Annotated in this window: 56 protein-coding genes and 1 pseudogene (2 of these 57 only partly in view); 26 read left to right on the forward strand and 31 right to left on the reverse strand. The window is 63.8% G+C overall.

What is annotated here, in order from left to right:
• The 3 genes from thiP to ACYG9Y_RS27720 form a co-directional block, all read left to right on the forward strand.
• Window positions 1-40 carry the final stretch of a thiamine/thiamine pyrophosphate ABC transporter permease gene (thiP, locus tag ACYG9Y_RS27710; RefSeq protein WP_023737346.1) on the forward strand. Its footprint begins 1,559 nt before the window's first position, so only the last 40 of its 1,599 coding nucleotides appear in the window; the start codon falls outside the window, past its left edge; it ends in the stop codon at window positions 38-40.
• On the forward strand, window positions 37-801 hold the full coding sequence (thiQ, locus tag ACYG9Y_RS27715; protein ID WP_023835385.1) for a thiamine ABC transporter ATP-binding protein: 765 nt from the start codon (window positions 37-39) through the stop codon (window positions 799-801). The genes thiP and thiQ overlap by 4 nt, the downstream gene beginning before the upstream one ends.
• Window positions 802-1,132: 331 nt before the next feature.
• Entirely contained in the window at window positions 1,133-2,539 is a 1,407-nt protein-coding gene (locus ACYG9Y_RS27720) for a M48 family metalloprotease (RefSeq protein WP_245260366.1), read from the forward strand.
• 96 nt (window positions 2,540-2,635) lie between these two features.
• Here the strand turns inward: ACYG9Y_RS27720 and ACYG9Y_RS27725 are convergent, their stop codons facing one another.
• On the reverse strand, window positions 2,636-3,493 hold the full coding sequence (locus ACYG9Y_RS27725; protein ID WP_023693606.1) for an RNA polymerase factor sigma-32: 858 nt from the start codon (window positions 3,491-3,493) through the stop codon (window positions 2,636-2,638).
• A 397-nt stretch (window positions 3,494-3,890) separates the two neighbouring features.
• Here ACYG9Y_RS27725 and ACYG9Y_RS27730 point away from each other — a divergent pair, with 397 nt between their 5' ends.
• From ACYG9Y_RS27730 to ACYG9Y_RS27740, 3 genes are all read left to right on the forward strand, one after another.
• A complete protein-coding gene (locus ACYG9Y_RS27730) occupies window positions 3,891-4,664 on the forward strand; it encodes an amino acid ABC transporter substrate-binding protein (RefSeq protein WP_023712815.1) in 774 nt (257 codons plus the stop codon).
• 137 nt (window positions 4,665-4,801) lie between these two features.
• A complete protein-coding gene (locus ACYG9Y_RS27735; RefSeq protein ID WP_023693608.1) occupies window positions 4,802-5,482 on the forward strand; it encodes an amino acid ABC transporter permease in 681 nt (226 codons plus the stop codon).
• Window positions 5,479-6,246 (forward strand): amino acid ABC transporter ATP-binding protein, encoded by a 768-nt coding sequence (locus ACYG9Y_RS27740; protein ID WP_023737348.1) that lies wholly within the window; start codon window positions 5,479-5,481, stop codon window positions 6,244-6,246. Before ACYG9Y_RS27735 ends, ACYG9Y_RS27740 begins: the two co-directional genes overlap by 4 nt.
• Window positions 6,247-6,426: 180 nt before the next feature.
• Here the strand turns inward: ACYG9Y_RS27740 and ACYG9Y_RS27745 are convergent, their stop codons facing one another.
• The 6 genes from ACYG9Y_RS27745 to ACYG9Y_RS27770 all read right to left on the reverse strand — a co-directional run bounded on the left by ACYG9Y_RS27745 (window position 6,427) and on the right by ACYG9Y_RS27770 (window position 14,716).
• On the reverse strand, window positions 6,427-7,008 hold the full coding sequence (locus ACYG9Y_RS27745; RefSeq protein WP_023673664.1) for a CarD family transcriptional regulator: 582 nt from the start codon (window positions 7,006-7,008) through the stop codon (window positions 6,427-6,429).
• 426 nt (window positions 7,009-7,434) lie between these two features.
• Window positions 7,435-7,773 (reverse strand): ferredoxin FdxA, encoded by a 339-nt coding sequence (fdxA, locus tag ACYG9Y_RS27750; RefSeq protein WP_013529180.1) that lies wholly within the window; start codon window positions 7,771-7,773, stop codon window positions 7,435-7,437.
• A 252-nt stretch (window positions 7,774-8,025) separates the two neighbouring features.
• On the reverse strand, window positions 8,026-8,412 hold the full coding sequence (locus ACYG9Y_RS27755) for an RNA-binding S4 domain-containing protein (protein ID WP_023737349.1): 387 nt from the start codon (window positions 8,410-8,412) through the stop codon (window positions 8,026-8,028).
• Window positions 8,413-8,429: 17 nt separating this feature from the next.
• Entirely contained in the window at window positions 8,430-11,981 is a 3,552-nt protein-coding gene (locus ACYG9Y_RS27760; protein WP_023749353.1) for a helicase-related protein, read from the reverse strand.
• A gap of 695 nt (window positions 11,982-12,676) precedes the next feature.
• A complete protein-coding gene (gene phbB, locus ACYG9Y_RS27765) occupies window positions 12,677-13,402 on the reverse strand; it encodes an acetoacetyl-CoA reductase (protein ID WP_023698448.1) in 726 nt (241 codons plus the stop codon).
• A 129-nt stretch (window positions 13,403-13,531) separates the two neighbouring features.
• Window positions 13,532-14,716 (reverse strand): acetyl-CoA C-acetyltransferase, encoded by a 1,185-nt coding sequence (locus ACYG9Y_RS27770; protein WP_023712818.1) that lies wholly within the window; start codon window positions 14,714-14,716, stop codon window positions 13,532-13,534.
• Between the two features lie 302 nt (window positions 14,717-15,018).
• On the opposite strand from ACYG9Y_RS27770, the gene phaR reads away from it, so the two are divergent.
• Window positions 15,019-15,633 carry a polyhydroxyalkanoate synthesis repressor PhaR gene (phaR, locus tag ACYG9Y_RS27775; protein ID WP_023685813.1) on the forward strand — a complete coding sequence of 205 codons (615 nt, stop codon included), beginning with the start codon at window positions 15,019-15,021 and terminating at the stop codon, window positions 15,631-15,633.
• Between the two features lie 45 nt (window positions 15,634-15,678).
• Here phaR and ACYG9Y_RS27780 read toward each other — a convergent pair whose 3' ends face one another.
• Window positions 15,679-16,134, reverse strand: coding sequence for a GNAT family N-acetyltransferase (locus ACYG9Y_RS27780; RefSeq protein ID WP_031199718.1), 456 nt, complete (start codon window positions 16,132-16,134; stop codon window positions 15,679-15,681).
• A 50-nt stretch (window positions 16,135-16,184) separates the two neighbouring features.
• On the reverse strand, window positions 16,185-16,604 hold the full coding sequence (locus ACYG9Y_RS27785) for a rhodanese-like domain-containing protein (RefSeq protein WP_023702797.1): 420 nt from the start codon (window positions 16,602-16,604) through the stop codon (window positions 16,185-16,187).
• 89 nt (window positions 16,605-16,693) lie between these two features.
• Between ACYG9Y_RS27785 and ftrA the strand changes: the two genes are divergently transcribed.
• Window positions 16,694-17,686 carry a transcriptional regulator FtrA gene (ftrA, locus tag ACYG9Y_RS27790; RefSeq protein WP_023737350.1) on the forward strand — a complete coding sequence of 331 codons (993 nt, stop codon included), beginning with the start codon at window positions 16,694-16,696 and terminating at the stop codon, window positions 17,684-17,686.
• Here ftrA and ACYG9Y_RS27795 read toward each other — a convergent pair.
• Complete coding sequence (locus ACYG9Y_RS27795) at window positions 17,683-18,822, reverse strand: citrate synthase (protein ID WP_023737351.1); 1,140 nt, start codon at window positions 18,820-18,822, stop codon at window positions 17,683-17,685. The two genes, ftrA and ACYG9Y_RS27795, sit on opposite strands and share 4 nt — an antisense overlap.
• Before the next feature lie 92 nt (window positions 18,823-18,914).
• Here ACYG9Y_RS27795 and ACYG9Y_RS27800 point away from each other — a divergent pair, with 92 nt between their 5' ends.
• The 9 genes from ACYG9Y_RS27800 (at window position 18,915) to ACYG9Y_RS27840 (ending at window position 29,648) form a co-directional block, all read left to right on the forward strand.
• Entirely contained in the window at window positions 18,915-20,003 is a 1,089-nt protein-coding gene (locus ACYG9Y_RS27800) for a citrate synthase/methylcitrate synthase (RefSeq protein ID WP_023737352.1), read from the forward strand.
• A gap of 201 nt (window positions 20,004-20,204) precedes the next feature.
• Window positions 20,205-21,335: a patatin-like phospholipase family protein gene (locus tag ACYG9Y_RS27805; RefSeq protein ID WP_023737353.1), complete on the forward strand. Its 1,131-nt coding sequence runs from the start codon at window positions 20,205-20,207 to the stop codon at window positions 21,333-21,335.
• Window positions 21,336-21,843: 508 nt separating this feature from the next.
• Window positions 21,844-23,022: an efflux RND transporter periplasmic adaptor subunit gene (locus tag ACYG9Y_RS27810; RefSeq protein WP_023715055.1), complete on the forward strand. Its 1,179-nt coding sequence runs from the start codon at window positions 21,844-21,846 to the stop codon at window positions 23,020-23,022.
• A gap of 65 nt (window positions 23,023-23,087) precedes the next feature.
• Entirely contained in the window at window positions 23,088-26,258 is a 3,171-nt protein-coding gene (locus tag ACYG9Y_RS27815; RefSeq protein ID WP_023737354.1) for an efflux RND transporter permease subunit, read from the forward strand.
• Between the two features lie 95 nt (window positions 26,259-26,353).
• Window positions 26,354-26,512: a DUF3309 family protein gene (locus tag ACYG9Y_RS27820; protein WP_023702789.1), complete on the forward strand. Its 159-nt coding sequence runs from the start codon at window positions 26,354-26,356 to the stop codon at window positions 26,510-26,512.
• A gap of 348 nt (window positions 26,513-26,860) precedes the next feature.
• On the forward strand, window positions 26,861-27,277 hold the full coding sequence (locus ACYG9Y_RS27825) for a DOPA 4,5-dioxygenase family protein (protein ID WP_245260353.1): 417 nt from the start codon (window positions 26,861-26,863) through the stop codon (window positions 27,275-27,277).
• A gap of 534 nt (window positions 27,278-27,811) precedes the next feature.
• Complete coding sequence (locus ACYG9Y_RS27830) at window positions 27,812-28,420, forward strand: hypothetical protein (protein ID WP_023696785.1); 609 nt, start codon at window positions 27,812-27,814, stop codon at window positions 28,418-28,420.
• Window positions 28,417-28,809: a phage holin family protein gene (locus tag ACYG9Y_RS27835; protein WP_023693628.1), complete on the forward strand. Its 393-nt coding sequence runs from the start codon at window positions 28,417-28,419 to the stop codon at window positions 28,807-28,809. Before ACYG9Y_RS27830 ends, ACYG9Y_RS27835 begins: the two co-directional genes overlap by 4 nt.
• Window positions 28,806-29,648, forward strand: coding sequence for a DUF3618 domain-containing protein (locus ACYG9Y_RS27840; protein WP_023715052.1), 843 nt, complete (start codon window positions 28,806-28,808; stop codon window positions 29,646-29,648). The genes ACYG9Y_RS27835 and ACYG9Y_RS27840 overlap by 4 nt, the downstream gene beginning before the upstream one ends.
• Window positions 29,649-29,924: 276 nt before the next feature.
• Here ACYG9Y_RS27840 and ACYG9Y_RS27845 read toward each other — a convergent pair whose 3' ends face one another.
• The 5 genes from ACYG9Y_RS27845 to ACYG9Y_RS27865 form a co-directional block, all read right to left on the reverse strand.
• Complete coding sequence (locus ACYG9Y_RS27845) at window positions 29,925-30,170, reverse strand: MoaD/ThiS family protein (RefSeq protein WP_023684042.1); 246 nt, start codon at window positions 30,168-30,170, stop codon at window positions 29,925-29,927.
• Window positions 30,171-30,194: 24 nt separating this feature from the next.
• The gene (locus tag ACYG9Y_RS27850) at window positions 30,195-32,459 is read right to left on the reverse strand and encodes a xanthine dehydrogenase family protein molybdopterin-binding subunit (RefSeq protein ID WP_023737356.1); all 2,265 of its coding nucleotides are present in this window, start codon (window positions 32,457-32,459) and stop codon (window positions 30,195-30,197) included.
• Window positions 32,456-32,938: a (2Fe-2S)-binding protein gene (locus tag ACYG9Y_RS27855; protein ID WP_023684040.1), complete on the reverse strand. Its 483-nt coding sequence runs from the start codon at window positions 32,936-32,938 to the stop codon at window positions 32,456-32,458. The genes ACYG9Y_RS27850 and ACYG9Y_RS27855 overlap by 4 nt, the downstream gene beginning before the upstream one ends.
• Window positions 32,938-33,798: an FAD binding domain-containing protein gene (locus tag ACYG9Y_RS27860; RefSeq protein ID WP_023693632.1), complete on the reverse strand. Its 861-nt coding sequence runs from the start codon at window positions 33,796-33,798 to the stop codon at window positions 32,938-32,940. The genes ACYG9Y_RS27855 and ACYG9Y_RS27860 overlap by 1 nt, the downstream gene beginning before the upstream one ends.
• Window positions 33,799-33,976: 178 nt before the next feature.
• Window positions 33,977-34,933, reverse strand: coding sequence for an SDR family oxidoreductase (locus ACYG9Y_RS27865; RefSeq protein ID WP_023737357.1), 957 nt, complete (start codon window positions 34,931-34,933; stop codon window positions 33,977-33,979).
• A 94-nt stretch (window positions 34,934-35,027) separates the two neighbouring features.
• Here ACYG9Y_RS27865 and ACYG9Y_RS27870 point away from each other — a divergent pair, with 94 nt between their 5' ends.
• Window positions 35,028-35,936, forward strand: coding sequence for a LysR family transcriptional regulator (locus ACYG9Y_RS27870; RefSeq protein WP_023737358.1), 909 nt, complete (start codon window positions 35,028-35,030; stop codon window positions 35,934-35,936).
• Here the strand turns inward: ACYG9Y_RS27870 and ACYG9Y_RS27875 are convergent.
• From ACYG9Y_RS27875 to ACYG9Y_RS27885, 3 genes are all read right to left on the reverse strand, one after another.
• Window positions 35,900-37,075, reverse strand: a complete 1,176-nt coding sequence (locus ACYG9Y_RS27875; protein WP_023737359.1) for an MFS transporter — start codon at window positions 37,073-37,075, stop codon at window positions 35,900-35,902. The two genes, ACYG9Y_RS27870 and ACYG9Y_RS27875, sit on opposite strands and share 37 nt — an antisense overlap.
• A 157-nt stretch (window positions 37,076-37,232) precedes the next feature.
• Window positions 37,233-37,541, reverse strand: a complete 309-nt coding sequence (locus tag ACYG9Y_RS27880) for a DUF1244 domain-containing protein (protein ID WP_023690051.1) — start codon at window positions 37,539-37,541, stop codon at window positions 37,233-37,235.
• Window positions 37,542-37,553: 12 nt separating this feature from the next.
• Window positions 37,554-38,351, reverse strand: coding sequence for an N-formylglutamate amidohydrolase (locus tag ACYG9Y_RS27885; protein ID WP_023706261.1), 798 nt, complete (start codon window positions 38,349-38,351; stop codon window positions 37,554-37,556).
• A 246-nt stretch (window positions 38,352-38,597) separates the two neighbouring features.
• Between ACYG9Y_RS27885 and ACYG9Y_RS27890 the strand changes: the two genes are divergently transcribed.
• Complete coding sequence (locus ACYG9Y_RS27890; protein WP_023673118.1) at window positions 38,598-39,086, forward strand: DUF1036 domain-containing protein; 489 nt, start codon at window positions 38,598-38,600, stop codon at window positions 39,084-39,086.
• Window positions 39,083-40,528 carry a pyruvate kinase gene (gene pyk / locus ACYG9Y_RS27895; protein WP_023673117.1) on the forward strand — a complete coding sequence of 482 codons (1,446 nt, stop codon included), beginning with the start codon at window positions 39,083-39,085 and terminating at the stop codon, window positions 40,526-40,528. Before ACYG9Y_RS27890 ends, pyk begins: the two co-directional genes overlap by 4 nt.
• A gap of 8 nt (window positions 40,529-40,536) precedes the next feature.
• Here the strand turns inward: pyk and ACYG9Y_RS27900 are convergent, their stop codons facing one another.
• From ACYG9Y_RS27900 to ykgO, 4 genes are all read right to left on the reverse strand, one after another.
• Complete coding sequence (locus ACYG9Y_RS27900; protein WP_023733031.1) at window positions 40,537-41,001, reverse strand: hypothetical protein; 465 nt, start codon at window positions 40,999-41,001, stop codon at window positions 40,537-40,539.
• 7 nt (window positions 41,002-41,008) lie between these two features.
• Window positions 41,009-42,073 (reverse strand): alpha/beta fold hydrolase, encoded by a 1,065-nt coding sequence (locus tag ACYG9Y_RS27905; protein ID WP_023706263.1) that lies wholly within the window; start codon window positions 42,071-42,073, stop codon window positions 41,009-41,011.
• 186 nt (window positions 42,074-42,259) lie between these two features.
• The gene (locus ACYG9Y_RS27910; RefSeq protein WP_023706264.1) at window positions 42,260-42,841 is read right to left on the reverse strand and encodes a tetratricopeptide repeat protein; all 582 of its coding nucleotides are present in this window, start codon (window positions 42,839-42,841) and stop codon (window positions 42,260-42,262) included.
• 113 nt (window positions 42,842-42,954) lie between these two features.
• Window positions 42,955-43,080 carry a type B 50S ribosomal protein L36 gene (gene ykgO, locus ACYG9Y_RS27915; protein WP_006327841.1) on the reverse strand — a complete coding sequence of 42 codons (126 nt, stop codon included), beginning with the start codon at window positions 43,078-43,080 and terminating at the stop codon, window positions 42,955-42,957.
• Between the two features lie 242 nt (window positions 43,081-43,322).
• Here ykgO and ACYG9Y_RS27920 point away from each other — a divergent pair, with 242 nt between their 5' ends.
• Complete coding sequence (locus ACYG9Y_RS27920; RefSeq protein ID WP_023706265.1) at window positions 43,323-43,751, forward strand: lysozyme inhibitor LprI family protein; 429 nt, start codon at window positions 43,323-43,325, stop codon at window positions 43,749-43,751.
• 38 nt (window positions 43,752-43,789) lie between these two features.
• Here ACYG9Y_RS27920 and ACYG9Y_RS27925 read toward each other — a convergent pair whose 3' ends face one another.
• From ACYG9Y_RS27925 to ACYG9Y_RS27960, 8 genes are all read right to left on the reverse strand, one after another.
• Complete coding sequence (locus tag ACYG9Y_RS27925) at window positions 43,790-44,866, reverse strand: 5-(carboxyamino)imidazole ribonucleotide synthase (RefSeq protein WP_023733032.1); 1,077 nt, start codon at window positions 44,864-44,866, stop codon at window positions 43,790-43,792.
• Entirely contained in the window at window positions 44,863-45,360 is a 498-nt protein-coding gene (gene purE / locus ACYG9Y_RS27930; RefSeq protein WP_023706267.1) for a 5-(carboxyamino)imidazole ribonucleotide mutase, read from the reverse strand. The genes ACYG9Y_RS27925 and purE overlap by 4 nt, the downstream gene beginning before the upstream one ends.
• A 74-nt stretch (window positions 45,361-45,434) precedes the next feature.
• Complete coding sequence (locus ACYG9Y_RS27935; protein WP_031200643.1) at window positions 45,435-46,640, reverse strand: aminotransferase class V-fold PLP-dependent enzyme; 1,206 nt, start codon at window positions 46,638-46,640, stop codon at window positions 45,435-45,437.
• A gap of 20 nt (window positions 46,641-46,660) precedes the next feature.
• Window positions 46,661-47,122, reverse strand: coding sequence for a RidA family protein (locus tag ACYG9Y_RS27940; RefSeq protein ID WP_023673109.1), 462 nt, complete (start codon window positions 47,120-47,122; stop codon window positions 46,661-46,663).
• 117 nt (window positions 47,123-47,239) lie between these two features.
• The gene (locus ACYG9Y_RS27945) at window positions 47,240-48,034 is read right to left on the reverse strand and encodes an amino acid ABC transporter ATP-binding protein (RefSeq protein ID WP_023673108.1); all 795 of its coding nucleotides are present in this window, start codon (window positions 48,032-48,034) and stop codon (window positions 47,240-47,242) included.
• Between the two features lie 4 nt (window positions 48,035-48,038).
• Entirely contained in the window at window positions 48,039-48,689 is a 651-nt protein-coding gene (locus ACYG9Y_RS27950; RefSeq protein ID WP_023737360.1) for an amino acid ABC transporter permease, read from the reverse strand.
• 1 nt (window position 48,690) lies between these two features.
• A complete protein-coding gene (locus ACYG9Y_RS27955; RefSeq protein WP_023693641.1) occupies window positions 48,691-49,356 on the reverse strand; it encodes an amino acid ABC transporter permease in 666 nt (221 codons plus the stop codon).
• 69 nt (window positions 49,357-49,425) lie between these two features.
• Window positions 49,426-50,256: a transporter substrate-binding domain-containing protein gene (locus ACYG9Y_RS27960; RefSeq protein ID WP_023673105.1), complete on the reverse strand. Its 831-nt coding sequence runs from the start codon at window positions 50,254-50,256 to the stop codon at window positions 49,426-49,428.
• Between the two features lie 156 nt (window positions 50,257-50,412).
• Between ACYG9Y_RS27960 and ACYG9Y_RS27965 the strand changes: the two genes are divergently transcribed.
• Window positions 50,413-51,228 (forward strand): IclR family transcriptional regulator, encoded by an 816-nt coding sequence (locus ACYG9Y_RS27965; RefSeq protein WP_023684025.1) that lies wholly within the window; start codon window positions 50,413-50,415, stop codon window positions 51,226-51,228.
• Between the two features lie 24 nt (window positions 51,229-51,252).
• Here ACYG9Y_RS27965 and ACYG9Y_RS27970 read toward each other — a convergent pair whose 3' ends face one another.
• Window positions 51,253-51,456, reverse strand: a complete 204-nt coding sequence (locus tag ACYG9Y_RS27970; protein WP_023673103.1) for a YdcH family protein — start codon at window positions 51,454-51,456, stop codon at window positions 51,253-51,255.
• 239 nt (window positions 51,457-51,695) lie between these two features.
• On the opposite strand from ACYG9Y_RS27970, the gene ACYG9Y_RS27975 reads away from it, so the two are divergent.
• The 4 genes and pseudogenes from ACYG9Y_RS27975 to ACYG9Y_RS27990 form a co-directional block, all read left to right on the forward strand.
• Entirely contained in the window at window positions 51,696-51,875 is a 180-nt protein-coding gene (locus tag ACYG9Y_RS27975) for a YdcH family protein (protein ID WP_023684024.1), read from the forward strand.
• A gap of 287 nt (window positions 51,876-52,162) precedes the next feature.
• The gene (ispG, locus tag ACYG9Y_RS27980; RefSeq protein WP_023684023.1) at window positions 52,163-53,416 is read left to right on the forward strand and encodes a flavodoxin-dependent (E)-4-hydroxy-3-methylbut-2-enyl-diphosphate synthase; all 1,254 of its coding nucleotides are present in this window, start codon (window positions 52,163-52,165) and stop codon (window positions 53,414-53,416) included.
• Window positions 53,417-53,419: 3 nt separating this feature from the next.
• Entirely contained in the window at window positions 53,420-54,277 is an 858-nt protein-coding gene (locus ACYG9Y_RS27985; protein WP_023737361.1) for a lytic transglycosylase domain-containing protein, read from the forward strand.
• A gap of 14 nt (window positions 54,278-54,291) precedes the next feature.
• A pseudogene (locus ACYG9Y_RS27990) lies at window positions 54,292-54,764 on the forward strand (chloramphenicol phosphotransferase CPT family protein); it runs 76 nt beyond the window's last position.

A 54,764-nucleotide genomic window follows, 5' to 3' on the forward strand; every position in this document is an offset into this window, starting at 1 on the left:
GGTCGCGGCAGACTGGCTGGGACGGGGAGAGAGATCGTGACGTCCGCTGTGGAGAAAGGCACGACTGTCCGGCTGGACAAGGTCTCGTTCAGCTATGGCGAAACGTCATTCCTGTTCGATGTCGAATTCCATACATCTAAGATCACCGCCATCATGGGGGCAAGTGGTTCGGGCAAATCGACCTTGCTCAATCTGGTGGCTGGTTTCGAGACGCCGGAGTCCGGTCGTGTGCTGATCGGCGGCGCCGATGTCGGCGCCGAGCCGCCTTCGGCGCGGCCGGTGTCGATGGTATTCCAGGAAAACAATCTGTTTGCTCATCTCTCGGTGGAGAAGAATGTCGGGCTCGGCCGCTCGCCATCGCTCAACCTGACCGACGCCGATCGCGCCGCAATCGCCGAGGCGCTTGACCGCGTCGGCCTGGCCGGCAAGGAGATGCGCCTGCCGCGCGAACTCTCCGGCGGCGAAAGGCAGCGCGTAGCGCTCGCCCGCGTTCTGGTGCGCGACCGGCCAGTGCTGCTGCTCGACGAGCCGTTCGCTTCGCTCGGGCCAGCACTGCGCGACGACATGCTCGACCTGGTGGCCGGCGTTCATGCCGAGCGGGCGATGACGGTGCTGTTCGTCACGCATCAGCCGGAAGACGCTCGCCGTATCGGCGAGCAGATGGTTTTTCTGGACAATGGCAGGGTTGCCGCGACGGGACCTGCCGCCGATTTTTTCGACGGCACTGGCCCTGAAGCGTTTCGGCGCTATATCGGCGCAAGTTCGGGCGGATCACGCGATATTGCCCGGAAGCGGACATAATTTACGACCAAACCGGCTACAGGTGATGTGGCGCTTGCTTGCCATGGTCCAGTCGATGTGGCTAGGTCCGCTTAGTACTGGTCCGGCACGAGCCGTGATTTGCCCCCTACAGCGCCGCATCCGGCCGGATGCGTAAACGCTGTAGGTTTTTTGATGTGTGCAGGATTGCCAACGAAAACCGATTTTTCGCTGGCGCGGACCCCGGTCCAAATCATGCGCCGAGAGCTGAAGGAACGCCGTGCTGCCGACCGGCACTGACACTTTGAAACGCAGACCGCTGGTGCGCTTCCTCGCGCTGGCCGGCCTTGCCGTGGCGCTGGCCAGCTGCCAGATGTTCACGCCTCCCGAAGTGCAGGAATCTGGCTTCCAGCCTTCCGACAAGCCGATCACGGTCGACAATGTCGCCGCCAACAGCAAGCTTGCCGAACTGGCGAAGGCACAGCATCCGCGCATCCTTGCCACCTATGGCGGCGAATATTCCGATCCCAAGCTCGAGCGCATGGTGGCCAAGGTTGTCGGCAGCCTGACCGTGGTGTCGGCCAATCCGACCCAGACCTATCGCATCACCATCCTCAATTCGCCAAACGTCAACGCTTTCGCGCTGCCGGGCGGCTATCTCTACGTCACCCGCGGCCTGCTGGCGCTGGCCAATGATTCGGCCGAACTCGCCGCCGTCATCGCGCATGAGATGGGCCACGTCACCGCCAATCACGGTCTGCAGCGACAGCAGCTCGAGGCCGAGGAAGGCCTGGCGACCAAGGTGGTCTCCGATGTGCTGGGCGACAGTCCGACCGCCAAGCAGGCATTGATCCGCGGCAAGCTGAGGCTGGCGCAGTTCTCGCGCAACCAGGAGCTGGAGGCAGACGCGATCGGCATCAAATCGATCGGCGAGGCGGGTTACGATCCCTATGCCGCCGGGCGTTTCCTGCAGTCGATGTCGGCCTATACCGATTTCCGCTCGATCAGCGGCGCCACCGACGCCAGCCTCGACTTCCTGGCTACGCACCCCAACACGCCGCAGCGAATTGATCTGGCGCAGCGCCACGCCCGCCAGTTCGGCGCGCCGGGCATCGGCACCCGCGACCGCGATTCCTTCCTGGCCGGGATAGACGGCCTGCTCTATGGCGACACGCCGGAAGAGGGCTATGTGCGCGGCCAGACCTTCCTGCATCCGGGCCTCGGCGTTTCGTTCACGGTGCCCGACGGCTTCATCATCGACAATTCGGCGGCGGCGGTGACGGCGACCGGTCCCGGCGACATGGCGATCCGCTTCGACGGTGTGTCGATCGACAAGGATCGTGCGCTGACCGACTACATCAGAAGCGGCTGGGTGGCCGGTCTCGACGAGACCAGTGTGCGCCAGGAGACGATCGACGGCAACGAGGCGGCGACAGCGCACGCCGGCGCCGATGGCTGGCAGTTCGACATTGCGGTGATCCGCGCCGGCGGCCAAGTCTACCGGCTTTTGACAGCGGCCCCCTCGGCCAGCACGACACTCGATCCGGTGGCACGCTCGGTCAGCGGTTCGTTCCGCGTGCTCAGCCCCGCCGAGAAAGCGGCACTGAAGCCGCTGCATATCCGCGTCGTCACGGTACAGGCCGGGCAGACGATGGGCACACTTTCGGCGCAGATGGTCGGCGTCGACCGCAAGCTCGATCTGTTCCGCGTGCTCAACGCGATGTCGCCGGGCGCCTCGGTTTCGGCCGGCGACAAGGTCAAGATCGTCACGGACAGATAGCGCCGGTCTTCGTCAGAAACCCCAGCCTTCGTAGTGCTTTTTTCTGAGATAACTTTTCTGAGATAACTCGGGGCGGTACCCCTGTTCCTGGCAATCTCACGCTGCCATGAATTCGGGGTTCTGCTTGACCAGCGCGAGCTTGAGCTTTTCCATGGCGCGGGCCTCGATCTGGCGGACACGCTCCTTGGAAATGCCGAGCGTCTCGCCGAGCGCCTCAAGCGTCGCACCTTCGTCGGTCAGCCGACGCTCCTCGATGATCCTGAGTTCGCGGGCATTGAGCGCGCGGAGCGCCGTCTTCAGCCACATCAGGCGCCGTTCGACGTCGATGGTGTCGCCGGCGACCTCGTCAGGCAATGGATCGTCCGAAATCAGGAAGTCCATCCGCTCGGTGGTACCGGCCTCATCGGCGAGGGGTGCGTTGAGCGAAGAGTCAGGTGCTGAAAGCCTGGAATCCATCTTCTCGACATCGGCCTCGGAGACGCCGAGGGCTACCGAGACTTCGCGGTAGAGCGTGGCGTTAGAGATCGGCTCGGCGCCGTTGGCAAGACGGGCGCGCAGGCGCCGCAGGTTGAAGAACAGCGCCTTTTGCGCCGAAGAGGTGCCGCCGCGAACGATCGACCAGTTGCGCAGGATGTAGTCCTGCATCGAAGCGCGGATCCACCATGTCGCATAGGTCGAGAAGCGCACCTCGCGCTCCGGCTCGAAACGCGCGGCTGCTTCCAGCAGCCCGACATGGCCCTCCTGGACCAGATCGCCGAGCGGCAGGCCGTAATGTCGGAATTTCGAAGCCATGGAGATGACCAGCCGCATATGGGCGACGGTAATCTGATGCAGCGCCTGCTGATCCTGGTCTTCCTTCCAGCGCAAGGCGAGAACATGTTCCTCATCGCGCTCGAGGTAAGGGGCTTTCATTGCCGTGCGGACCATGGTCCGTCCTGCCGTGTCTTCGATCATGCCGCGCTCCTGCTCCCGGACATTTTCGGACGGCCTGGCGGCCGTTATCTCTGTTTGACGCAATTCCGAGGGAAACCGCTTTCCCACTTTCCTGGAATTGCTTCGGGCCTAGCGCAGCCAAGGGTTCTTGAAATGGAAACGCGGCGCCCTACAACAAGCCATGAACGTGCCACACCGGGGATTGGTTCCGCCGCCGATGGCGGTTGTTTTGTGCGGTCCGACAGGGCGCATCGACACCGCAGATCGGGACTATTGGCACCGATCCGAGCTGCTTTGAGAATCTGATTTCTGGATCGTCGTTTTTTTGAAATCTGGTTCCTTATTTTGCTGCGCTGTATCTGTCAGTTTCCGGCTCTCACAAGCGCCGGACACCGGCCAAGGACGGGATCACACAGAAATGAAATGGCTCAAGTCGCTCATCGTCGCCGGAACGCTTCAGGTTCTGGCTGTTACATCAGGCCATGCCGGCGCCAATCTTGACCAGATCAAGCAGGCCGGCACCCTCAAAGTCGGCACCGAAGGCACCTATGCGCCCTTCACCTATCATGATGCTTCCGGCGCGCTGGTCGGCTTCGACGTCGAGATCGCCAAGGCGATCGGCGACAAGCTCGGCGTCAAGGTCGAGTTCCTCGAAGGCAAATGGGACGGGCTGATCGCCGGCCTCGACGCCAACCGCTACGACGCCGTGATCAACGAGGTCGGCATCACCGACGCGCGCAAGGCCAAGTACGATTTCTCCGATCCTTACATCGCCTCCAAGGCCGTGCTGATCGTGCGCGGCGACAACACCGACATCAAGACCTTCGCCGACCTCAAGGGCAAGAAGTCGGCACAGTCGTTGACATCGAATTTCGGCAAGCTCGCCGAGACCAACGGCGCCGAACTCGTCGGCACCGACGGCTTCGACCAGTCGATCCAGCTGCTGCTCACCGGCCGCGCCGACGCCACCATCAATGACAGCCTGTCTTTCCTCGACTTCAAGAAGCACAAGCCGGACGCCAATGTGAAGATCGCCGCGCAGGAAGAGAACGCCGACTATTCCGGCGTCATCGTGCGCAAGGGTGATCCGGAGCTGGTCGCGGCGATCAACAAGGCGCTGGCCGACATCAAGGCCGACGGCACCTACAAGAGGATCGCCGATACTTATTTCGGCCAGGATGTCTCGCAGTAAAGACCATCTCCCGGCGGTTTGCCGGCAATGACCAATAGCGGCGGGCCGTCTTTGACGGCTCGCCGTTTTTCGCATGATATGAGAAGCACACAATCGCACTGCCGTCACCGCGGCGGTCTGTGAAGGAGGAGCCGTTCGTGCCGCACTGGCTACACCTGATGCTGGACTCGTTGCCGACACTGCTGTGGGCGGCGTTGATCTTCACCGTACCGCTGACATTGCTATCGTTCGCACTCGGCCTGTTCGTCGGCCTGGTTGTCGCCCTGGTGCGGCTGTTCGGTCCCAAGCCTCTGGTTGCCGTGGTCCGCTTCTATGTCTGGATCTTTCGCGGCACGCCGCTTCTGGTGCAGCTGTTCCTGATCTTTTACGGCCTGCCTTCGGTCGGCATATTGCTGGATGCTTTTCCGGCGGCGCTGATTGGCTTCACCCTCAACATAGGCGCCTACAGTTCGGAAATTATCCGCGCCGTGATCGGCTCGGTGCCGAAGGGCCAGTGGGAGGCGGCCTATTCGATCGGCATGACCTGGAGCCAGGCGATGCGGCGCACCATCCTGCCGCAAGCCGGCCGCGTCGCCGTGCCGCCGCTGTCCAACACCTTCATCTCGCTGGTCAAGGATACGTCGCTGGCCGCCGCCATCACCGTGCCGGAGATGTTCCAGGCGGCGCAGCGCATCGTCGCCACCACCTATGAACCGCTGATCCTCTATGTCGAGGCGGCGATCCTTTATCTGGCGATGAGCTCGGTGCTTTCGGCCTTGCAGACGCGGCTGGAGGAGCGGCTCAACCGCTATGGCGGCTTCCTGGAGGCGCGCTCATGATCGGCCTCACCGACATCGAAAAGCGCTTCGGCGACAATCTGGTGCTGAAGGGCGTGACGGTCAGCATTGCCGAAGGCAGCGTCACCGCGCTCGTCGGCCCCTCCGGCGGCGGCAAGAGCACACTGCTGCGCTGCATCAACCTGTTGGAGATCCCGACCTCGGGCATGGTGCGCATCGGCGACGAGACGCTGGAATTCCGTCCCGGCATCAAGATCCCCAGCCGCGACATCCAGCGCCTGCGGCTGCAGACCGGCATGGTGTTCCAGAACTTCCAGCTGTTCCCGCATCGCACCGCGATCGAGAACGTCATGGAAGGCCTGGTGACGGTGCTGAAATGGCCGACGGCAAAGGCGCGCGAGCGGGCACTGGCGCTGCTCGAGAAGGTCGGCATGGCGCACAAGGCGGACGATTGGCCGGCAACGCTGTCGGGCGGCCAGCAGCAGCGTGTGGCCATTGCCCGCGCCCTGGCGCCGTCGCCGAAAGTGCTGCTCTGCGACGAGCCGACCTCGGCGCTCGATCCGGAACTGGCGCAGGAAGTGGTCGACGTGCTCGGAAAGCTCGCCAGCGAAGGCACCACCATGGTGATGGCCACGCACGACCTTCGCCTTGCCTCCAAGATCGCGCAGGAGGTGGTGTTCCTCGATGCTGGTGTCGTCGTCGAGAAGGGGCCGTCCACCGTGGTGTTCAGCAATCCGGAGCGGGAACGGACCAAGCGTTTTATTGCGACGCTGAAGCAGGAGGCGGAGAAGGAAGCCGGCGGCTGAGCCTTCTACGTTCCCCTTGTGGGGAGTGTCGGACGGAAGGTCCGGGTGCGGTCTGGTGTCGTCCCCATCCTCGCTGCTTCGCAGCGACCCTGCCTGGGCGAGCCACGGGTCTCGCCCGTCCTTGGAAAACAAAAACCCGGCACAAGGCCGGGTTTTTCATGATTTCGACGGTGAAAGCGATCAGGCAGCTTCTTCCTGCTCGGCTTCCTCATTGTCGGCCTTGGCGCCGCGCTTCGGGCCCTTGTTGAGGTTGACCTCGATCAGGCGCACGGCTTCGGTTTCCGACATGCGGTTGACTGCCGCGATCTCGCGCGCCATGCGGTCGAGTGCCGCCTCATAGAGCTGACGCTCGGAATAGGACTGTTCCGGCTGGTTGTCGGCACGGTAGAGGTCGCGCACGACTTCCGAGATCGAGATCAGGTCGCCCGAATTGATCTTGGCATCATACTCCTGCGCACGGCGCGACCACATGGTGCGCTTGACGCGGGCGCGGCCCTGCACGACCTTCAGCGCGCGCTCGACATAATCCTCTTCCGACAGCTTGCGCATGCCGATGGAGGTCGCCTTGGCGACCGGAACCTTCAGGCGCATCTTGTCCTTCTGGAAGTCGATGACGAACAGTTCCAGCTTGTGGCCCGCAACTTCCTGCTCGTCGATCGAGACGATCTGGCCGACGCCGTGTGCCGGATAGACGATGTACTCGCCGGTCTTGAAACCGTGGCGTGCCGAGGTGGACTTCTTCTGCGGGGTGATCGTTGCCATTACGCCCTGAACTCCTTGTTGTGGCACCGGCGGCCTGCCGGTCCGAACGCATGCGACCGGGGACACCGATCGTTAGCCGCACAACAGATGAACCCATCGGAAAAAGCCGGGACCGGCAAACCGCATACATAGCGACTGCCTGGCCCAGATCGCTCTGGTCCGATTGGGGATTTCACCTTTCAGTGATTTGGGGCGCTTGCGCCATAAATCGACGTTGTGTCACCGGCATGTTTCAACTGGTGTAGCACAAAAAGTCGGAAGAATCAAGGTTTTGCTGCAAACGCGAAGGTCGAGCGACATCGCCGCCCGTCAAGGCAGTTAATGTATGAGGCGCGTTACGCAGCGTTATGACGATCCAATAGGCCGCACTTTTTTGCTTTGCGCATCACCCTTTCCGAAATCGATTCCGATTCCAGGGTCATGCGCTCAGTCACCTTCGCCGGGCTCAGCGGAGAAATATTTCTCGAACTTGCCGGCCTCGCCGTCGAAGCTCTTGGCATCTGCCGGAGGCTCCTTCTTGGCGGTGATGTTGGGCCATTTCTCGGCGTATTCGGTGTTGACCTGCAGCCATTTGTCGAGGCCCGGCTCGGTGTCGGGCTTGATTGCATCGGCCGGGCATTCCGGTTCGCAGACGCCGCAGTCGATGCACTCGTCGGGATGTATGACAAGCATGTTCTCGCCCTCGTAAAAGCAGTCGACCGGACAGACCTCGATGCAGTCCATGTATTTGCATTTGATGCAGTTGTCGGTCACGACATAGGTCATTGGTCGGCTCCGGGACGTCCCGTTCTTGCTAGGGCGATGTGCGTCCAATTGGACGCATAAAGTACGCTCTGACACTTTGAATCTGCGCATCGTGCTTTCCGAAAATCGATCTCCGATTTTCGGGCCGATGCGGCGGCTTTTTTGGTGAGGTAACGCCTTTGCCTGCCGCTTGCAAGGGCAGCCATTGCCGGCGGGGCCGGCGTGTCCGGAATGAAATTCCAGATCGTCGCCATGGCGCAGACGGCCAAGGCTTCAGTCTTCGCCGAACAGCCGGTCGGTTTGCCTGCGCTCTTTCTTGGTCGGCCGGCCGCTGCCGGCGTCGCGCAGCGCCGGAATGGCATCGGCAACAGCCTCGCCTTTCGGCGCCGGCGGCGGGGACATGTCCTCGTAGAGCGTGCGCGCTTCCTCGGCCGGACCGCGCCGCACGCCGGTGCCAAGCACCTTCCAAATGAAAATACGGCGCTCGTGCGTAATGGTCAAAACGTCGCCAGGCTGGACCAGATCGGAGGCCTGCGCTGCTTTGTCGCTGTTGATGCGGACGCGTCCGGCGACAACCAGCTTGGCCGCCAGCGAGCGCGATTTTATCGCGCGCGAAAAGAACAGCCACTTGTCGATGCGCTGACGACCTTCAGCAACCATCGCAGCGAACCTGGGGCTTATTTCTTCAGCTGGTCGCGCAAGGCGGCGAGCTTGGCGAAGGGCGAGTCCGGATCGAAGCGCGCAGGGCGTTCCTCGCGTGGCTTGGCTTGGAAAGCCGGCTTGGCGCCTTGCGGTCCGCCTTTGCCTTCCGGCCTGCCGCCTTTCCAGTCAGGCCGGCCCTCGCGCGGACGCTCGCCTTGCGGCTTGCCGTCGCGGCGCTGTTCGCCCTCGGCCTGCGGCTTGGGCTTGAACTTCGAACGGTCGAAGCGTGGCTTGGCGGCACCGTCGCGCTGGTCGCGCCGGCCCTGATAGGCCGGCCGTTCGCCCGGTGCCGGCTGTCCGCCGGCAGCGTCGGCCGGCGCATCGGCGCGGCCAGCCTGGCCGTTACGCGGGCGATTGTCCCGGCCTTGACGATGGCGCGGGCGCTGCTCGAAACGACCCTGCCGCCACAGCAAGATGGGCTTTGGCGCTTCGGCCTCGGGGACAGGCTCAGCGCTTCCACCCTCCCACTCGTGGGGAGGGTCGGCGCGCAGCGCCGGGGTGGGGGCAGCGCCGGCGTCGGCGGTTGCGCCTGAAGTGTCTGCTGTGTCTGCACCTGCTTCGTTAACGCTGTCACCCCCACCCGCGTCGCTTCGCGCCGCGACCTCCCCCATCGAGGGGGAGGTAAGGGCGTCGGCGTTTTCGGCGACGGTGGCGTCGGCGCTTTCGGGGACGGTGTCGTCAGCTTCTGCAACAGCCGGAGCTTCTTCCGCGATTTCTATGGGAGCTTCGACCTGTTCTTCCGCGACGGGCTCCGCCGTTGCTTCCTCGATGGCTGGAGCTTCGGCGGTGGCTTCAACGGCCGCAGTTGGCTCCGAACCCTCGGGAGGCGCGCCCGGCTGAGCGTCCGCAGCAACGGCCGCTGCGACTTCGGCGACGGGCTCCTCAGCCGTAATCTCGGTGGCTGCATCCGGCTCCGACCCAACGGCCGGCGCCTCAGCGACGGCTTCACTTGCCACGGCTTCCGCCGCCTGAGCCTGCTCGGCCTTTGCTGCGGCTTCCGCCAGCTTGGCCGCAGCCGCTTGCCGCGCGGCATTGTCCTGCGCTTCGAGCCGCGCCTTCACCTCTGCCGGCGGCTTCGGCTCGGCGCGATAGCCGAGACCTTTCAGGATCTCTTCCATGTCGTCGGCGGTGGCGCCGAGGATGGACATCATCGGCGGCGTCACCATGAAGGACTGGCCGTCATAAGCGCCGTCGGGGCGCTGTCCCAGACCGGGCTTCCAGTTGGTCGCAGGCCGGATCAGGTCGGCCAGCCGTTCCAGAATGTCGATGCGCACGGCGCGGCGCCCGAGATTGCGGTAGCCGGCGAGCCTGTAGAAGCTCTTGTCGAAGGCCGGGTCGATGACCACCGATGTGCGGCCGGAAGCCAGGGCGTGCACCACGTCGCCAAAGCCGGGCTTGTCCTTGCCGTCGTTCTTCAGCGCCCACAACAGCGTGATCAGTCCGGCGGGCGCCGGCTTGATCAGCGCCGGCACGAAGACATGGTAGGCGCCGAAGCGCACACCGAGCCGGCGCAAGGCGGCGCGACCCTCCTGGTCGAGCGACTTCATTTCCTCGGCGATGTCGCGGCGGTTGATGAGGCCGAAATGCTCGACGAGCTGGAAGGCGATGCCACGGCCGATGCCGGCGATCTGCTCGGCATTCTTCAAGTCGACCAGCGGCTTCAGCAAGGATTCGATCTGGAAATTGACGAAGCGCTCGGCGCGCGCGGCGACCTTGTCGCGGGCGGGACCAGTCAACTGCTCGTCGGCCAAAAGCACCAGGCGCGGCTTCAGCGCGTCCTCGCCGGCAACCAGCGTGCCGATCGGCGCGCCGATCCAGCGCAGCGTGCCGTCGGAGCCGAGCGCAAGGTCGCCATTGGCGCAGGCGCCGAAGCGTTCGGCACGTGCCTCGAACTCGGCGGCCAGCGCTTTTTGCGCTGCCGTGCGCACGGCCTTGGCGTCTTCGCCGCCGGCGCTCTGGTCGGCGGTGAAGCGGAACCCTTGCAACTCGCCGACATGATGGCCTTCGACAAGGACGGTTCCGGTAGGACTGATTTCGGCTTCAGGCATTGTATTTTCTCTAAGGCGCCGCATGAGGACGGAAGTCCTGCGGTCTACAAACCGTTTCGTCAACCGCTCATGCAGCGCATCCGACAATCTGTCTTCGATTTCGCGCGTCTTTTCCCGCCAGTGTGCCTGATCGGCCAGCCAGCCCGGCCGGTTGGACACGAATGTCCAGGTGCGGATCTGCGCAATGCGGTGCGACAGCGTGTCGATGTCCCCCTCGGTCGTATCGGCGCGGCGCACCTGCTCGGCCATGTAGTTCTCGTCGACATGGCCGTGTTTGGCGAGGTCGGTGTAGATAGAAGCGATCAGGTCGGAGTGCTGGGCCGGCGCGATCTTGCGGTAGTCCGGCAACGCGCAGGCTTCCCACAGCAGCGCGACGCGCTTGGCATTGGTAGCCAGCGCGCGGATGTCCTCGTCGCGGGAGAGATGTTCGAGCGCCTGCGCATCGACCGCCGGCAGCGCGCGCGTCAGGCCTTCGACCGGCGCGTTGGCCTCGATCGAGCGCTTCAGCGCGTCGAGGCTGGCGAAGTCGAAATGCGCGGTGCGCCATTGCAGCACCTTCACCGGATCGAACTCGTGCCCCTCGATGCGCTTGACCAGTTCCTCGTCCAGCGGATCGACCTGGCCGGTGACGCCGAAGGTGCCGTCGCGCAGATGCCGGCCGGCGCGGCCGGCGATCTGGCCGAGCTCGGCCGCCGTCAGGTTGCGGTACTGGTAGCCGTCGAATTTGCGGTTCTGGGCGAAGGCGACATGATCGAGATCAAGGTTGAGCCCCATGCCGATGGCGTCGGTGGCGACGAGATAGTCGACGTCGCCTGCCTGGAACATTGCCACCTGGGCGTTGCGGGTGCGGGGCGACAGCGCGCCGAGCACGACCGCCGCTCCTCCTTGCTGGCGGCGGATCAGCTCAGCGATGGCATAGACCTCGTCGGCGGAGAAAGCGACGATCGCCGTACGCCGCGGCAGGCGGGTCAATTTCTTCGAGCCGGCATAGGCCAGGTGCGACAGGCGAGGGCGCGTCACCACCGAGACGCCTCTCAGCAGCTTTTGCAGGATGCCATGCATGGTGGCCGCGCCGAGCAGCAGCGTTTCCTGGCGGCCGCGCAGGTGCAGGATACGGTCGGTGAAGATGTGGCCGCGCTCGAGGTCGCCGGCGAGTTGCACCTCGTCGATGGCGACGAAGGCAACGTCGGTCTCGCGCGGCATGGCTTCGACGGTGCAGACCGAATATTTCGCGCCGGGCGGCTGGATTTTTTCCTCGCCGGTGATGAGCGCCACCTTGTGGGCGCCGACCTTTTCGCAGACGCGGGCATAGACCTCGCGCGCCAGAAGGCGGAGCGGCAGGCCGATAATGCCGCTCTCATGCGCCACCATGCGCTCGATGGCGAGATGGGTCTTGCCGGTGTTGGTCGGACCCAGCACGGCAGTCACGTCGCGGCCCGACAGGATCAGCGGCTCGGTGTGTTTCGGCTGGATGTTCATCGGCCTGGAGATGAGGCTTTCTGCATCGTGTTGTCGGGAGCGCGCCTCGCATGGCGCGTATGACAGGCGACACATAGGGATTTCAGGCGCGAAGCGAAAGCGGAATGTTCCGGCCGGCAGTCCCACGGTTCGTCGTTGAGGTCTCAATTAACAGTTGGAACGAGTCTGGAACGAATCGGCGACGAATCAGTGACTCCGGCAGATTCAGCTTTTGTTCACGGCTACATGTGGATTTTGCGAGCCTGAGTCTCACCATATGCTGAATCGCGGAAACTGGCCCGATTCCTGCAAGGCGACCATTGGCGTTAACCTTTGCCGGCGGGGCATCGTCGTGATCCGATACGCCTCGGCTAACATTGTGAAATTGTTGAATTTTCTTAATCGGCCTTAACCAGTTTCCGGTGGTTCCCGGCCTTGGTCGTTAACGTTCCGCTCAAAGCCGGAACGAATCGGTGACGAATCAGCGATCGCGGGATTTTCCTGGTTTGTTCACCCCAACATCTTGTGTTATCCACAGCTTGTCCACCGAGAATTCACAGCTTGCGAACCGGGTTTTGCACAGGGCGCCTAAAAATCGTTAATCTTTGCGTGCCGGAACGGGTCAATGTCTCGCGCGCGGCCCAGGGAACATCGCCGCCCGGCGATGAAAAACGGGCCATAAGGCGGCCCGTCCTACCGGGCGAAATTGCTGTCGTTCAGGCGAAGTACTGGCCGCCATTGGCTGTGATGGTCGAACCGGTGATGAAGCCGGCGTCTTCGGACGCGAGGAAGACGACGCAACGCGCGATCTCTTCCGGTTCGCCGAGGCGGCCGACCGGGATCTGCGGGATGATGCGTTCATTCAGCACCTTCTCGTCGATCGCCTTGACCATCTCGGTGGCTATGTAGCCGGGGCAGATGACATTGACTGTGATGCCCGCGCGCGCGCCCTCCTGCGCCAGCGCCTTCGAGAAGCCGATGTCGCCGGCCTTTGCGGCGGAATAGTTGACCTGGCCGGCCTGGCCTTTCTGGCCGTTGATGGAGGAGATGGTGATGACGCGGCCGAATTTGCGGTCGCGCATGCCGCCCCACAGCGGATGCGTCATGTTGAAGACGCCAGACAGATTGGTGTCGATGACTTCCTTCCACTGCTCGCGCGTCAGCTTGTGGAACATGGCGTCGCGGGTAATGCCGGCATTGTTGACCAGCACCGAGACCGGGCCGAGATCGGCCTCGACCTGTTTGATTCCGGCGGCACAGGCGTCGTAGTCGGCGACCGACCATTTGTAGGCCTTGATGCCGGTTTGTGCGCTGAACTTCCCCGCTGCCTCGTCATTGCCGGCATAGTTGGCGGCAACGGTGTAACCGGCATTCTTCAGGCCGATCGATATGGCGGCGCCGATGCCGCGCGATCCACCGGTGACGAGCGCTACTTTGGTCATTGAAAGTTCTTCCTCCCTTTGGTCGGAAGAAGGGAATAGGGAGTAGGGAATAGCGAGTAGGGATCGATATCCCGCCGCGCTGCTCCTTCTTCCCTATTCACTACTCCCTATTCACTACTCACTTCTTGTTCACAGCGCTTCCACGCACAGAGCGACGCCCATGCCGCCGCCGATGCACAGCGTGGCAAGGCCCTTCTTGGCGCCGCGGCGGCGCATCTCGAAAACCAGCGTGTTGAAGACGCGGGCGCCCGACGCGCCGATCGGATGGCCGATGGCGATGGCGCCGCCATTGACGTTGACGATCGACGTATCCCAGCCCATGCCCTTGTTGACGGCGCAGGCCTGCGCGGCGAAGGCTTCATTGGCCTCGACAAGGTCGAGGTCCTTGACCGACCAGCCGGCCTTCTCGAGCGCCCGCTTCGAGGCGGGAATAGGTCCGGTTCCCATGATCGCCGGATCGACGCCGGCCGTCGCCCAGGATGCGATGCGCACCAGCGGGGTGATGCCGCGCCTTGTGGCTTCAGCCTCGCTCATCAGCAGCGCGCCGGCGGCGCCGTCATTGATGCCCGACGCGTTCGCGGCGGTCACGGTGCCGTCCTTGTCGAAAGCCGGCTTCAGCTTGGACATGGCGTCGATGGTGGCGCCGTGGCGGATGTACTCGTCCTGGTCGACGACAGTGTCGCCCTTCCTGCCCTTGATCGTGAAGGCGACGATCTCGTCCTTGAACTTGCCGGCCTTCTGCGCGGCCTCGGCCTTGTTTTGCGAGGCCAGCGCAAACTGGTCCTGGTCGTCGCGGGTGATCTGGAACTGGCGGGCGACGTTCTCGGCGGTGTTGCCCATGTGGTAGCCATTGAAGGCGTCCCACAACCCGTCCTTGATCATGGTGTCGATCATCTTGTAGTCGCCCATCTTGACGCCGGCGCGCAGGTGCTCGGCATGCGGCGACAGCGACATCGATTCCTGGCCGCCGGCGATGATCACCGTGGCGTCGCCGGCGGCGATCTGCTGCATGCCGAGCGCGATGGCGCGCAGGCCAGAGCCGCAAACCTGGTTGAGCCCCCAGGCGGTGGTCTCCTTGGGCAGGCCGGCATTGATCGACGCCTGGCGGGCGGGGTTCTGGCCCTGCGCGGCGGTCAGCACCTGGCCGAGAATGACCTCGTCGACTTCGCCCGGCTCGACGTCGGCGCGCGCCAAAAGCTCCCTGATCACGACGGCGCCAAGTTCATGCGCCGGGGTGGCGGCGAAGGCGCCGTTGAAGGAGCCGACAGCCGTGCGTGCGGCGCTGGCAACGACGATTGAATTGGAAGCGGACATTTTTCTCTCCAGACTTCGAGGTGTCGTGTTCTTGGGGGCTTGTTGGGACTTTTCTTGCCCGTTCCACACCCCAAGTCAAACCGGAAATGGGCATGCCGGCCAAGCGCCGCAAGCAGGGCGTGAGCGGCCGGCGGGATCGCCCAACCTTTGCTGCGCAGCATAATTGGCCGGCCATGCAGCAATAAATGATGCCGCACTGCACAAAGCGCTTGGAATTATAGAGCTTTTGCGCATATCCTTAAAAATGGCGCAATCGTTACCGGCGGCTTACTCAGGCGCGCCGGTGTCCCGGGAGGATGCTGATGGCCGCGAAAGACGACCCTATCATTATCAAGAAATATGCCAATCGCCGGCTCTACAATACCGGCACCAGCACCTATGTGACGCTCGAGGATCTGGCCGAGATGGTCAAGAAGGGCGAGGAGTTCACCGTCCAGGACGCCAAGACCGGTGACGACATTACCCATCCGGTGCTGACGCAGATCATCTTCGAACTGGAGAACAAGGATGGGCAGAACATGCTGCCGATCCCGTTCCTGCGCCAGCTGATCGCTTTCTATGGCGACCAGATGCAGCAGATCGTGCCGAGCTTCCTCGAACAGTCGATGATGGCCTTCTCCAAGGAGCAGGAGCGGTTCCGCGAACAGATGAAGGGCGCGATCGGCAAGTCGCCGCTGGATGTGATGAAGATCGCCACGCCGATCAAGGCGCTGGAAGAGCAGACACGCCGCAACATGGAAATGTTCCAGAACGCGATGCGCCTGTTCACGCCGTTCCCGACCGCCGCCACAAATGCTGCGGCCGCGGCTGCACCCGAGCCGGCCCGCAAGGACGTCCCGGAAAAGAGCGGCGACGACCTTCAGGAACTGAAGCAACAGATCGCCGCCATGCAGCGCAAGCTCGATACGATGTCGTAAGCGACCGCCGCATGGTCGACCGCCCTCAGTTGGTCGAGGCGGCCGTCACGGGTCGATTTTCAGCTGCCACGGTTCCCAGATATCGTCGGGCTGGCCGTCGAGCGAGCGGTAGAAGGCTTTGGCCGGCGAGTTGGATTTCAGCACCGTCCATTTGATGGCGGAGGCGCCAATGCTCAAAGCGTGTTGGCGAAGCTGTTCAACAAGCGCATGGCCGACCCCCATGCCGCGCGTCGCTTCAGTGACGTAGAGTTCCTTCAGCCAGACAACCGGCTTCAGGTCGTAGGTCCAGGGGATGAGGTAGTGGACGGCGATGCCGACGATCACGCACTCTCGCTCCGCCACCAACACGCCGAACCGGGGCGATGGCCCCAGCCCGTGCTCGATGAGGTTCGCTTCGGTGACGCGAAGCTTGTCGTCATAACCCTCGAAGACGGCTAGCGCCCGCATGAGGGCGAGCACCGCACCGACATCCTGGCGCTCGAATGGACGAATTCTAACCATCGCCTTCTGCATGCTTGCTCAGTCTTCAAGGCCGACCATATCGCGTGGCCTCACGCGTGCAAGACACCGGGCTCCTTGCCTGAAGCGAAAGGAAGGTCCTCGTCCTGCCAACCGGTTATGCCGCCGATCATGATCTTCACGGGACGACCGAGGCTGGCCAGCTTGAAGGCCGCCTGATCCGCGCCATTGCAATGCGGTCCCGCGCAATAGACGACGAACAGCGTCCTTTCGGGCCATTGCACCATCCGCCCGGCCGATATTTCGCGGTGGGGCAGATGCAGCGCGCCCGGCACATGGCGGCGTCCATAGGCTTCCGGCGAACCGACCACATGCAGGAGAACAAAGTCCGGCTCTCCGGCACGCAGTGCGGCGGCGACGTCGGAACAGTCGGTCTCGACGGAAAGCCGGCGCAGAAAATGGTCGCGGGCGATATCCGGCGATGCCGCCGGAATGTCTGTCACGTGGCTCATCCTCGTATCTCCATTGCTGATGCGACGGAGAGATAAGACAGGAAGCAGGGCGATTGCAGCTGGCAGCTTTGCCATATATCGTCAAGATCATGCCATCCTCTGCGAATCCGCGCCCTGCCAACCCTCTTGTCGTTGCCGTTGCCTATGACGGGCTGTGCACGTTCGAGTTTGGCGTGGCGGTTGAGATCTTCGCCTTGCCGCGGCCGGAAATGGGTGAGGATTGGTACCGTTTTGCGGTTGCCGGTATTGATACCGGTGAAATGCGCGCGCTGGGCGGCGTGCGTATTGTTGCCGACGGCGGGATCGATCTGATCGGCCAGGCCGGCACGGTGATCGTACCGGGATGGCGCGGAACGGAGGCTCCGGTGCCGCCGGCGCTGATCGAGGCGCTTCGAAAGGCACACGAGCGCGGCTCTCGCATTCTTTCGATCTGTTCGGGCGTGTTCGTGCTTGCCGCCGCCGGCCTGCTGGCGGGCAAAAGAGCGACCACGCATTGGCGCTACAGCGAGAAGCTGACGGAGATGTACCCCGACATCACCGTGATTCCGGACGTTTTGTACATCGATGAGGGCAATGTGCTGACATCGGCAGGCAGTGCCGCGGGCATCGACCTTTGCCTGCATCTGGTGCGGCGCGACTTCGGCACCAAGGCGGCAAACATGGTGGCGCGGCGTCTGGTGGTGCCGCCGCATCGCGACGGCGGTCAGGCGCAGTATGTCGAGAGCTCCGTTCCCGAGCCGCACGAGCGCAGCCGGCTCGGACCGTTGATCGACAGGATGCGCGCCAATATTTCCGCCGATTATCCGGTCGCCATCTTGGCCGAGCTTGCCGGGATGAGCGAGCGGACGTTCCTGCGCCGGTTCGCGGCCGCGACCGGCGTCACGCCGGCGCGCTGGCTGCTGTCGGAACGGCTTTCGCGGGCGCGCACGCTGCTGGAAGACACCGCCATGCCGATCGAACGGATTGCCGAGACCGCCGGCTTTGGCGCGGCAGGCACGCTGCGGCATCATTTTCGTCAGCAGTTCGCCACGACGCCCGTCGCGTACCGTGCGCGGTTCGGGAACACGGCCAGGTCGGCTTAAGTCACGCGTCCCTCATAGCGGCCACGCGGCCTGATGATGCTGCCGCTAATGATCTGTTCGACCATATGCGCGGCCCAGCCGACACTGCGTCCGAGCGCAAACAGCTGGAACGGTGCATCGCGCGGCAAGCCAAGGCCGCGCGTCAGAGCGGCCAAGGCGAAGTCGATGTTGGGCTGGGCACCGACCGCCGCCATGGCGGCTTTTTGCAGCTGTTGCAGCGTCTCGTCGACAGGGATGACTTCCAGAAGTGCGGTGGCACGGGGATCGCCGTCGGGATAGAGCGGATGGCCGAACGCCGGCAAGGGCCGATCATGGCCGAGCCAGCGCCGGATCGCCGCATCCGCGCCGTGGGCTGCTGCATCTTCAGCCAGTTGCATCGCCGCTTCGCCGGCGCCACCGTGGCGCGGGCCGGACAGCGTTGCCAAGCCGGCCAGCAGGCATGCGGCAGGCGAGGCGCCTGTGGACGCTGCGACGCGGGCGGCAAAGGTCGATGCGTTGAGTTCATGATCGGCGAGCAGGACGAGGGCGCAGCGGATCGCTTCCGCGCCGGCATCATCCACCGACCAGCCCTGCGCCAGGCGCTTATGGACGGGCGCTGTGCCGGCTTCAGCGCCCAGCGACTGCGCCAGCGCTCCGACTGTGCGCGCGGCCTCGGTGCACAGCGAGGCGGCGCTGCGTCCTAGCGAAGGCCGCCCGTGGCCTGCAAGCATGGCAAGCTGCGCAAAGGCCGAGGCGCGGCCGACTGGATGAGGCGCTTCAGGTGACGGAGCTTTGAAAGCCACCGGTTCAGGCGAGGCCCAGAGCACAGCAGCGGTTTCCTCCAGCGTCGCCGCTTTGGAGAGCGCAACGGCGTCTTGCCCTCGATAGATCAGTCGACCGTGCAGCACAGTCGAAATCGCGGTGACAATCGAGGGTTCGCCCCAGGCGATCGCACTCTCGGCGATGGCCGAGGGACTGCGGCCCCGCGCCCGGCGGGTCGCCAATGCCGCGATGTCGTCGGCGCGGTACTGGCTGCGGCGCGGGTCGCTCTCATCCGGCCGCATGCCGATGCGGCCACGGCTGACATAGGCGTAGAGCGTCTGCGGCCGGACCTTGAGCCTTTCCAGCGCCTCTTCCCGCGACAGCCATTCGGACATTTTAGCTCACATATTGATTATATTGATCAAGATTGATCGAGGCGCAGCCCAACCCTTATCTCCCATGCAGAAAAGCTGCAAGGAGATGAGATATGGCGAACGGGCTCGATGATGTGGTGGCGGCGGAGACCGTGCTCTCCGATGTCGATGGCCTTGGCGGCCGCCTGACGATCCGCGGTCATTCGCTGCCGGAATTGGCGGGACGATGGCGCTATGCGCAAGTGGTTCGCCTGTTGCTCGACGGCTTCTTCGACGGCCTTCCCGGCGATGCCGAACTGGCAGCGAGGCTGGGCAAGGCTCGCGTCGAGGTGTTCGAGCGGCTTGCACCCTCGCTGCCGCTGCTCGCACCGCTTGAGATCTATAGCGCCATGCGCGCCGGCATGGCGCTGCTGCCGGATGGCGAGACGCTGACGGACGCCTTGCGGCTGATCGCGGCGCCCGCCGTGCTGACGCCGGCTCTGCTGCGGCTGGCGCGCGGCGAGCAGCCGACCGCACCTGACGCCAAGGCCGATCATGCCGCCGACATGCTGAGGATGCTCGAGGGATCCGTCCCGTCGCCGGCGCTGGCAAGGGCACTCGACACCTATCTGGTGACCGTGTGCGATCACGGCCTCAACGCCTCGACCTTTGCCACCCGCGTCGTCGCATCGACCCTGGCAGGGCTGACATCGTCGGTGCTGGCCGGGCTCGGCGCGCTCAAGGGGCCGCTGCACGGCGGCGCGCCCGGCCCGGTGATCGAGATGCTCGATGCAATCCAGGCGCATGGCGACGCGGCCGGTTGGCTGCGCGAGAAGGTCGCGCATGGCGAGCGCATCATGGGTTTCGGCCATCGTATCTACCGCGTGCGCGATCCGCGCGCCGATGTGCTGAAAGCCGTCGTGCGGCAGCTCGGCAGCGAAGGCGAAGCCGGCCGCCGGCTGGCCTTCGCCGAACAGGTCGAGCAGACGGCGCTCGAAGTGCTGCGGATCGCCAAGCCGCAGCGCTCGCTGCAGACCAATGTCGAGTTTTACACAGCGCTTGTGCTTGAGGCGGCTGGCTTTCCGCCACAGGCGTTCAGCAATGTCTTTGCCGCCGGACGTGTCGCCGGCTGGATCGCGCATGCGCGCGAACAGCAGACGACGGGGCGGCTGATCCGTCCACAGTCGCGCTATGTCGGGCCGGTGCCGGACCTCGTGGCCTGAGGCCCGCCTGTTTCGGTGGAGCAGCCCCTTCAAAGCGGGGCTTTCTTCATGACCGAAATTTCATGTGATCACGCGACCGTGTTCGTGTTCTTGCCTTGGTCATCCCTTATATGCTGCACTGCAATATAAGTCCGCTGCCGTCGAACCCGCCCGATTTCCGGGCGGAATGAGGCAGCAGCGACCAAACCGAACAGGAACGCCATGACCAAAAACGGCAAGGCGGAGGAAACGAAGAAGATCAACATCGCGCTGCAGGGCGGCGGCTCGCACGGGGCTTTCTCCTGGGGTGTACTCGACCGGCTGCTGGAGGATGGCAGGCTCGACATTTCAGCCGTGTCCGGCACCAGCGCCGGCGCGATGAATGCGGTGGCGCTGGCCGATGGTTTTGTGCGCGGCGGCGTCGAGGGTGCACGGCAAAAGCTGGACGACTTCTGGCGCGCGGTGGCGGCCAAGGGCCGCTTCAGCCCGGTGCAGCGCATGCCGTGGGACGTCGCCTGGGGCAACTGGTCGATCGAGAACACGCCCGGCTATTTCTTCTTCGACACCATGTCCCGAGTGTTTTCGCCCTATGTCGCCAATCCGCTGGGCTTGAACCCGCTGCGCGACGTGGTCGAGCAGGAGATCGATTTCAAAAATGTTCACGCCTGCAAGTCGATGGAGCTGTTCATTTCGGCGACCAATGTCGAGACCGGCCAGCTGCGCGTCTTTTCCGACGGCGAGATCGACCTCGACACGGTGATGGCCTCGGCCTGCCTGCCGCAATTGTTCCGCGCCGTCGAGATCAAGGGCGTGCTCTATTGGGATGGCGGCTATGGCGGCAATCCGGCGCTGTTTCCGTTCTTCAAGACGGCGGCGACGGAGGATGTGCTTTTGGTGCAGATCAATCCGGTGGTGCGCGAAGGCACGCCGAAAAGCGCCAACGAAATCCAGAACCGCATCGACGAGATCACCTTCAATGCCGGGCTGCTGAACGAATTCCGCTCGATCGCCTTCGTCAAGGAACTGATCGCCGCCGGCCGGCTGCCGCCTGGCGAATACCGCGACATCCGCATGCACCGCATCGATGCCGACGAAGCGTTCAAGGATCTGTCGGCGTCATCCAAGGTCAACGCCGAATGGGCTTTTTTGACCTATTTGCGCGACCTTGGCCGCATAGCGGCGAGCGACTGGCTGGAGGAGAATTACGACGCCGTCGGCAAGCGGCCGACGCTCGATCTTTCCGGCGAACTCGATGACGGCTTCAAACCGGTGCGCGGGCCGGCACCGGGACGGCGGGTGAAGGAATTTCTCGCCGCCCGCAAGAAGCCGGACGCGGAACGCCGGCGGGCCTGAGTCCGCCCGGATCGATCAAGACGATCAGCGAAGTGTTCGGCAAATCGGAGTAGCGCCGATGACTTTCCGTCCCGGAACAACCGTTGCGTGTGACGGTATACAAAATCATACTGACGCCTGCTGCCATTCACTGAGTGGCTACGCAGGTCGCGCCCACATTTGAGCGTCAAGGCACAGGGGGGTGTCAGTGCTCAAAACGCCTTGAAAACAAAGCGCCTCCAACATCCGTATGGTTCCGAGACTGTGGTTCCGCCGCCTGACGGGGCGCCGATAAAACCGTTTTCGTTGGCCACACTACATCGCCTGGCACAATGTTCCTGCAACTTTTCGACTGTATTGCGATGCAACTTTGATGTAGAAGCGCGGCTTCGCCGTTCACGGCAAATTGAACACGGCCTGGCGCGCACCCATATCGGCGACGCGCCCGAGTTGGAAGACACGGTAGCTGTTAGACGACGGACTCCTGTTGGATAACGACTTGGCCGAACCCCGCAGTGGAAAAACAATGATGCCGAAGATCAGGTTTCACAAGCTTGCCGCTATTGTTGTGCTCATCGGCTTCGCGGCCTGGATGGGAACAGGCGCGTTCTCGTCCGTCGGCAGCGCCGCTGTCGAAGGTGCTGGCAAGGCAGGCGATCAGGCCAAGCCGGGCGATCAGGCCAAGGCGCCGGATGCAGCCAAGGCGGCCGAGGCCGAACCGAAGGCGCCGCTGCGCACCGTCGCTGTGGTGACGCCGCCGCGCAAGACCTATGCCCGCGCCATCCGCATTTCCGGGCTGACCGAGGCCGACAAGCGCGCCGTGCTGGCGACGCGCGTCGCCGGCGTCATCGAAAAGCTGCCGGTCAAGCAGGGCGATCACGTCAAGACCGGCGATCTGGTGCTGATGCTTGCGGCGGAAGAAAAGATCTCGATGGTCGACAATGCCAAGCAGCTCGTCGTGCAGCGCCAGGCTGAACTCGACGCATCGCTGCGGCTCATGAAGACCGGCAATCTGCCCAAGCTGCAGCTCGACACGGCGCGTTCGAATCTGACCGCTGCGCAGTCGCAGCTGGAAACGGCGCAGGCCGAACTCGAGCGCAATCTGGTCAAGGCGCCCTTCGACGGCGTCATCGACCGGGTGCCGGTGGAGCTCGGCAGTTCCATCATGCAGGGCGGCGAGGTGGCAACCATCCTCAAGCTCGATCCGGTGATTGCGCGCGGCGAAGTCAGCGAACGCGACCTCGGCTATCTCAAGCTTGGCGACAAGGCCACTGTCCGGCTGGTCAGCGGCCAGACCGTCGAAGGCACCGTGCGCTACATCAGCCGCGACGCCTCGTCGGCCACCCGAACCTTCCGCGTCGAGATCGCCGTCCCCAATGCCGACGGCTCGGTGCCGGCCGGCATGACGGCAGAGATTGCGCTCAGCGCGCAGCCGACCGACGCCGTCATGTTGCCGCGCTCCGTGGTGACGCTGGGCGACAAGGGAGACCTCGGCATCCGCGCCGTCGACAAGGACAACAAGGTGGTATTCTTCCCGATCGACCTCGTTGACGACTCGCCGAAGGGCCTCGTGCTTGGCGGCATTCCCGCCGATGCCCGCGTCATCGTCGCCGGCCAGGAACTCGTGAAGGAAGGCGACGTAGTCAAGCCGGTCGAGGCCGACCAGGCGACCATCCAGAAACTGTTGGGCGAAGCGACAACGCAGTAGCGCCGGGTGGCCCCGGACGGGGGCAACCGGCCGCAATGCGGCTCCTGAAATTTTGAGAACAGGCCATGGATATCGTCAAACTCGCGATCAACAATGCCCGGCTGACCATTGCGGTGCTGGTCTTCCTGCTGCTGGCGGGCTGGGTCGCCTATCAGTCGACGCCGAAGGAAGCGGAACCCGACGTTCCTACCCCTTATGTTTATATAAATGTCGCCTATCAAGGCATCGCGCCCGAAGACGCTGAAAGACTTCTGCTTAGGCCGCTGGAGGCAAAGCTTAAGAGCCTTAAGGGGTTAAAGGAGATGAAATCATCCGCCTATCAGGGCGGCGCCTTTGTCTTCCTTGAGTTTCTGCCGTCTATAAAAGTCGACACCGCGGTGACAGATACACGCTCGAAGGTTCAGGACGCGAAGGCTGACCTGCCCCAAGCGGCAGAAGAACCGGTTGTTACCGAGGTCAACATTTCCGAGTTTCCCGTCCTGGTCGTCACGCTGTCCGGCGATGTGCCCGAGCGTGTGCTTACGGCGGCGGCGCGCGAACTGCGCGACCGCATCGAGGAAGTACCGGGCGTTCTTGAGGGCACCATACAAGGCGCGCGCGACGATCTTGTCGAAGTCGTCATCGACCCGATGAAGCTGTCCTCCTACGGCCTGCAGCTCGACCAGTTGATCGGCGCGGTCGGCGCTTCCAACAGCCTGGTCGCCGCCGGCAACATCGAGGGTTCGGAAGGCAAATACGCGGTCAAGGTGCCGTCGCTGATCGAGACACCCGAGGATGTCGCGTCCTTGCCGGTGGTCGCCGGCCCCAATGCCGTCGTGCAGGCGAAGGACATCGCCACGGTGCGTTCGACCTTCGCCGACGCCGAGACCATCACCCGCCTCAACGGTAAGCCGGCCATCGCCATCGAAGTCAAGAAGCGCATCGGCGCCAATCTGATCGACACGCTGGCCAAGGTGCGGGAAGTGTCCGACGCCTATGTCAAGACCATGCCGGAAGGCATGAACATCACCTACACGCAGGACAAGTCGGTCTTCGTCAACCAGCTTCTGGGCGATCTGCAGAACCACGTGATGATCGCCGTCATCCTGGTGTTCATCGTCATCCTCTATGCGCTGTCGGGCCGCGCCTCGCTGCTGATCGGGCTTGCCATTCCGTCATCGTTCCTGATCGGCATCCTGCTCTTGGCGATGATGGGCTACACCATCAACATGATCGTGCTGTTCAGCCTTATCCTGGCGGTCGGCATGCTGGTCGACGACGCCATCATCGTCACCGAGTTCGCCGAACGGCGCATGGGCGAAGGCATGCCGAAGGCGGAAGCCTTCACGCTGGCCGCCAAGCGCATGGCCGGTCCGGTCATCGCCGCGACCATGACCCGCATCGCGGCGTTTTCGCCGCTGCTGTTCTGGCCCGGCATCATCGGCGACTTCATGAAATACATGCCGATCACGCTGATCGTCACGCTGTCGGCCTCGATGCTTTATGCGCTGGTGTTCGCGCCGACGCTGGGCGCGCTTTTCGCCAAGGCGCCGGAGCATCACGAGGAACAAAATCGCGACGGCTGGTACATGGCGCTGGTCAAGCAGGCGGTGCGCTTCCCCATCACCGTGCTGGTGCTCACCGCCGTGCTGCTCACCGGCGTCGGCTTCGCCTATTCGAAATATGGCGCCGGCGTCGAGTTCTTCCCCAGCGTCGAGCCCGATTACGGCCTGCTCTATGTGCATGCCCGCGGCAATCTCTCCCTGGCCGAAATGGACACGGCGACCAGGATCGCCGAAAACCGGCTGCTTGGCTGGCCTGGCGTCAAATCGGTCTATACCCGCGTCGGCAAGACGCAGGGCGGCGGACAGGACGTGCCGGAGGACGTCGTCGGCGTCATCCAGTATGAGTTCATCGACTGGCGCGAGCGCAAATCGGCGAACAATATCCTGGATGAGCTGCGCACCGTCATGGCCGGCATTCCCGGCGTCGATGTCGAGGTGCGCGTGCCGGAGGCCGGTCCTCCGACGGGCAAGGCGGTCCAGCTCCGGCTTTCGGCCATCGATCCCAAAGGGCTCGACGACCAGGCCCGCGCGGTTGCGGCGCGCATCGCCAAGGTGCCCGGCGTCATCGACGTGTCGGACGGCCTGCCGCCGCCCGGCGTCGACTGGGCGCTCGAGGTCGACCGCGCCAAGGCGGCGCAGTATGGCATCAGCCCGACGGCCGTCGGCACGGTGGTGCAATTGGTGACCAATGGGTTGAAGCTGTCGGAATACCGGCCGGCCGGCGCCGACGATGCCGTCGACATCAGGCTGCGCCTGCCCGAAGACCGGCGCACGCTGTCGACGCTCGACGAACTCCGGGTGCAGACCGCGCAAGGCTCGGTGCCGATCTCGAACTTCGTCGTGCGCAAGCCGGAGCCGACCGTCGGCATCCTCAACCGCATCGATGGCGCCCGCACCGTGGTCGTCCAGGCCAACGTCGCCGCCGGTAACCAGGTTGCGGCGGTGCAGGCGGAGGTGACCAAGGCGGTCACCGACATGAAGCTCGACAACGGCATACGCTGGAAGCTGGCGGGGTCGAACGAGGACAGCGCCGAAGCCAGCGCCTTCCTCGGCAAGGCTTTTGGCGCCGCGATCTTCCTGATCTTCCTGGTGCTGCTAATGCAGTTCAACAAGTTCACCAGCGTGCTGCTGGTGCTGTCCTGCGTGGTCATGGCGACGATCGGCGTGTTCCTGGGGCTGCTGCTGACAGGCGAAGCCTTCGGCATCGTCATGTCGGGCATCGGCGTCATCGCGCTGGCCGGTGTGGTGGTGAACAACAACATCGTGCTCATCGACACCTATGACCGGCTGCGCGAAGAAGGCTGGGACAAGATGGAAGCGGTGCTGCAGACCTGCCGCGAGCGCGCCCGCCCGGTGGTGCTGACGGCGGTCTCGGCCATCCTCGGCGTTCTGCCGATCGCCTTTGGTCTCGGCCTCGAAATCTTCCATCACGAGACGACGATCAACGCGCCGTCGACGCAATGGTGGATTTCGTTGTCCTCGGCGATCGTCTTCGGCCTGTCCTTTGCCACGCTGCTGACGCTGGTGGTGACGCCGTCCATGCTGATGATCTTCACGCGCAGCAAGAACAGCCGCTTCTATGCCTTCTTCCGCCGGCTGTTCGGCCGCGACAAGAAACGGGATGCGTCCACGGGGCCGAAGCCGGGTCCGCTCGATGAGCCGGCAATCGCCTTCCCGAAAGCCGCGGAATAGCTGCATTCGACCAGTCGGACAAAAGGCCGCCCGGAACAACCGGGCGGCCTTTTGCATTGTCCCCTCGCATCTGAAGAGCAAAGCGAGGGACTCTTATGACCGTCAGCACCATTCTCATCATAGTTCTGATCCTGATCCTGATCGGCGCCGTACCGGCCTGGCCGCATTCGCGCTCCTGGGGTTATGGGCCGTCCGGAATAGTCGGCGTTGTGCTTGTGGTGCTGCTGATCCTGGTGCTGATGGGCAGGGTTTGATCGGGGCAGGAGACCTCTGCGATCAGCGGGTCCTCGCCCGATGAAGTGCTGGCAATAGGCATACGGCGGTGCCAACCCCCACTCCGGCCGCTGCGCGGCCACCTCTCCCCATGTCCATGGGGGAGAGGAAATGCCAAGCTTTTCAAGGCAGCGATCTTGGCGATTAGCATTTCCTCTCCCCCACGAATGTGGGGGTAGAGGTGGCTGGGCGAAGCCGAGACGGAGCGGGGGAGCTCCATATGCGATTGGCCCGAAATCGAGATGACGAGCACACGCTGTGCCCCCTTGGCCACCCCGCACCCTTGCGTATACGCTGCCGGCACGACAATCACCGAGGGAGCCATCAAGGTGAACACCGCCAGCCCGCCCAGGCCGCTCGCCGAGATCGCCAGCTATCACGCCCACATCTACTATGTCGGGCAAGCCGAACGGCAGCAGGCCGAATGGCTGCGCCTGCGCATCGGCGAACGCTTCCGCGTGCGCCTGGGCAACTGGCGCGACGAGCCGGTCGGCCCGCACGAACAGGCCATGTACCAGGTCTCCTTCGCCACCGAGATCTTCGCCACGCTGGTCCCCTGGCTGATGCTTAACCATGGCGGCCTGAGCATCCTCATCCACCCCAACACCACCAACCCCAAGCGCGACCATCTGGTCGATCCGATCTGGATCGGGCGGCCGCTGGGGGTGCATGGCGAGGTGCTGGGAGAAGAGGATGAAGCGGAAGAGGCGCTGGAGGTGAATACGGAACCGACCCTGGGGGCTTAGGGAGGGCGTTCTGCAAAGTAGAGACTTGGCCCATGGAGACGCGTTCACCAATAGCCCAGTTCAGGCATGCATGACCGGCCGCTTTACGCCTCAAGCCGTATCCTATGCCTTCATCATTGCTTCGTCGAAGATGCCGAACCAGCGTGGGGCCGTTGGAGCGATGGACCGTCGATGGATGGCAAGGGAGAGTTCTCCCTGGTCGCCGGTACGCCGAGGCGGGGCCGCCGAATAGGCAAAAGATTGCAATAAGGACGCAGCCGGCACTCGGTTCCCGCGGAGTCGGGCGCACCGGTTCGTACGGGAGCAACTGGCGCTCCGCACGAGGGACAGGGCAACTCACTGGTGACTGGGTGCGTGCCTGACGAAGCCCTTCGTTTCGGCTGAGATAAATGCTCTCACTTACGGAACATCGCAGGTTCGTCGAAGTTGGAAAGCTACGGAGGACGTGCACATGAACAGTGTCATCTATCTTATCGGCCTTATCGTTGTCGTGCTCGCGGTCCTCTCCTTCCTCGGTTTTCACTAGGTGGCCTCATGCAGCATGAGAACGATCAGGGCGGACAGCCCACCGATTTCGACAAGGCGAAAAGCGACGTCTCCGACAGACTTCGCCAGGAAAATGAGCGTGCCAGCGAGTTGCTTCACGACGCGCGGGACGAGGTGACCCGTAAGGCTGGCGACTATGCATCTGAAGCCACGCAGGTCATCTCCGACAAGGCGGAGGAGGCGCAGCGCGACATCGGATCGAGCTTGGCGGCGTTGGGTGGTGCACTGCGAGCGGCCAGCGATCACCTTGCCAGCAACGATGAAAGGAACGCATCGAAATTCGCTTTGGATGCTGCCAGTGGCCTTGAGCGGCTTTCATCGTCCTTGAAACAGAAGCCCTTTAGCCAAGTCCTTGATGACGTGCAGTCCTTCGGCCGGCAAAATCCCGGTGTCCTGCTTGCGGGATCGGTGTTGGCCGGATTGGCTCTCGGGCGGTTCATCAAGGCTTCTCCGCCGGCAACGCCCGATTCTGAGGCCGCTCCGGGAGGCCTCAGATCACACACCGATCAGCCACAGGGTTGGTCCGCTGATCGTCCACAAGATTTTGGCGTGGTCGGCGATGATGGCGCCACGCAGATCGCGGAGCAGGACAGATGAACAACCAGGACAATCCCAGCCTTGCCGGGCTAGTCACCGATTTGGCCCAGAATGTAACCACTCTGGTGCAAACCGAGGCGAGGCTGTTTCGGGCCGAGCTCTCTGAAAAGCTTACCAAAGCCGGAGCAGGTGCCGCGGAAGTGCTGGGCGGCGCGATTTGCCTGCTCGCCGCGCTCTTGGTGTTGCTGCAGGCGCTCATTATCGCACTGACGCGGGCAGGGCTTGGCGCGGGGTGGTCTTCCCTGCTGGTCGGTGTGGTCGTGGCGGTCCTCGGCGTCATCCTGCTGCGGACCGGGACGGCCAGCATGGCGCCTTCGGAACTTACCCCCGACCGGACCCAGGGACAGCTGAAGCGCGACGCGAGCGCGATTAAGGAACAGGTGAGATGAAAGAGAAATCCGCAGCCGAACTTGAACGCGAGGCCGAGGCGGCGCGCGCCCGGGTGATGGAGACCGCCGAATCCATTCGAGGCAAGATGACGCCGGGACAATTGCTGGATGAGTTCACCGGGCTGTTCTCGGGAGGGGAGAGCGCGGCCATGCTCAGCAATCTCAGAACGCAGGTCCGAGACAATCCTTTGCCGGTCACCATGGTGGGCGCAGGTCTGGCCTGGCTGATGTTCGGCAGCGGTGCCTCAAACACCGCCCACCGTTCGGCTGGCTATCCATTGCCTTCAGCGCCGGGACGACATGATGTAGCAGGGGAGCGCGGCGGCTTGGGCGGCACGCTCTCCGACGCCGCGGAATCGCTCTCCTCGAGCGCTACCAGCGTCGGCGACACCATATCGAGCACCGCAAGAGCCGCTGCGGCGGGTCTGACGGGAAGCGCTGCCAATGCAAGCTCGACGACTGGGGACATGGCGGCGAAAGCCAGCCGCTCCGCGCAAGATCTGTTGGAGGACCAACCCTTGGCCGTAGCGGCCGTCGGTCTCGCCATCGGCGCCGCTATAGGTGCAATGCTGCCCCATACCGCAACGGAGGACGAGCAACTAGGCGCCTATGGCGACAAGCTTCGCGATTCCGCCGAAACTTTGCTCAATAGGGGCCTCGATGAGGCCAAGCAGGTCGCCGCCGAAGCCTATGAGACCATCAAGCAGGAAGCTGGCCGGCAAGATATGGAAGCAGACACGATAGCCGATCAGCTCGGCGAGATCGTGAAGTCCACAGCAGACAAGACCGAGCATGCCGTGCGCGAACGAATTTCCGATACGTCTCAGCGCCAAACCTAGCTTGATGATCCTGGATCAACGATAGCCGGCCTCTCCAGAAAGGGGCCGGTGTTGTCCGTCAAACGGTGACCCGCTCGAGTCACTTCAGAGCCGTGTGCGGACTGATGTCCCTTGCCGATAGTAATCCAGCGGATCAGGTTCTCTGGATTGTTGGCCAACCCGCCGCCGATAAGACGCGGTCAGCAAAACTGGCATCTAGGCGAGGACCGACATTGCACTTGAAGTTCGCAGACCGAGGATGCCGGTCCGCTCTGGGACGTAGGGCGACACCCCACTTCACCCCCCAGCCAGCCGCGGCAGCAGAAAAATCTCCGCCCCCGGCGGCAGTTCCTTCGACCACGTATCGCGATAAATCGTCCCGTCGATCGCCACCGCGATGCCCTTCTCGATCCAGGGCTCGATGCCGGGATACTGTTCAGCCAGTTTCCTGAACAGCTCCCTGATGTCCTTGGCCTCGACCTCGACCTTGCTCTGGCCGCCGGCGAGCTGGCCCAGCGCGCCCCAGAGCGTCACTTCGACCATTAGGGCAAGAACCTCATTTTTGCCCTAGCCTCCCCGTTCCGCCTCGATCGCGGCGAGGACCCTTGGCGGCGACATCGGGATGTGGGTCATGCGCACGCCGGCTGCGTTGGAGACGGCATTGGCGATCGCCGCCAGCGGCGGCACGATCGAGGTTTCGCCGACGCCGCGCACGCCATAGGGGTGGTTGGGATTGGGTATCTCGAGGATCTGCGTGTCGATCATCGGCAGGTCCGAGCAGACCGGGATGCGGTAGTCGAGGAAGCCGGCGTTCTGGAGACGCCCATCCTTTCCGTAGATGTACTCCTCGTTGAGCGCCCAGCCGATGCCTTGCGCCGCACCGCCCTGGTACTGGCCCTCGACATAGGTGGGGTGCACCGCCTTGCCGGCATCCTGGATCACCGTGTAGCGGATCACCCTGGTCGAGCCGGTATCGGGGTCGACCTCGATGTCGCATATATGGGTGGCGAAGGAGACGCCGGCGCCGTCGGCGACGAGTTCGCTGTGGCCGGCGATCGGCCCGCCGGTCTTGCCGGAAGCGGCGGCGATCTCCTTCAGCGACAGGGCTGCAAGATTGCCGTACTTCTCGCCCTTGGCGATGGCGTGGCCGTTTTCCCAGACCACGTCGTCGACGGGGATGTCCCACGTCTGGGCGGCGCGCTCACGCAGGATCTTGATGGCGTTGCGGGCGGCCGAGATGGTCGCCATCGACGACGAGAAGGTGCCGCGGCTCCCATCGGTCATGTCGTTGTAGCCGAGCGAGGACGTGTCGGCGACCACCGCCTTGAGCTGGGCATAGTCGATGCCGAGCTCCTCCGCCGCCACTAGCGACAGCGACGCACGCGAGCCGCCTACATCAACCGTTCCGACGGCCAGCGACACCGAGCCGTCCATGCCGATGTTCAGGTCCACGCAGGTCTGGCCACCGAAGTTGAACCAGAAGCCGCATGCCATGCCGCGGCCCTGGTTCTTGCCCAGCGGCGCCTTCATGTGCGGATGGTGCTTGGCCGCCTCCAGCGTCGGGCCGATGCCGATCGGGCCGTAGACCGGGCCGTAGGAAGAGCGGGTGCCTTCCTGGGCGGCGTTCTTGATCCGGAACTCGACCGGATCCATTCCAAGCTCCTTGGCCAGCTCGTCGACGGCGCTTTCCACCGCGAACGCAGCCATGGGTGCCGAGGGTGCGCGATAGGCGGCGGTCTTCGGCCGGTTGACCAGCACTTCGAAGCCGACCGTCTGGACGTTATCGAGCTTGTAGCAGGCGAAGGCCGTCATGGCGCCGATCTCGGCCCAGGCGCCGGCATAGGGGCCGCTGGTGTAGCGCAGCGTCGCTTCGGCGGCAGTGATGGTGCCATCCTTGCGGGCGCCGATCTTGACGTCGATCGAGGTGGCGCTGGTCGGACCCGAGGCGCGGAACACCTCGTCGCGGGTCATCACCAGCTTCACCGGACGGCCGGCCTTGCGCGACAGCGCCAGCGCCACCGGCTCGGCCCAGACATGGGTCTTGCCGCCGAAGCCGCCGCCGATTTCCGACGAGGTGACGCGCAGCTTCGAGGCTTCCAGCCCGAGCAGTTGCGCACAATGCTGGCGGTAGACGAAATGGCCCTGCGTGCAGACCCAGAGGTCGGCGGTGCCGTCGGACGAGACGCTCGCCACGCAGGCATGCGGCTCGATATAGCCCTGATGCGTCTGCTCGGTCTTGAAGGAACGCTCGACGATGACATCGGCGTGGCCAAAGCCCTGATGGACATCGCCATGGCCAAACTGGCTGCGCTTGGTGACGTTGGACGGCTTTACCGGCTTTTCCTCGAGCCCCTCGGTGAAGATGGTGTCGTTGATCAACGGCGCGGTGTGCTTCATCGCCTCGTCGACATCGGTGACATGCGGCAACAGCTCGTATTCGACCTCGATGAGCTTCAGCGCCTGCCTGGCAGTGCGGGCATCGACGGCGGCGACCGCGGCCACCGCATGGCCGTCATAGAGCGCCTTGCCGCGCGCCATGCAATTGTCGAGGACGTCATACATGGCGGCATCGCCATCGGTGAGATCGGGCAGGTCGGCGGCGGTGATCACCGCTTTCACGCCGGCGAGCTTTTCCGCTTTCGAGGTGTCGATCTTGAGGATCCTGGCATGCGCATGCGGACTGCGCAGGACACGCCCGACCAGTTGTCCCGCCATGTTGAAGTCGGCGCCGTAGCGGGCGCGTCCCGTCACCTTGTCGATGCCGTCTGGGCGGATGGGGCGGGTGCCGACGGATGAGAATTTGCGGCCCGAAAAGCGTGGATCGAAGTTCATGCGTGCGCTCCCTTCATCACATTGGCCGCATCCTGGACCGCGCGCACGATCTTGTCGTAGCCGGTGCAGCGGCAGAGGTTGCCGGCGAGGCCGAAGCGGATTTCTTCCTCGGTAGGATCGGGGTTCTTGGCCAGAAGATCCTTGGCCGCGATGAGGAAGCCCGGCGTGCAGATGCCGCATTGCAGGGCCGCATGCTCGAGGAATTTCTGCTGCAGCGGATGCAACTGATCGCCATGCGCCATGCCCTCGACGGTTTCGATATGCCGGCCTTCGGCTTCAGCGCCGAGCACCAGGCACGAGCAGACCAGCCGGTTGTCGAGGATGATCGAGCAGGCGCCGCAGTCGCCGGTGCCGCAGCCTTCCTTGGCGCCGGTCAGGCCGAGCCGATCGCGCAGGACGTCGAGCAACGTCTCGTCGGGCTGGCAAAGGTATTCGACGTGATCGCCGTTGATTGTCGTTGATACTGCTACACCGGCCATCATTTGCCTCCTGCGCGTGCGTAGGCGGTCGTCGCGGCCCGTCCGGCCAGCACGCCCGCAACTTTTCGTCTGAACTCGATGGTGCCGCGCTTGTCGTCGATGGGGCGGCAGGCCCCAGCGCAGATCTTGGCGAGCCGCTCAAGTGCCGCCTCATCCAGCTTCCTGCCGATGAGAGCCTCGGCTGCTTCTTCCACCAGAAGCACGGTCGGGGCCGCGGCGCCCAGCGCGACGCGGGCGGCTGTTATGACGCCATGCTCGTCGAGCGTCAGGTTCACGCCGGCGCTCACCACCGCGATGTCCATCTCGGTGCGCGGAATGAATCTGAGATAGGCGTCGCCCGAACGCGGCGCGCGCTTGTCGAGCAGGATCGCCTCGACGATCTCACCCTTGGTGAGCGAGGTCTTGCCAGGCCCGATCGGCACAGCCTCGACCGGAATGGTGCGCTTGCCCGAGGGACCGGCAACCACGGCCTTTGCGGCGGCGGCCACCAAGGCCGGGACGCTGTCGGCGGCCGGCGAGGCGTTGCACAGATTGCCAACGATGGTGCAGCGGCCCTGGACCTGTTTCGAGCCGATCAGCTTCGACGCTTCGACGACACCGGGCCAGGCCTTCTTCAGAACCGAGCTCTCGCCCAGGACGGCGCAGGGGACGGTGGCGCCGATGCTGAAGCCGTCGGCCGTCTCCCTGATCTCGCTCAAGCCCTCGATCGCCTTGATGTCGACGATCAGGTCGGGATCGACAAACCCGCCCTTCATCCGAACGAGGAGGTCACTGCCTCCAGCGAGAATGGCTGATGTGCCGGAAGCGTCGGCCAGCAGGCCAACGGCGTCTTCGATTGAAAGCGGACGTATGTAACGCATCGTCTCCCCTTGGTGATGGTGATCTCGCCGACCGTTATAAACAGTCTCCTCATAATGACCATCCGGTTGCTGATTTCCAGCGATTGGGCCAGCACCGCGAGAGAGATTTTTGTCTAAAGTCTTTGTTTTGATGCATGTCGTTGTCCCAGAACCGCGCTCACTTCTGGGCGACATGCATTTAAGCGGCGTCTTTTGCACGGTCGAGGCTGATGCCGATGTCCTTCAAGGCCTCGGCCACGGCCTCGTCCAGCGGGGTGTGCGGGACTTCGCCGATGATGCCTTCCAGCCGGTCGGACACGAGCCGGTGCGGTTCGAAGCGCAGATAGGACATCGAGACGATCTCGCGCCACATCGCCACGAACGGGCTGCCGGCGCGCAGCACCCACCAAGGCATGAAGGTCAGTTTCAGCGGACGTCCCAACGCTTTCTCGGCCGCGGCCTTTATGTCCATGTCGGTGACGGCGTGGCCGGGGAAGTTGAGCGCCTCAAAGAAGCCGAGCTTGCCCTGATTACGCGCCAGGCCGACGAAGCCGATGCCGAAGTCCGGCAAATAGGCCCATTCGTGCACGAGGTTGGCAGGGCCAGGCGCGGTGTAGACGCCCTTGCTCATCTTGGCGGCGACGACGAGGTCGAACCATGATCCGCTGCCGGTGCCGCCGAAGAAATCGCCGGCGCGCAGGATGATGGTGCGGACGCGGCCGGCATCGGCCTCGCGGCGAAACAGCGCTTCCATGGCGCAGCGGATGCGGCCCTTCTCGGTCGTTGGGCGGAACGGCGTGTCTTCGGTGACGAGTTGAGGCATCGGCGAGCCGTAATTGTAGACAGTGCCGGGGAAAAGATGCAGCGCGCCATTGGCATGGCAGGCGGCCATGACGTTCGCCGCCATCGGCAGACACTTGCCCCAGTCGGTGTAGATCGGGTTGAGGCCGTTGAAGATGATGTCGACGCCTTGCGTGGCGCGGATCAGCGCCTCGCGGTCGAGCGCATTGCCGGCGACGGCGGTGGCGCCCTTTAGTTCGGCTGGGACCTTGCCGCTGCGGGTGACGGCGCGGACGTCGAAACCGGCGTCGATGAAGGCCTTGCCAACCACGCGGCCGAGCCGGCCATTGGCGCCCAGAATTGCGATCTTGTTCATTTTCTTCTCCGTGTCTGTGTTTGCACGGCGAATATGATGCGTTCATACGCGAATGAAAATTGACTATGGATGCAGATTTGTTATTCATAAATGAATGGAAGACATCGACTGGAACCTGATCAAGAGTTTCGTCACCGTGGCGGAGACCGGCAGCCTGTCGGCCGCGGCGCGAAAGCTCTCGGCTAGCCAGCCGACGCTCGGGCGTCACATCGGTGAGCTCGAACAGGCGTTGGGCGTCACGCTGTTCCGGCGCGGGCGGCGCGGCTATGCTCTGACGGAAGCAGGCGCCACGCTGTTCGAACGCGGCAGAGCGGTGAGCGAGCAGGCGAGCGCGTTTTCGCTATTGGCATTGGGCTCGGTCGAGGCGATCGAAGGCACGGTGCGTATTGCCGCCAGCGAGGTGGTGGCGGCCTATGTGCTGCCGAGGATGACGGCGCGGCTCGGCATCGAGGAACCCGGCATCGAGGTCGAGATCGTCGCCTCGAACCAGGTCGAGAACCTGCTGCGAAGGGATGCCGATATCGCCATCCGCATGGTCAAGCCGGCGCAGAACGAGCTGACGGCGCGCAAGGTCTGCGATATCAAGCTCTGCTGCTGCGCGGCGAAATCCTATCTCGACAGGCACGGACGCCCGCTCAAGCCCGCCGATCTTCTCGACCATCCGCTGATCGGCTTCGACCGCAGCGACGAGATGATCCGGGGCTTTACCCAGGCCGGCATCCCGGTCACCCGAAGCAGTTTCCGCTTCAGGACCGACAACCAGATCGTTCTGTGGGAAGCGCTGCGGGCGGGAAACGGCGTCGGTCTTGGCCAGGAGCCGCTGGCGGACAGCGACCCGTCGCTGGAGAAACTGCTGCCCGGCCTGCCACTGCCCAGCCTGCCGGTGTGGCTGGCCATGCATCGCGACGTGCGCACCAGCGTGCGCATCCGCCGCGTCGCGGATTTCCTCTACGAGGAGCTGAAGCGCTATTCGGCGGGGGCGGCCGCGAATTCGGCGCGGTGAGCGAGCCCGGCCATCAACAGCACGACGATCAGCAGCGCCGACATGGCGACGAAAATCGGGCCGAAGCTCGAACGCTCGGCAACGAAGCCGATCGCCGACGGCGCCACCAATATACCGGAATAGCCCATGGTGGTGACGACGCTCATGCCGGTGCCCGACGAGATGCCTTCCTGATTGCCGCCGGCCGAGAAGATGATCGGCACCATGTTGGCGATGCCGAAGCCGCAGAGGGCAAAAGCCGCGATGGCGATCCAGGGCGAAGGCGACAGGCCGGCGACCAGCATGCCGGCGGCGGCGACCACAGCCGAGCCGCGCAGCGTCGCCACCGCGCCGAAGCGGTTGCGCACGCCGTCGCCGAAAAAGCGCATGACAGCCATGACGCCGGAGAAGGCGGCGTAGGCAAGGCCGGCGATGGCGAGGTCGGCGCCGAGTTCTTGCCTGAGATAAAGCGCTGCCCAGTCGAGCACGGCGCCCTCGGAAATCATCGTCAGCAGCGCCATCAGCCCGACCAGATAGACCAGCGGATTGGCCGGCAGCGTAAATCTGTGATGCTCGGCCGCCTGCGGCTTGTCCTCGGCGATGAGGTAGCCGACCGCCACGGCTATGACGGCAAAGGCTATGACCGTGACGACAGCCGCATGGGCGAGGTGGCCGTAAGTCTGGATGGCGTAACCGCCCAGACCGCCGCCGGCGAAACCGCCGAGGCTCCAGAAGCCGTGCGACGACGACATGATGGCGCGGGAGAGCCGGCGCTCGACCACCACGGCATTGGCGTTCATGGCGACATCCATGCCGCCGATCGAGCCGCCGAAGATGATCATGGCGATCGCCGCCAGCGGCACGTTGGGCGCCAGCGCCACGATCAGCAGGCCGAGGCTGCCGCACAGGCCGAACCAGCGCAACACGGCGCGCGAGCCATGCCTGGAGATCAGATGGCCGCACCAGCTCATGGCCGCGACCGCGCCGACGCCGAACAGAAGGATCAGCAGACCGAGGGTGAATTTCGAGATGTCGAGCCGGGTCAGGAACACCGGAATCTGCGGCGCCCAGCTGCCGGTCAGGAAGCCGTTGGCGAGGAAGATCGCGGCTACGGCCCATCGCCCCTGAAGGGCGCTCTGCATGGTGTCTTGCGCGTTCATGGCCCGAATCCGGTCAAGGAATGGCTTTGCGCGGCAAATTAGATCGATTCAATTTCTCGTCAAGCGCCTTTCTCTTCGTCATCCTACGGTTTCCGCGACGTCGCTTCGCGACTGCTCCACCCTAGGATGACGAAGTCGCGTAGGGCCTAGCCAATCGTCAATGATCCCTCGGCCGCCTCGCCTCGAATTCCGCCTTCTTGGCGTCCGAAGCCTCGGTCTGGTTCAGCGCCTGCCATTGCGCATAGGGCATGCCGTAGACGATTTCGCGCGACTGGTCCTTGCCGAGATCGACGCCCTCAGCCTCGGCCGCTTCGCGGTACCAGTTCGACAGGCAGTTGCGGCAGAAGCCGGCGAGGTTCATCAGGTCGATGTTTTGCACATCGCTGCGCTCGCGCAGATGCTCGACCAGCCGGCGGAAGGCCGCGGCCTCGAAATCGCGTTTCTGGTCATCGCTGAGTTCGGTCATTGCCTTGGATCCTCACAGCGGCCCGGTGCGCGAGCCGAACATCTTCACCTGATGTATATCGGGACGGCGGTCGATGGCGTCAACGATCGGCGCCAGCCGTTGCGCCCAGGCCAGCGCCCCCTTGCTGTCTGATATCAGGTCCTGGCGAATCTCGATCAGCGCATGGGCAAAGCCGTTGACGATGGCGTGCTTGAACATGGTGTCGCCACGCAACGCGCCGTCATAAGGTTCATTGTCGCCGACGACGAGGTTTTTATCCTGCGCCAGCATGTCGATCAGCGGCCGCGCCACGCGGTCGTCGAGGTCCCACAATATGCCGACATGCCAAGGGCGGATGAAGCCCTGCATGACAGGGGTGAAGGAGTGTACGGAGAAGATGAACGGCGCTTTGCCTGAGGCGTGCGCCACCGACGCGATCATGGCGCCGACCGCGTCCTGATAAGGCCGGTAGAAGCCGTCGAGCCGCCTTTCGCGTTCGGCCGGTGCCATGGGATAGTTTCCCGGCACGACGGTGCCGTCATAGAGCTGGCGGATCAGCGTCGGGTCGTCCTCGCCGCGATTGGGATCGATCAGCAGCCGCGAAAAATTGGCGATCACCGCCGGCACGTCGAGCGCTGCGGCAAGTTCGCGCGTCACCGTCTCGACACCGATGTCGTAGGCGATATGGCGATCGAGTTCCGCCGCCGGCAGGCCTAGACTGCCATACTCCTCCGGCAGGTCGCGGCGGGCATGGTCGGCGACAAGCACGATGCCTCGCTTGCGGTCGCCTTCGACAATATCGAAAGGCGCGAAAACTGTGGATCGGGTCATTGGCTGGAAAGGTCTGTTCGCTGGCTTCCGGGGAGGGTGGTATCGTCATTCCCACGAAGAGGACTGTTGCGCAATGCCGTTGTTTGGCCACGGTTTCTGCGAAAATCCCGTGACGCGCGGCAGATCGCGTGTCGGGGGCCTTTCTAAATCGATTGGAATTGGACAGAACGGCGCGTTGACATGCGCCCGGACTTTTCCGAAAAGGGGCGTTGAGAGATGCAGATGACGTTATTGAGGGGTTTCGGGATGGGTTCCGCCGGCAGGCCGCGTGCGCGCACCGCCTTTGCCGTGCCGCTCCTGACCCTGACGCTAGGGCTCACCGCGCTGGTCGCGGCTTCGCCCGCCCGCGCCGATTTCCGCGTCTGCAACGCCACGCAGAACCTGGTCGGCGTCGGCATCGGCTACCGCGCCAAGGCAGGCTGGATCACCGAGGGGTGGTGGCACATCGAAGGATCGAGCTGCAAGACGCTGATCGAAGGTCCGCTGTCATCGAGGTTTTACTATCTTTATGCAGAAGACGCCGAGCGCGGCGGGCGCTGGGATGGCCCGATCAACATGTGCGTGGCTGAAAAAGAGTTCAAGATCGCAGGCGTTACCGATTGCGTCGCTCGGGGCTTCCAGCGCGCCGGATTCCAGGAATATGACACGGGCGAGCAGGCAAGCTGGATGGTCCAGCTGACCGATGAGTCCACAACGGGAGGCGCTCCAGCCGCCCCGGGAACAAACAGTCAATGAGACGTAGCCGCAAGGTCAAGATCCTCGCCACCATCGGTCCTGCCTCCTCGTCCGAGGAGATGCTGCAGAAGCTGTTCGAAGCCGGCGCCGATGTCTTCCGCATCAATATGAGCCACACCGATCACGAGTTGATGCGCACGCTGGTCGGCCGCATCCGCGCGGTCGAGGAGAAAGTTGGCCGTCCGATCGGCATCCTGGCCGATTTGCAGGGACCGAAGCTGCGCGTCGGCAAGTTCGCCAACGGCAAGGAGGTTCTGACGCCGGGCCAGACCTTCACCCTCGACAACAATCCCGAGCCCGGCACGTCGACCCGGGTCTACCTGCCGCATCCCGAAATCCTGAGCTCGGTCGAGGCCGGCCACCGTCTGTTGATCGATGACGGCAAGCTGGAGCTCAGGGCGGTGAAGAGCGACGGCAAGTCTATCACCTGCACCGTCGTCGCCGGCACCACCATTTCCGACAAGAAGGGCGTCAGCCTGCCCGACACCGACCTGCCGGTCGGTGCGCTGACCGAAAAGGACCGCAAGGACCTCGATGCGGTGCTGGCGGAAAGCGTCGACTGGGTGGCGCTGTCCTTCGTGCAGCGGCCGGAGGATTTGGCGGAAGCCCGCAAGATCGCGCGCGGCCGGGCACTGATCATGGCCAAGATTGAAAAGCCGCAGGCCGTCGCCCGGCTGGCCGAAATCATCGAACTCTCCGACGCGCTGATGGTCGCCCGCGGCGATCTCGGTGTGGAAATGCCGCTGGAAGCGGTGCCCGGCATCCAGAAGCAGATCACGCGCGCCGCGCGCCGCGCCGGCAAGCCGGTGGTGGTCGCCACGCAGATGCTGGAATCGATGATCACCGCGCCGGTGCCGACCCGCGCCGAGGTGTCCGACGTGTCGATCGCCGTGTTCGAGGGCGCCGACGCCATCATGCTTTCAGCCGAATCCGCTGCCGGCGCCTATCCGGTCGAGGCGGTGGCGATGATGAACCGCATCGCCACCAAGGTCGAAACCGACCCGACCTATGCCGGCATCATCAACGCGCAGCGCTCGGAACCGGAAGCAACCGGCGCCGACGCCATTTCGCTCGCCGCCCGCGAGATTGCCGAGACTCTGAAACTGTCGGCGATCATAACCTATACGGCGTCGGGCACCACGGGCCTGCGCGCCGCGCGCGAGCGGCCGCAAGTGCCGATCATCGCGCTGTCGCCGATCCTCAACACGGCGCGGCGGCTGTCGCTCTTGTGGGGCACGCATTGCGTCGTCTCGCCCGACGCCAGCGACCTCGACGACATGGTCGACCGCGCCTGCCGCATCGCTTTCGAAGAGGGGTTCGGTCAGCCGGGCGACCGCGTCATCATCACGGCGGGCGTGCCGCTGAGGACGCCGGGTTCGACCAACATGCTGCGCATCGCCTATGTCGGGTCGGACGTGCAGGCCACCCGCAACATAGGTTGACAGAGGCTTCAACTCATCACAGTTCGCAGCGCTCTTGCCGCACCTTCGGCGTGATCGATACGCTGAAGGAAGCGGTGTGCGCGAGGGATTGGGTCATAGAGATACTGATCCGGGCCGCGCATCTTTCGCCGGTTGAGGTCGGCGGTGTCGAGCAGGTCGAAATCGACCCTTTCCAGCGTGCAGTGCCAGCCTGCGCTATGCGAAGCCCATCCCCTGCCGTGGTGCTGCAGAAGCCGCTCTCGGCTGGAATAGCCGTGATAGTCGAAGGCGATCACGCCGTTCGTCATGTAGATATGGTTGCCGTAGAAATCCTCGCCCGGAATGATCCGTTCGCCGCAGAATCCGTCCAGGGGAGGATGGCTGAGGAAGGTGCCCGCAAGGATGTGGCAGGCGCCGTAGCCGAAGAAGATGCTATCCGGTAGCGCCCAGAACGCTTCGGGGTTTTTCTTGATTCCGTACTTCAGGACATACATGCGGCCGTCACGTCGGGGCGAGTTGCGCGTCGGGCACCGTAATGTCGGGGCACTGTGCATCGTTGTACGCATCGCCGGCGATGCGTGCTTCCACGGTTTTTGCCATTGCCTGCAGGTCGACGACCTTGCCGGCGACTTTCTCGATCGCGCCGACGACGAGGTCGGAGGCGATCCAATCCGGCTTGTGGCCGAGATTGTGGACCCAGATCAGTTCGGCGCCGGGGATGTCCCTGACCAGGCCGACCGAATGGATCGAGGCATAGACCACCTTGTCGCGGTCGCCCGAGATGACGATGGTCGGCGCTGTGATGTCGCGGTAATGCGGCGCGGCCTTCAGCGTATAGTCGTAGAGGCCGGCGACATCGATGGCGTTGGCGCGGAAAGCGCCGGGACGCAGCACCAGCGGAATCGAGGCATTGCCGACATAGCCTTCCGGCACCTTGTTGGGAGAAAACACGCAGGCCGTGGCGCCGTCCATCTGCAGCGTGCCTGCCGGATAGGTCAATGTCTCCGAGAACAGCCAGCCGATGATGGGGGTGGCGGTCAGCTTGTAGTACCAGGCGGTCGCGCCGCCCGGCCAGGGGTGGCTGACCGGCGACAGAAAGACCAGCCCGAGCGTCTTCTCCGGGTGTTCGCGGCCAAAGGCGGCGGTGATCACGCCGCCAAACGAATGGCCGACGATGATCGCCTTGTGGATGCCGAGACGGTCCATCAGCCTGGCGATGGTGTCGGCCTGCCCCGACGGGCTCTCATTGCCGGGGCCGCGCGCCGACCAGCCGAAGCCCGGCCGGTCGAGGAAGACCATCTCGGCGCGGCCTTCGAGCAAAGGCCTGATCGGCAGCATCTGATCCCTGAGGTTGGCGCTGGCGCCATGGATGAAGACGATCGCCGGCAGCTCGGCATTTTGAGGCGCCGGTACGTGGACATAGTGGATGCGGGTGGCGTCGATGTCGGCAAATTCGCCGGCCGGCGGGTTCCGCCACTCGATCAGCCACGTGCCGGCGCGGGTGACACCGGCCAGGGCAAAGACGAGCGCGAGGAGCAAAGCACAGGCGGCGTAAATGAGGTTCATGCGCGGAGATACGGGGGTGGAGGGGGATAAGTTCTAGGGAGTAGGGAGTAGGGAGTAGGGAGTAGGGAGTAGGGAGTAGGGAGTAGGGAGTAGGGAGTAGGGAGTAGGGAGTAGGGAGTAGGGAGGTGGCGTCTCGACCAATCTTCTCTACTGACTACTCACTAATCCCTAATTCCTACTGCCTAATCAAATTCCTTCGCCGGCAAGCTCTTCCGAAATTGCCGCGACCTGGTCCTGGGCGCTGCGCATCATCGGATAGATGGTAAGCACCTTCTGCCAGGCTTCGAGCGCCGATTGCTTGTGGCCGGTGGCGGCCATGATCTGGGCCAGGCCGGAAAGCGCGCCGAAATGGCGTGGTTCAAGCTGCAGCGTCTGGTCGATGTCGGACATCGATTTCCCGAAATTCTTCATCATGTAATGGACGGTGGCGCGCCGGTTCCAGCCTTCGGCATATTTTGGCTGCAGGATGACGACCTGGTCGAGGAAGTCGAGGGCGACGTCGAACTTCTGGTCGTCAATCGCCTTTTGCGACCATTGCATCATCAGGTCGATCGAGGCGCTGCCGGACTGGAACCATTCGCCCCAGATGCGCCCGGCGATGCGCTCGGCCGCCTTTTCGTTGCGCTCGCGCTTCAGCTCGGCAAACAGTTGGTCGAGCCTGGCTTCCCTGGTCAGGGCAACCGGCGGCTTTGCCGGCGGATCGTCCGCCGACGCCGGAGTGACGCCGAAAAGAAAGAGGGTGGCCAAAAATGCAAAAAGAATCCGCATCGCCGGAATCTAACCCCGGACGGCGGATCGTCAAACTGAAATTAGCGTGAAAGTGCCTGGAACCAGGCAATTACCATCGTATGGACGGAGGCAACGAGCCTCCGGCCGAACACTCAGCCCTGGCGCGCCTTGTAGCGTGGAGCGGTCTTGTTGATGATGTAGACGCGGCCCTTGCGGCGAACCAGCTGGTTGTCGCGGTGACGCGCCTTCAGCGCCTTGAGCGAATTCTTGATCTTCATGGTCTTGCCCGTCGGTCTGGGCCCTGTCCGGGCCGAATTATTAAGGCGCGCCTGAAAAGCGCGCCTTTGAACTTGCGGTGGCTCATAAACGAGGAGCCTTGCCCGTGTCAACCGCAAGCGTGCTGGATAGAGGCCGAGAATGGCTTTGGCCATCAAATATCCGCCATCTCGGCTCCACGCCATTGCGCGGCCGAAGGCGGGCTGGAATGGTGCGGCACCCGCAAGCCGATTTGGAGACCTCTATGCGCCTGTTGTTTGTGTCCGCGAGCCTTGCCGTTCTGGCAGCCGCCTCCATCGCGCAGGCGCAGGAATGCGACCGCAACGACGACAGCCAGCAGATGATGAACATCTGCGCCGGCGAGGACTATCGGGCGGCCGATGCCAAGCTCAACCAGGCCTACAAGGATCTCGTCGGTCGCAACGACGACAAGGGCAGGAAGCTGCTGCAGGTCGCGCAACGCGCCTGGATCGCCTTCCGCGACGCCGAATGCGGCTATACGACGACAGACAGCGAGGGCGGCTCCATCCATCCGATGGAGGTTTCACAATGCCTGACCGAACTGACGGACCAGCGCATCAAACAGCTCACCGCGGGCGCCAATTGTAGGGAAGGCGATGCGAGTTGCGCCAGCCCCGACGAGGACGGAGATCTGAACGACGAGCTGCAATAGGGCTCGAGCCACGCCCTCGCGCAAAGTGCCGGAATGGCTTAGCTACGGCGGCTGATGCGCGTGAAATGGCCCATCTTGCGGCCTGGGCGCGCTTCCGCCTTGCCGTAGAGATGCAGCATCAGATCGGGCTCGGCGAGCAAAGCGGGTACGCGCAGCACATCGTCGCCGATCAGGTTTTCCATGACGCAGTTTGAATGCCGGCCAGGGTTGCCCAGCGGCAGGCCGGCAATGGCGCGGATATGCTGCTCGAATTGCGAAACGATGCAGGCGGCTTCCGTCCAGTGGCCGGAATTGTGCACGCGCGGCGCCATTTCGTTGGCCAGCAGCGTGCCATCGGCAAGAACGAAGAACTCGACGCCGATGACGCCGACATAGTCGAGGGCCGACAGGATTTTCGCTGCCGACCCCTGTGCCGTCGCCGCCGTCTCCAGCCTGATCTGGGCCGGCAGGGTCGAGGTATGCAGGATGCCGTCGCGGTGGACGTTCTCAGCCGGATCGTAGGCGGCGACCGCGCCGTCCAACCCGCGCGCGGCGATGACCGAGATTTCGCGCTCGAAAGCGACGAAGGATTCGAGGATCAGCGGCACATTGCCCATGGTCTCGCATGTGCCGGCAAAGCCGCCCGTCTCCATGTTGCGGAAGACGCGCTGGCCCTTGCCGTCATAGCCCATGCGGCGGGTTTTCAAGATGCCGCTGCCACCGAACTCTCTCAGCGCCGCCGTCAGTTCGTCGTCATTGTCGACGGAGCGGAAATCCGCTGTCCTGATGCCGATGCTGTTAAGGAATAGCTTCTCCGCCACCCGGTCCTGGGCGACTTCCAACGCCCTGGGCGGCGGATAGACCGGGACCTTGGCGGCGAGCGCGCCGGCAGCCGCTACCGGCACATTCTCGAATTCGTAGGTGACGACGGCGCTGACTGCCGCCAGTTCGGCAAGGGCGTCCGCATCGTCATAGGCGGCGGTGATCTGGCGGTTGGCGACCTGAGCCGCCGGGCAATCGGCCTGCGGTTCGAGGATAATTGTGCGGTAGCCGAGGCGCGCTGCGGCAACAGCCAGCATGCGGCCGAGCTGGCCGCCGCCGATGATGCCGATGCTCGATCCCGCGGGCAGGCTCACGGCGCGTCCGTCGGTTCGGTGGCGACCCTGGCGGTTTGGGCGGTGCGCCAGGCATCCAGGCGGGCGGCAAGTTCTTCGTCGTGTAGCGCCAGCACGGCGGCCGCCAGAAGGGCGGCGTTGGCCGCACCCGCCTTACCGATGGCAAGCGTGCCGACCGGAATGCCGGCCGGCATCTGGACGATGGAGAGCAGCGAATCCTGGCCTGACAGCGCCTTCGATTCGACCGGCACGCCGAACACCGGCAGCGGCGTCATCGCCGCCGTCATGCCGGGCAGGTGGGCGGCGCCGCCGGCGCCGGCGATGATCACCTTGTAGCCGGCCGCCTTGGCGCCTTTGGCGAAATCATAGAGGCGGTCCGGGGTGCGGTGGGCGGAGACGATCAGCCGCTTGTGCGGAATGCCCAGCGCCTCCAGCGTTTCGGCGGCGTGGCGCATCGTCGCCCAGTCGGACTGGCTGCCCATGATGATGGCGACGTCGGCGCGGTGGTCGGTCAAGCGCATGCTCCCGGCGGTAAAGGCGCGCCTTAGCGGAATTCGGGCTGGCCCGCAAGGATGGCGGCCGCCGCAGCCTAGTCCGGCCAGCGCAGGGCGCCGGATGAATCCTTTCGCGGCTGTCTCATCGCATCCGCCGGCCTGTCGGCCGCGGTGAGCACGGCGCGGAGGCGTTCGGCGACGATCTCGGCCTCGCCTGGGTGCAGGTTGCACGGGTCGAGGAAGAAATGGCCACGCTCGACCTCGTGGTTGCGCACGATGATGGGCGGCGATCCTGCCGCCAATGCCGAGGCGAGGCCGGCGGCATTGAAGCGACTTTCGGACGAGACGAAGATCTGCAGCCGGTCAAGTGGATTGGCGGTCGGGTCGGGAATGATGTTTGCGACGATGCCGGGTATTCCCTGCAGCGAATCCCTCCATAGATTGAGCGCCGCTTCCTCGCGTCGGCGGATGCCGGCATGGTCGCGCTTTTCCCAGGCTTCGAGCGCCGCCATCGTGCCGGCGATGCTTTCCTTGCCGACCTTCATGGCGCGGGCGACGCCACGGTTTTGCAGATAGGCGGCGCGGACGAGATCCTTGCGGCCGGCGACGATGCCGCTGGTCGGCCCCGAAAGGAATTTGTGGCCGCTGTAGACGACGATGTCGGCGCCGCGCGCCAGGAAGCTGCGCAGGTCATATTCGGAAGCCGCGTCGACGATCACCGGCACGCCCCTGGCGTGGCAGATATCGCAGAATTCCTCGAGGGAAAGCATGCCGTATTGCACGGTGTGGTGCGCCACGACGTAGAGCGCCGCCACGGTGCGCTCGTTGATAGCCTCGCGCACATGATAATCCTGCGTGACGCTGACCGTGCCGGCCGGAATGACCTTGGCGCCGGCAACGCGGATCGACTGGTCGATCGGTGCGCCGTAATTGACGATATGGCCAAGCTGGATGACGACTTCGGACTTCAGGCCTTCGGTGTCGTCGGGCAGCCGTTCGATCGCCAGCAAATTGGTGCCGGTCATTGCCCCGGCGATCGCCATTGTGATGCCTGAGGCGCAGCAGGCGGTGATGAAGCCGGCCTCGCCGCCGGTGAGGCGGGCGGTGATCACGCTTGCGGCGCGCTGCAGATCGTCCATCTCCACCCATTGCGAGGCGATCTCGGCCATGGCGCTGATCGCCTCGGGAACGATGATCGAGGCGCCGAGCGTCGTCATCGTGCCGGAGACGTTGATGATCGGCCGCAGTCCCAGCCGTTCACGGATCGTGGTGTTGGAGCCGGTGTCGGAATAGGTTTTCATGTTCAGCAATCCCTTGACGGTCAGGCGGCGATCTCGACGACCGCTTCGATTTCGACGGTGATGTTTCCAGGCAGCGAGCCGACCCCGATCGCCGAGCGGGCATGGCCGCCGATCTTGTCGAAGACGCTGGCGAACAGGTCCGAGCAGCCATTGACCACTTTCGGGTGGTCGCTGAAGGTCGGCGTCGCATTGACGAAGCCGAGCAATTTGACGACGCGCACGATGCGGCCGAGATCGCCGGCGGCGGCGTGCATGACGGCGAGCAGGTTGAGGCCGGTGAGGCGGGCATGCTCATAGGCCTGCTCGACGGTGACGTCCTCGCCGACCTTGCCGGTGCACAGCGTGCCGTCGGCGCGCAACGGCCCTTGACCCGAAAGAAAGATCAGCCGGCCGCTTTCCGCATGGGTGACGAAATTGGCGATCGGCGTCGGCGGCTCGGGCAGCGTCAGGCCGAGTTCGGCGAGCCGGATGTAAGGCGTCATGGAAGAATTCTCCTTGGGCCGGCCTGTTGTTTTACGCAATTCCCAGGGGAAAGCGCTTCGCGCTTTTCCCGGGAAAACCGCTTACACTTCTCCTGGAATTGCTTTGGGCCGCCCATGTCAGAAATGGGAGGCGCGGAAGCGCGCCAGGAAAGAGCGGAGGCGCTCATTGGTGGTCTCTTCGGCAAGGATCTCCTTCGGCGGGCCAACAGCGCTGACACCGCCATCGGCCATGAAGACAATGCGGCTCGAAGCGTCGCGGGCGAAGGCCATCTCGTGCGTGACCATCACCATGGTCATGCCGTCTTCGGCCAGGCTGCGCACAACGGCCAGCACCTCGCCGACCAATTCGGGATCGAGCGCGGAGGTGATCTCGTCGAGCAGCAGGATCTTCGGCTCCATGGCGACTGCCCGCGCTATGCCGACGCGCTGCTGCTGGCCCCCGGAGAGTTCCGCCGGCAGGCTGTCGGCCTTGTGGGCCAGGCCGACGCGGCTCAGCCAATGCTCGGCGATCTGGCGCGCCTCGGCCTTGCTCTTGCCGCGCACCTTGGTGAGGCCGAGCATGATGTTGCCGGCGGCGGTGAGGTGCGGAAACAGGTTGAAGCTCTGGAACACCATGCCGGTTTCGGCGCGCATATTGGCAAGGTCGCGCTCGCTGCGCCGCTGGCGCGCGCCGGCCTCACGAAAACCGACCTCCTTGCCGTCGATTCGGATCGAGCCTGAGTCGTAGCTTTCGAGAAAGTTGACGCAGCGCAGCAGGGTGGTCTTGCCGCTGCCGGAAGGGCCGATGACGGTGACCACCTCGCCCCTGTCCACCTTGAGGCTGACCGAGCGAAGCACCTCGACCGAACCAAAGGCTTTCGAGACCCCGGCAATGTCGAGAAGGGCAGCATTGTCGTTCGAGCTTGTGGCCATCGTGCTAGTCCCGGATGAAGGCAAAGCGCCGTTCCAGCCGCCGGCTGGCGTAGGAAAGCGCATAGTTGACGGTGAAATAGATCAAGGCGCCGAGGATGTAGAGCGGCATCGCCTCATAGGTGCGGCCGATGACCTGGTTGATCGCCTGCATCAGGTCGGTGATGCCGAGCAGCGAGACCAGGGCGCTGCCCTTGACCGCATCGGTGACGCCGTTGATCCAGGGCGGCAGGAAGCGCCGGAAGGCCTGCGGAAAGATGACGTAGGTGAGCCGCTGGCGAAAAGTCAGCCCAATGGCCATCGCCGCTTCTGACTGGCCCTTGGGAATAGAGCCGACGGCGCCCCGGAGATACTCAATGACCTGCGCCGTCTTGAACAAGGTCAGCGCCAGCACCGCCGCCGAGAAGGATTGCAGATGCAGGCCGATGGCCGGCAGGCCGTAATAAACGAAGAACATCAGCACCAGGATCGGGATGCCGCGGATGGTGTCGGAGAAGATGCGCACGGCCCAGCGCAGCGGCGCCGGGCCGTAGACCAGGCCGACGCCGAGCGCGACGCCGGCAATCAGCGACAGCACCACGACCAGCAGCGACACCCACAAAGTGATGGCGAAGCCCTGGGCGAGGAACGGTACGGCGTAGAGGATCTGGCTCAGCATGTCAGCGCGCAGCCCTGAACCGGCGTTCGACCAGCCGCAGCCCGAAGAGCAGGGTGTAACCGGTCACCAGGTACATCGCCGTCGTCACCAGATAGACCTCGACAATGCGGAAGGTGTTGAAGTTGATCCACTGGGCGCCGAAGGTGAGCTCGGGCACCGAGATGACCGATGCGATGGACGTGTCCTTGAACAGCGAGATGAAGGTGTTGGACAGCGCCGGCAGCGTGATGCGCAGCATGGTCGGCAGGCGCACATGAACCAGCCGCTGCCAGGGCGTCAGGCCGATGGCTTTGCCGGCATCGAGCTGGCCGCGCGGCACGGCTTCCAGGCCGGAGCGGAACACCTCGACCAGATAGGCGCCGCTATAGACCGACAGCGTCAGCACGAACGAGGTCGGCGCGTCGTAGGCGACGTCGATCACCGTCGGCAGGCCGTAGAAGACAAGATAGACGAGCAGGATCAGCGGCACGTTGCGGATGAATTCGACGTAAGCCGCAATGATGGCGCGCACCACGCGTCCGGCCGAGACATACCAGACCGCCAGCACCAGGCCGATGACGACGCCGATGGCAATCGAAATCACGGCAAGCTCGAGGCTGAGCAGAAGGCCGCCCCACAGCTTGTCGAAATGGCGCCAGATCAGGTTGAAGTTGAGCGTATAGCCCATGCGTCTCCCGCAATAACCAAGGGGATGCGAACTAGAAGGCGGAAGGGCTAACCCTTCCGCCAGCACTTGTCAGACAACCGGGAAACCGGGATGGCGGGCCGGCGGCTCTTGGCCGAAATAGTCCTTGAAGGCGGCGTCGTAGAGTGCGGTCTCATGGCCGAACATGGCGATGGTGAAGGTCTGGTTGACGAAGGTCAGCCAGTCCAGGTCGCCCTGCCTGACCGCCGCGCCGTAGAGCATCGAGTACCAGCTCTTGCCGGCATCGAAATATTTGTCGGGGTTGCGCGAGGCCAGCCAGCGCACGGTTGAAAGATCGACAGCGGCGGCATCGGCGCGTTTCGATTCCAGTGCCTGCAGCACATTGGCCTGGGTGTCGATCTGCAGCACCTGCGCCTCCGGCAGGGCGTAATGGACCGAGCTTTCGGCATCGACATTCTGCAGGATCGAGATGCGCGTCGCCGAACCACCGGCGAGCAGCTTGTCGAAGGTCTTGTTTTCCGCCGTCGGCAGCGTCAGCAGGGCGACGCCCTCGACATAGTATGGCCTGGAGAAGTGGATCAGCTGCGAGCGCTGCGCGGTCATGGTCATGAACTGGATGGTAATGTCGACCTTGTTGGTGGTGACATTGGGGATGCGCTGCGCCGGATCCTGCATGACGAACTCGACCTTGCTCGGATCGTCGAACAGACCCTTGGCCAGGATGCGGCCCATGGTGATGTCCATGCCGACCAGCTCGCCGGCATCGTTTTCGAAATGCCATGGCGCGTTGGTGCTGCCGGTGCCGACGATCAGCTTGCCGCGGTCAAGCGCGGTGCGCAGAACGCTGTCGGATGCGGCTTGTGCCGCCGCCTTTTCGGCGCTGACAGCGGTCATCACGCCCGCCGTTGCAAGCCCGGCCATGCCCAGTTTCAGAAAATCTCGCTTGGATGCGTCGTTCACTGCGACCTCCTGTTGTTTGAGTTCCCCTTACAGACACACGTGTCGCCGACCTGAATTGTCTCTTACAATAGACACATGTATCCTGTACAAGACAGATACTAACATCAGGAATCAGTTATGCAAGACAGCAATGGACTCACGGATCGGGCGGAGCTTGGTCCAGCCGAGAGCCCGACGCCCGACAAGACCTCCGGCTCGCGCGAGAAGGGCCTCAACCGGGTGCTGGAGATCCTGGACTTCCTGCATGTTACGCAGCGCGCCATCGGCATTGGCGATCTCGCCAAGGGGGTGAATGCGCCGCGCTCCACCACCTATACGCTGGTGCGTTCGCTGGTCGATGCGGGTCTCCTGGAGATGGAGGGCGACGGCAACCGGGTCTATTTCGGCAAGAAGCTCTACCTCTATGGGATGGACTATGTCAGGGGCAACGACCTGCTTAGGCGGGGCCGGCAGGAGGTCGACAATCTGTCGCGCGAGACCGGCGAGACCTCCGAATTGTGCATGCTGCAAAGCGGGCGCTATACCATCGTCCATTCCAGCCCCGGCACCAGGCCGTTCCGCATCAGCTCGGCCACCGGCCTGCAGATCCCGCTGCCATGGACGGCATCGGGGCGGCTGCTTCTGGCCGGATTGGAAAGGGCCGCCATCCAGGACATGGTCTCGGAAGACGACCTTTTGCTGCCCGACGGCCGCAGGCTGCAGTTCGACGACTTCATCGCCGATATCGCGACGGCCAGAACGACCGGCTATTGCATCACTTCGGGGCTGGTCGACGCCTACACCAAATGCCTGGCCGCCCCTGTCTTCGCGGCCGCCGGCAAGGTCGAGGCGACGATGTGCCTGGTGGTGCCGATCGACACTTCAGCGGAGAAGACCGACGAATTGCTGACGTTGCTGCGCCATCGCGCGGCGCGGCTGTCGATAGCGGGGTGAGCAGTTAGGCCCCGAGGCCGTCGGCTAAGCGATGATGTCCGGAATGATCTTGTCTTCCAGCGCCATCAGCCGGTCCTTGAGGAAAAGCTTCTTCTTTTTCATGCGCTGGATCTGCAAGGGGTCGCAGCCCATGGCGATCATCGCATTGATGGCCGCGTCGAAATCGGCATGCTCCTGCTTCAGGCGGGAAAATTCGAGGCGGACATCGGCCTTTTCCTGGTCGGACATTCTCTACCGTCTGCATGTCTGCGGCGCCCGGCAATGGGCATGATTGGGCGGGGGCGGCATCAATTGCCGCCGGCGCGCAGCCAATATCACATATCACATTGTCGTGGAATGCTACCACGCAGCATTCGACATCGCAGCCGGATGGTGGCAGACTGTCATGGTGCCGTCACAGATGCGACCTGCGGTGGACGTGCCTTTGACGGCTGCAATCGAGGAAACCATGAAAGGGAGAACCAATCATGTCTCTTGCATCCCATCTTGATGAGTTGCAGCGGAAACACGGTGATATCGAACGCGAGATCGACGATGCGATGAACCATCCATCGGTCGACGACCTCGAAATCGTGAATCTGAAGCGACGCAAGCTGGCACTCAAGGACGAGATTGAAAAACTGAAGGCGAAACCGACGAGACACTGACGCCCTTCCAGGATTAGACGCGCCGCCTTGGCGCGTGACTATCGCTCCGGTGGCGACATGCCGCCGGAGGCCTGTTTTTGCTACTGGTTCCGATACTGTTGGCCGGCGAAACCCGTCTGTGGGATCGCCGCGCTACTGCGATTTGGCGGCTCTGCTTGTCTGTCGCCATTGACAAGCCATCTTTGCTCCTCCACCTCATGCCCGAACCTCAGCGCTATGCGCTGATAGCTGTTTGAGCGTGCGTCGACGTGGACGTATGTCGCTCGGGTGATCAAGAGGCTGCCGGCATGACCGGGTATTTTTCCTCCCCCTTTGCGCGCCGGACATCGGTCGGCGTCGATGTCGGCGGCGTGGTCGTCGGCGGCGGCGCGCCGGTCGTCGTGCAGTCGATGACCAACACCGACACGGCCGATATCGACCAGACCGTCGCGCAGGTTGCGGCTTTGCATCGCGCCGGCTCCGAGATCGTGCGCATCACCGTCGATCGTGACGAGAGCGCTGCCGCCGTGCCGCGCATCCGCGAACGGCTCGAGCGGCTCGGCATCAACGTGCCGCTGGTCGGCGACTTCCACTATATCGGCCACAAGCTGCTGGCCGACCATCCGGACTGCGCCGAGGCGCTGGCCAAATACCGCATCAATCCCGGCAATGTCGGCTTCAAGGACAAGAGGGACCGCCAGTTCGCGGCGATCGTCGAAATGGCGATCAGGCATGACAAGCCGGTGCGCATCGGCGTCAATTGGGGGTCGCTCGATCAGGAGTTGCTCACCCGGCTGATGGACGAGAACCAGCGCCAAGGCTTCCCGCTGACGGCGCAGGAAGTAACCCGCGAGGCGATCGTGCAGTCGGCGATCCTGTCGGCCGAAATGGCTGAAGAGATAGGCCTCGCCCGCGAAAAGATCATCCTGTCGGCCAAGGTCAGCGGCGTGCAGGATTTGATCGCCGTCTACACCGAGCTTGCCACGCGTTCCAACCATGCGCTGCATCTCGGCCTCACCGAAGCCGGCATGGGCTCCAAGGGCATCGTCGCCTCGTCAGCGGCCATGGGCATCCTCTTGCAGCAAGGCATTGGCGACACCATCCGCATCTCGCTGACGCCGGAGCCGAATGGCGATCGCACTCGCGAGGTGCAGGTCTCGCAGGAACTGCTGCAGACCATGGGCTTCCGTCAGTTCGTGCCGATCGTCGCCGCTTGCCCCGGCTGCGGCCGCACGACATCCACCGTGTTCCAGGAACTCGCCCAGAACATCCAGGCCGATTTGCGCAAGAACATGCCGGTCTGGCGGGAGAAATATCCCGGCGTCGAGAACCTCAAGGTCGCGGTGATGGGCTGCATCGTCAACGGCCCCGGCGAATCCAAGCACGCCGATATCGGCATCTCGCTGCCCGGCACCGGCGAGACGCCGACCGCGCCCGTTTTCGTTGACGGCAAGAAGTCGGCGACGCTGCGCGGTCCGTCGATCGCCGCCGATTTCGAAAAAATGGTTGCCGATTATATCGAGCAGCGGTTTGGACAGCACGGCAAAGCCGCGGCCGAATGAGCCATGCGGGGGCTGCTCAAAGCCGGTGTGATCCTGCTCTGCGGGCTGGGTGTCGGACAGGCACTTGCCGATCCACCGCAATCGCGCTCGGCGGCGAAACGATTGATCGGGCGTGTCTGCGACCTGATCGAGACGCATGCCGAGCGGAACGGCCTGCCGAAGGATTACTTCGCCCGGCTGATCTGGAAAGAAAGCCGCTTCGATCCCAATGCGGTTAGCCCGGTGGGTGCCGAAGGCATCGCCCAGTTCATGCCGGGCACCGCCAAGATGCGCGGGCTGGCCGATCCTTTCGACATCGAGCAGGCGATCCCGGCTTCGGCGAAATATCTCGGCGAGATGAAGCTCGCCTACGGCAATCTCGGCCTGGCGGCGGCCGCCTACAATGCCGGCGAGAACCGGGTGTCGCGCTGGCTGGGTTCGGGCGGCTTCCTGCCGATGGAGACAGAGAGCTATGTCTTCGACGTCATGGGCGAACCCGTCGACAAGTTTTCCGACAGCGCTTACACCGGGACGGTCGAGCCGCTCGACGCGAAAACCAGCTTTGCCGTCGCCTGCCGCAAGCTGCCGGTGATCATGTCGAGAACCGTGGCGATGGCGTCGATCAATGTGAAGCCATGGGGCGTCCAGGTGGCCGGCAATTTCCGCAGGGGAGCTGCGATCAATCAGTGGCTGAGGGTCAGGAGCCGGTTTCCGGCGCTGCTTTCCGGTCGTGACCCGGTGGTCAGCCGGGTGCGCACGCCGATCGGCCGACGCGGCATCTACGCCGTCAGGATCGGCGTCGACGACCGTGCCGCCGCCAACGTCATCTGCCAGAAACTGCAAAGCGTCGGCGGCGCCTGTATCGTCGTGCGCAACCGATAGGCCGAGGGGGCGACATGACGGCCAAAATCGTCCTGCTTAATGGCGTCGGCAGCGCCGGCAAAAGCTCGATCGCCAGGGCGCTGCAAACAATCACCGCTGAACCGTTCCTGCATGTCCAGATGGATGCTTTCATCGACATGCTGCCGCCGGCGCTGCAGGATCATGCCGACGGGTTTTCCTTTGAGACGGTGCTGGAGGACGGCAAGCCGTCGGTGGTGATCAGGAGCGGGCCGATCGGCGCGCGAACCATGCGCGGCATGCGCCATGCCATCGCCGCCATGGCCGGCAAGGCAACAATCTCATTGTCGACGACGTGATCTTCAATGACGAGATAGCGGAGTATGTCGAGTTGCTGTCGAGCTTTGACCTGCATCTGGTCGGCGTCATGGCGCCGCTGGAGGTGCTGGAAGCGCGCGAGGCCGCGCGCCAACAGGCTGCCCGGCCTGGCGCGCTGGCAATGTGGACGCGTCCACAACGGCATAGACTA

It is taken from the genome of Mesorhizobium sp. W050, assembly GCF_054719535.1.

Bases quoted from the DNA above. Each gene is read 5' to 3' on its own strand.
- ACYG9Y_RS27795 (WP_023737351.1), bottom strand. From the start codon at position 18,822: ATGTCCGAATGGCTGTCGCGGGAAGAGGCGCTGGAAAGGCTCAAGGTC.
- pyk (WP_023673117.1), top strand. From the start codon at position 39,083: ATGAGACGTAGCCGCAAGGTCAAGATCCTCGCCACCATCGGTCCTGCC.
- ACYG9Y_RS27760 (WP_023749353.1), bottom strand. From the start codon at position 11,981: ATGAACATCCAGCCGAAACACACCGAGCCGCTGATCCTGTCGGGCCGC.
- ACYG9Y_RS27940 (WP_023673109.1), bottom strand. From the start codon at position 47,122: ATGACGCCTTACATCCGGCTCGCCGAACTCGGCCTGACGCTGCCCGAG.
- ACYG9Y_RS27845 (WP_023684042.1), bottom strand. From the start codon at position 30,170: ATGGTCGAAGTGACGCTCTGGGGCGCGCTGGGCCAGCTCGCCGGCGGC.
- ftrA (WP_023737350.1), top strand. From the start codon at position 16,694: ATGCCATCCTCTGCGAATCCGCGCCCTGCCAACCCTCTTGTCGTTGCC.
- ACYG9Y_RS27840 (WP_023715052.1), top strand. From the start codon at position 28,806: ATGAAAGAGAAATCCGCAGCCGAACTTGAACGCGAGGCCGAGGCGGCG.
- ACYG9Y_RS27985 (WP_023737361.1), top strand. From the start codon at position 53,420: ATGCGGGGGCTGCTCAAAGCCGGTGTGATCCTGCTCTGCGGGCTGGGT.
- ACYG9Y_RS27875 (WP_023737359.1), bottom strand. From the start codon at position 37,075: ATGAACGCGCAAGACACCATGCAGAGCGCCCTTCAGGGGCGATGGGCC.
- ACYG9Y_RS27830 (WP_023696785.1), top strand. From the start codon at position 27,812: ATGCAGCATGAGAACGATCAGGGCGGACAGCCCACCGATTTCGACAAG.
- ACYG9Y_RS27960 (WP_023673105.1), bottom strand. From the start codon at position 50,256: ATGGCCGGGCTTGCAACGGCGGGCGTGATGACCGCTGTCAGCGCCGAA.
- ACYG9Y_RS27740 (WP_023737348.1), top strand. From the start codon at position 5,479: ATGATCGGCCTCACCGACATCGAAAAGCGCTTCGGCGACAATCTGGTG.
- ACYG9Y_RS27880 (WP_023690051.1), bottom strand. From the start codon at position 37,541: ATGACCGAACTCAGCGATGACCAGAAACGCGATTTCGAGGCCGCGGCC.
- ACYG9Y_RS27810 (WP_023715055.1), top strand. From the start codon at position 21,844: ATGCCGAAGATCAGGTTTCACAAGCTTGCCGCTATTGTTGTGCTCATC.
- ACYG9Y_RS27805 (WP_023737353.1), top strand. From the start codon at position 20,205: ATGACCAAAAACGGCAAGGCGGAGGAAACGAAGAAGATCAACATCGCG.
- ACYG9Y_RS27800 (WP_023737352.1), top strand. From the start codon at position 18,915: ATGGCGAACGGGCTCGATGATGTGGTGGCGGCGGAGACCGTGCTCTCC.
- ACYG9Y_RS27945 (WP_023673108.1), bottom strand. From the start codon at position 48,034: ATGGCCACAAGCTCGAACGACAATGCTGCCCTTCTCGACATTGCCGGG.
- ykgO (WP_006327841.1), bottom strand. From the start codon at position 43,080: ATGAAGATCAAGAATTCGCTCAAGGCGCTGAAGGCGCGTCACCGCGAC.
- ACYG9Y_RS27865 (WP_023737357.1), bottom strand. From the start codon at position 34,933: ATGAACAAGATCGCAATTCTGGGCGCCAATGGCCGGCTCGGCCGCGTG.
- ACYG9Y_RS27725 (WP_023693606.1), bottom strand. From the start codon at position 3,493: ATGATCGAAGACACGGCAGGACGGACCATGGTCCGCACGGCAATGAAA.
- ACYG9Y_RS27755 (WP_023737349.1), bottom strand. From the start codon at position 8,412: ATGGTTGCTGAAGGTCGTCAGCGCATCGACAAGTGGCTGTTCTTTTCG.
- ACYG9Y_RS27745 (WP_023673664.1), bottom strand. From the start codon at position 7,008: ATGGCAACGATCACCCCGCAGAAGAAGTCCACCTCGGCACGCCACGGT.
- ACYG9Y_RS27970 (WP_023673103.1), bottom strand. From the start codon at position 51,456: ATGTCCGACCAGGAAAAGGCCGATGTCCGCCTCGAATTTTCCCGCCTG.
- ACYG9Y_RS27720 (WP_245260366.1), top strand. From the start codon at position 1,133: ATGTTCACGCCTCCCGAAGTGCAGGAATCTGGCTTCCAGCCTTCCGAC.
- ACYG9Y_RS27950 (WP_023737360.1), bottom strand. From the start codon at position 48,689: ATGCTGAGCCAGATCCTCTACGCCGTACCGTTCCTCGCCCAGGGCTTC.
- phbB (WP_023698448.1), bottom strand. From the start codon at position 13,402: ATGACCAAAGTAGCGCTCGTCACCGGTGGATCGCGCGGCATCGGCGCC.
- ACYG9Y_RS27860 (WP_023693632.1), bottom strand. From the start codon at position 33,798: ATGCGTTACATACGTCCGCTTTCAATCGAAGACGCCGTTGGCCTGCTG.
- ACYG9Y_RS27900 (WP_023733031.1), bottom strand. From the start codon at position 41,001: ATGTATGTCCTGAAGTACGGAATCAAGAAAAACCCCGAAGCGTTCTGG.
- ACYG9Y_RS27855 (WP_023684040.1), bottom strand. From the start codon at position 32,938: ATGGCCGGTGTAGCAGTATCAACGACAATCAACGGCGATCACGTCGAA.
- fdxA (WP_013529180.1), bottom strand. From the start codon at position 7,773: ATGACCTATGTCGTGACCGACAACTGCATCAAATGCAAATACATGGAC.
- ACYG9Y_RS27885 (WP_023706261.1), bottom strand. From the start codon at position 38,351: ATGACCCGATCCACAGTTTTCGCGCCTTTCGATATTGTCGAAGGCGAC.
- ACYG9Y_RS27870 (WP_023737358.1), top strand. From the start codon at position 35,028: ATGGAAGACATCGACTGGAACCTGATCAAGAGTTTCGTCACCGTGGCG.
- ACYG9Y_RS27785 (WP_023702797.1), bottom strand. From the start codon at position 16,604: ATGAGCCACGTGACAGACATTCCGGCGGCATCGCCGGATATCGCCCGC.
- ACYG9Y_RS27935 (WP_031200643.1), bottom strand. From the start codon at position 46,640: ATGAAAACCTATTCCGACACCGGCTCCAACACCACGATCCGTGAACGG.
- ACYG9Y_RS27780 (WP_031199718.1), bottom strand. From the start codon at position 16,134: ATGGTTAGAATTCGTCCATTCGAGCGCCAGGATGTCGGTGCGGTGCTC.
- ACYG9Y_RS27835 (WP_023693628.1), top strand. From the start codon at position 28,417: ATGAACAACCAGGACAATCCCAGCCTTGCCGGGCTAGTCACCGATTTG.
- ACYG9Y_RS27910 (WP_023706264.1), bottom strand. From the start codon at position 42,841: ATGCGGATTCTTTTTGCATTTTTGGCCACCCTCTTTCTTTTCGGCGTC.
- ACYG9Y_RS27955 (WP_023693641.1), bottom strand. From the start codon at position 49,356: ATGGGCTATACGCTCAACTTCAACCTGATCTGGCGCCATTTCGACAAG.
- ACYG9Y_RS27905 (WP_023706263.1), bottom strand. From the start codon at position 42,073: ATGAACCTCATTTACGCCGCCTGTGCTTTGCTCCTCGCGCTCGTCTTT.
- ACYG9Y_RS27850 (WP_023737356.1), bottom strand. From the start codon at position 32,459: ATGAACTTCGATCCACGCTTTTCGGGCCGCAAATTCTCATCCGTCGGC.
- ACYG9Y_RS27730 (WP_023712815.1), top strand. From the start codon at position 3,891: ATGAAATGGCTCAAGTCGCTCATCGTCGCCGGAACGCTTCAGGTTCTG.
- ACYG9Y_RS27965 (WP_023684025.1), top strand. From the start codon at position 50,413: ATGCAAGACAGCAATGGACTCACGGATCGGGCGGAGCTTGGTCCAGCC.
- ACYG9Y_RS27890 (WP_023673118.1), top strand. From the start codon at position 38,598: ATGGGTTCCGCCGGCAGGCCGCGTGCGCGCACCGCCTTTGCCGTGCCG.
- ispG (WP_023684023.1), top strand. From the start codon at position 52,163: ATGACCGGGTATTTTTCCTCCCCCTTTGCGCGCCGGACATCGGTCGGC.
- ACYG9Y_RS27815 (WP_023737354.1), top strand. From the start codon at position 23,088: ATGGATATCGTCAAACTCGCGATCAACAATGCCCGGCTGACCATTGCG.
- phaR (WP_023685813.1), top strand. From the start codon at position 15,019: ATGGCCGCGAAAGACGACCCTATCATTATCAAGAAATATGCCAATCGC.
- ACYG9Y_RS27920 (WP_023706265.1), top strand. From the start codon at position 43,323: ATGCGCCTGTTGTTTGTGTCCGCGAGCCTTGCCGTTCTGGCAGCCGCC.
- ACYG9Y_RS27820 (WP_023702789.1), top strand. From the start codon at position 26,354: ATGACCGTCAGCACCATTCTCATCATAGTTCTGATCCTGATCCTGATC.
- ACYG9Y_RS27770 (WP_023712818.1), bottom strand. From the start codon at position 14,716: ATGTCCGCTTCCAATTCAATCGTCGTTGCCAGCGCCGCACGCACGGCT.
- ACYG9Y_RS27975 (WP_023684024.1), top strand. From the start codon at position 51,696: ATGTCTCTTGCATCCCATCTTGATGAGTTGCAGCGGAAACACGGTGAT.